A 55,925-nucleotide genomic window follows, 5' to 3' on the forward strand; every position below is an offset into this window, starting at 1 on the left:
CCCCCGGGGGGGGCCGCCCCCCGCCACTTCCAGGCCCTCGGAGAGCATCAGCCGGCGCGCCTCCTGCAGGCGCAGCTGCTTCTGGTACTGCAGCGGGCTGAGCGCGGTCACTTCCTTGAAGCGGTGGTGCAGGGTCGAGGGGCTGAGGTTGACCTCGCGGGCCAGGTCGTCGATGCGCAGGGCCTTGTCGAAGTTGCGGTTGAGCCATTCGATGGCGCGGGTCACCCGGTGCGTCTGGCTGTCGGTCATCGCCAGGTCGTGCAGCAGGTGGCCCTGGGGCCCGCGCAGCAGGCGGTAGAGGATTTCGCGGATGTACAGCGGCGCCAGCATGGCGATGTCGCGCGGGCTGTCGAGCAGGCGCATCAGCCGCAGCAGGGCGTCGAGCACCGAGGTGTCCAGGCGCTGCAGGTAGATGCCGCGGCTGGCCGGGCGCGGGGTGCTGCCGGCCAGGCCGGCGTCGGCGATCAGCCGCGTCAGTTCGCCCGGGTCGATGTCCAGGCGCAGCGACAGGTAGGGCTTGTCCGCCGAGGCGTCGACCACCTGGCCGCACACCGGCAAGGTCACCGAGACCACCAGCAGGTTGAGTTCATCGTAGCGGTAGATTTCCGGGCCGACGCGGATTTCCTTGCTGCCCTGGGCGATGACGCACAGCGCCGGGCGGTACAGGGTGGGCATGCGGCCTTCGCTGGGCTGCTCCAGGCGCGCCAGCGACAGCGATTCGACGGCGGTGTCGTGGACGCCGGAGACGCCATTGCAGTGGCGCTCGATGATGTCGGCCAGTTCCTGGCGGCTGGCGGCGACGGGGTCGTGGGGTTGCGACATACGGGGGCCTCCGAGAGTGGCGGCGTCCAGCTTACGCCCGGGCATACGCGGGAAGTGTGACAGGGCGACGGACGCTGGAGGATCGGGCAAGCAATCGGCAGGATCGTACAAGCCGGCCAGCGTGGGAAGCCCCCATCATGCCAGCCAGGCCAGGGAATCCGCCGCTTCGGGCAAGGCGGCGCGGATGACGCAGGATCAGGCAAGAAGCCGACAGCATCCGTCTACCGCCCGCAGACGCCCGTCTCCTACTCTGGCACAACCGGGCCGAGTCCCCATTCCAGCGCCCGGGACAGGAGGAAATCGCTCATGGCCATTCGACAACCGCTCGAACACCACCTGCTGATCCGCTCACGCCCCGGCCACGAGGCCGAGCTGGCGCAGTTGCTCGACCGCCTGATCAGCGCCGCGCACCAGTTGCCCGGTTGCCAGTCCTACGAGGTGCTGCTGCCGGCCACCCGCAGCGACTTCTGGCGCCTGCGCGGCCGCTGGGCCGATGCGCAAAGCCTGCAGGCCTACCTGGAACTGCCGCTGCAACAGCTGCTGGGGGAAATCCTCCAGCACCACGCCCTCAGCCTGCACACCCACCTGGACACGCCGCGCGAGGAATCCCGCGCGGCGTGAGCCCCCTCAGTACTCCATGCGCCAGCCCAGGGTGAAGGTGCGCCCGCGGCCCTGGTAGTCGTACAGGTAGGCCGGCCCGTAGGTCGGCGAGTAGAACAGCATCGCCCGCTGCCCCCACACGGTGCTGTACTCGCGGTCCAGCAGGTTCTGGATGCCCGCGCTGAAGGTGCCGAAGCCCGTCTTGCGTTCCCCCATCAGGTCAAAGGTGGTGTAGCCGTCGATCTCCTGGTCGGCGTCGTCCTTCAGGCTCATGGCGTGGTTGGCCTGCAGGCGCGCGCTGTTCAGCTCATCGTTCCAGCCGACGAAGGCGGTGGCCTTGGACAGCGAGGCGTAGCGCGCGTCGCGCTTGATCCAGTCGCCGTCGGCGTCCTCTTCCTCGGAACGCACCAGGTGCAGGGTGGTGCCGCCCTGCCAGCCGTTCTGGAAGTAGCGCGTCAGCGCGCCCTCGAAGCCGAAGTCGCGGCTCTTCTGGTCGTTGACGTCGATGGTCAGGGTGGCCTGGTCGGTGGTGATCACCTTGTCCGACCAGATGTAGTACACCGCCGTCTGCGCCTGCCAGTCCATGTCCGCGTAGCGCCAGCCCAGCTCGACCTGGCGGCTCTTGATGCCGGCCAGCGGGTTGTCGTCCACCGAGAGCCCGGGCTTGCCGTAGTACTTGGCCGGGTCGGGCAGGTCGAAGCCCTCGCTGTAGTTGCCCCACAGCTGGTGGCCGTTGTGGAAGTCGTAGATGGCGCCGAGGTTGAACAGGTTGACCTGGTAGTCGTTGTTGCCGCCGGGCACGCCCTTGAAGTCGTCGACCTCGACGTCCATCTTCTGGTGCCGCGCGCCGCCGGAGAGGGTCAGGGCGTCGGTCAGCTTGTAGTCCAGCTGGCCGTAGAACGACAGGCCGTCGACCACGTAGCTGGGGTAGCGCGGCGCGCTGCTGGCGGTGCTCAGGTCGAGGCCGCCGCTTTCCGAGGAGATCAGCTGGTCGAAGGTCTTCTGCTCGGCGTTGAAGCGCTCGTGGTCCAGGTCCACGCCGTAGGTGAACTTCAGCTTGTCCCACTGCTTGCTGAACAGGCCCTTGAGGCCGCTGACCTCGAAGTTCTGCTGCGAGGCGGCGAAGTACACGCCGGTGCTGCCGGCCGGCTTGCCGGCGTTGTAGTAGGGGAAGGGGTAGAAGTTGTCGTCTTCCTTGCGGTAGTAGGCCTGCAGGTAGAAGTCCTGGTCCAGCAGGTTGGCGTGGTGGTAGTTGGCGTTGAGCAGCAGGCGGCGCGTCTGCGGCTCCAGGTCGGTGTCCATGCCGCTGCGGATCTGCGCGTCGTCCAGGTCCGAGGGCGCCTTGTAGTTCAGGTGCGGAAAGTAGATGCCGGTGCTGCCGTCGTTGCCCGAGTCGTAGTACTGGGCCAGCAGGTCCAGGCTCTGCTCGTCGGTGAACTGCGCGGTGAGGTTGCCCATGACGTCGATGGTGCGGTTGTACTGCAGGTCGGTCTGGGTGTTGTCGATGAAGATCTGGTTGCCGGCGCCGTCGTAGAAGGCTTCGTTCTTCTCCGCGGATACGCCCAGGCGGCCGCTCAGGCGGTCGCTGCCGCCGCTGACCGACTGGGCCAGGCGGGTGGAGAGGTCGTCGCTGTTGTTGAAGCCGCTGCTGGCGCCCAGCTGGCTTTCGAAGCGGGCATCACCGGGCGCGCCCTTCTTGGTGATGATGTTGATGATGCCGCCGGTGGCGCCGCCGCCGTAGATGGCGCTGGCGCCGGAGAGCACTTCGATGCGCTCGACGTTGAACGGCGAGATGCTGTCGAACTGCCGCGACAGGCCGCGGGAGCTGTTCTGGCTGACGCCGTCGATCATCACCAGCACGTTGCGCCCGCGCATGTTCTGGCCGTAGTTGGTGCGGCCTTCCGGCGCCAGGTCGAGGCCGGGGACCAGCTTGCCCACCGCTTCCTTGAGGCTGACGCCGGTGTCCAGCTGTTCGCGCAGCTGGGCCTGGTCCACCACCCAGACGGTGCCGGGGATGGAGCTGATGTCGGTGGGCGTGCGCGCGGCCACGCTGATCTGCGTCGGCGCCATGCTCAGCGGCTCGCCGCCGGCGGCCTTCTCGCGCTGCAGCAACACGGTGCGCTCGTCGCTGAAGCTCCAGCGCATGCCGCTGCCGGAAAGCAGCTTGTCCAGCGCCTCCTCGCGGCTGTAGCGGCCGTCCAGGCCGGGGCTCTTCAGGCCCTGGACGTCCTCGGAGTTGAACAGCAGGTGCAGCCCGGCCTGGTCGGCGAACTGCGTCAGGGCGCTGTCCAGGCTGCGCGGCGCGATGTGCAGCTCGACGTCCTCGGCAGCCAGGGCCAGGGGGCTGGCGCCGCCGAGCAGGGCGGCGAGGGCCAGGGTGCGGTACAGCGGGGAGGGGCGGTGATGCATGCGGGGGTTTCCGTTCTTGTGGGCAGGGCGCGTTTGTTGGGAATTCTTCGCGTTCATGCCTACGACGAAACGGGGTGGGGGATCTTGCAGTGGGGGAGGTAAAAATTTTTGCGCGGGGTCTGGTTTTGTATTTTGGAGCGAGCTTGCTCGCGAACGGCGCTTGCCGGCAGCTTCGGTGTGTTGGTTTGACGCCGTTCCCTCTCCCCAGCCCTCTCCCTGAAGGGAGAGGGGGCTTGTCCGTGCCGAGAGGAGGAATGGTTTCAGCCAGAAACTTTCGGTGTTGCCGGCTAACTCCAGAACACCCGGCCCTGCCGAACAGTCCCCTCTCCCTTCAGGGAGAGGGTTAGGGAGAGGGCGCTCTTCAGAGCCCGCACCGAACCCAACCGGCGCCATCTAGCCCCTACGAAGAAACCGGCCTAACCACCACCAACCAGGGCAACCGCGTCACCCGCACCGGCTGCAACCGCTGCAACGTCTGCAGCAGCGCATCGGGATCATCCAGATCGAACACCCCGCTCACCCTGTGCCGCCGCAAGCTGGCATCGGTCAGCAGGATGCGCCCCGGCAGGTAGCGCTCCAGTTCCGCCAGCACCTCGCCCAGCGGACGCTGGTTGAAGATCAGCTTGCCGCGCTGCCAGGCGCTGGCGCTGTCCAGGTCCAGCGGCTGCACCGGGCCGGGGGCGGCTTCCCCGCGATAGGCCAGGCGCTCGCCGGCGGCCAGGCGCACCGCCGGTTTGCCGCCGGCCTCCACCCGCACCACGCCCTCGCTGACCGCCACCTGCACTTCCGGGCCGCGGCTGTCGACGTCGAAGCGGGTGCCCACAGCGGTGACTTCGCCGTCGCCGGCGTGCACCACGAAAGGCCGCTGTGCGTCCTTGGCCACTTCGAACAACGCTTCGCCGCCATACAGATGCAGGCTCCGACGGCTGGCGGAGAAGTCCACCGACAGCGCGCTGGCGCTGTTCAGCCAGACGCGGCTGCCGTCGGCCAGCTCGATCATCCGCCGCTCGCCGGTGCGGGTGGCGTAGTCGGCGTACAGGCCCGCCACCGGCGTGGGCAGCGCCAGCGCCACGGCCAGCGCGGCGACACAGGCGGCCGCTGCCACAGCGACGAGGCGGCGCGGGCGCAGCAGGCGGTGGCGGCGCGCCGTGCGGGTGGCCGGCAGGGCGCCCCACAGCGCCTCGGCGCTGCGCGCGGCGCTTTCGTGCTCGGGGCTCTGCGCGCGCCACTGGGCGAACGCGCTGCGGCGGCCGGCCTCGACACGGCCGGAATGCAGTTCCACCAGCCAGTCGATGGCCTGGTTCTCCAGGTCCCGGCGGCTCATGGCTGCGCCTCCCGCTGTTGCAGGTGGTCGCGGCAATGGCGCATGGCCTGGACGATGTACTTGCCCACCATGCTTTCGGAAACGCCGAGGCGGCGGGCGATCTGCGCGTGGGTCAGGCCGTCCAGGCGGTTCATCAGCAGCGCCTGGCGGGCCTTGGGCGGCAGTTGGTCGAGGGCGGCGTCGAGCTGTTCCAGGGCCTCGCGGGCCAGCAGGTTGCGCTCCAGGCCGGCGCCGGGGTCGCTGACCTCGTTGGCCGCCATCTCCTCCACGTGCAGCTCGGCCAGCCGGCCCTCGCGGCGCAGGTTGTCGATGGCCAGGTTGCCGGCCACGCGGAACAGGTAGGCGCGCGGGTCCTGCACTTCGGCTTCCGGGGCCTGGTCGGCCAGGCGCAGCCAGGTGTCCTGGGCGACGTCGGCGGCGCGCTGGTTGTCGCCCAGGCGGCGGGCGAGGAAGCGCAGCAGGTCCGCATAGTGCGCCTGGAAGCTCTGCAGGAGGTGGGAGGAGGCGAAACGCCGCATGATGACCGCGATACCCTGGAATACCGGCCCGCCGTGGGCGGGCCGCCGGTAAAGCGGGCAAGCATACACCGAATCGAGAATCATTATCGAACTCAGCCGAACAGCGACAGGTCCAGCGGCCGCACCGCGCCCATCCAGATGGCGTGGTCGCGGTGGTCGCGCAGGTCGTCGCCGGTGTCCGGGTGGATGAACACCACCAGGCCATCGCGGTGCAGCGCCAGCCAGGGCACCACGGCGGCGAAGGCGTCGTTGCCGAAGGCCAGCTGGCAGCTCCAGTCCGGGTGCGGGCCGACCGGGCGCTGGTGCATGCGGCCCATCTTCACGCCGAACAGGCGCACCGCCTCCTCGCACAGCTGGCGGGCCTGCTCCAGGCTGTCGGCATCGTAGTAGACGTGGGCGTGGTAGCCGTGGATCTCGTTCATGGGTCCTGTTCCAGTTCGGCGCGCAGCCAGTCGACGAAGGGCTGCAGCAGGCGGGCGCGGCGCTTGCGCTCGGGCAGCACGGCGTAATAGCCGTAGCGCGAGGCGGCGCTCTCGCGGATGGGCCGGCACAGTAACCCCTGCTCCAGCAGTTCGTCGACCAGGTGGCGCCAGCCGATGGCCACGCCCTGGCCGGCGATGGCCGCCTGCACCAGCAGCGTGTAGTTGTCGAAGCGTAGCCCGGCAGCCTCCGGCGGGCGCGGCAGCTCCAGGGCGCGGAACAGCCCCGGCCAGTCAAACCAGCGGCTGTGGGCCTCGGGCTTCAGGTGCAGCAGCGGCAGGCGCTGCAGCTCCTCCAGCGGCAGCGGCGCCTGGCGCTCGCCCAGCAGGCGCGGGCTGCACACCGGGAAGACTTCCTCGCCGAACAGCAGCAGCGGCTCGCCATGCTTGAAGCGCCCGTCGCCGAAGGCGATGGCCACGTCCACGTCGCTGCGCAGGCTGCTGGGGCTGCGCTCGCTGCTCAGCAGGCTGACGTCCAGTTCCGGGTGCCGCTGGCGGAAGCGCGGCAGGCGCGGCATCAGCCAGTAGGCGGCGAAGGCGAAGTCGGTGGCCACCTGCAGCACTTCCTGGGTGCGCCGGGCGCTGACCGCCTCGACCCCGGCCTCCAGCTCCGCCAGCCCGGCCTGCACGTGGCGCAGCAGCAACTGGCCGCTTTCCGTCAGAACGATCCCGCGGTGCACCCGGTCGAACAGACGTGTGCCGAGCAGCTTCTCCAGGCGCTTGATCTGCTGGCTCACCGCCGGCTGGCTGCTGCCCAGCTCGGCGGCGGCCGCGGTGAAGCCCTGCTCGCGGGCCGCGCACTCGAACACGCGGAGCAGTTCCAGGGGCAGGCTCATGGGTTCGCTACCCATAAGCTGGCGTTATCCGAAGCATGTATGGCCATGCGGTTTACCCCCTGCCGGCGCGGCGTGACACTGCTGCCACGCACTATTCCATAACAACCGTGCATAGGATAAGCCTCGCCATGCCACGCCCGAACATTCTCTTCATCATGGCCGACCAGATGGCCGCGCCGCTGCTGCCCCTGCACGATGCCGCCTCGCCGATCCGCATGCCCAACCTGATGCGCCTGGCCGAACAGGCCGTGGTGTTCGATTCGGCGTACTGCAATAGCCCGCTGTGCGCGCCCTCGCGCTTCACCCTGGTCAGCGGCCAGCTGCCGACCAAGATCGGCGCCTGGGACAACGCCGCCGACTTCGCCGCCGACGTCCCCACCTACGCCCACCACCTGCGCCGCCTGGGCTACCGCACGGCGCTGTCGGGCAAGATGCACTTCTGCGGCCCGGACCAGCTGCACGGCTACGAGGAACGCCTGACCAGCGACATCTACCCCGCCGACTACGGCTGGGCGGTGAACTGGGACGAGCCGGAAGTGCGCCCCAGCTGGTACCACAACATGTCCTCGGTGCTGCAGGCCGGGCCCTGCGTGCGCACCAACCAGCTGGATTTCGACGACGAGGTGGTGTTCAAGGCGCGCCAGTACCTCTACGACCACGTCCGCGAGCACGCCGAGCAGCCGTTCTGCCTGACCGTCTCCATGACCCACCCCCACGACCCCTACACCATCCCCCGCGAGTACTGGGACCTGTACCGCGACGAGGACATCCCCATGCCCAGCGTGGAACTGGCGCAGCACGAGCAGGACCCGCACTCCCAGCGCCTGCTCAAGGTCATCGACCTGTGGGGCAAGCCGCTGCCGCCGGAGAAGATCCGCGACGCCCGCCGCGCCTACTTCGGCGCCTGCAGCTACGTCGACGCGCAGATCGGCGCGCTGCTCAGGACCCTGGAGGAATGCGACCTGGCCGAGAACACCCTGGTGGTGTTCTCCGGCGACCACGGCGACATGCTTGGCGAGCGCGGCCTCTGGTACAAGATGCACTGGTTCGAGATGGCCGCCCGCGTGCCCCTGCTGATCCACGCCCCGGGCCGTTTCGCCGCGCGCCACGTGGCCGAGTCGGTGTCCACCCTCGACCTGCTGCCGACCCTGGTGGAACTGGCCGGCGGCGAGCTGCCGGCGGAACTGGAGCTGGACGGCCGCTCGCTGCTGCCGCACCTGCGGGGCCAGGGCGGGCACGACGAGGTGATCGGCGAATATACCGCCGAAGGCACCCTCAGCCCGCTGATGATGATCCGCCGCGGCGACTACAAGTTCGTCTATTCCGAACAGGACCCGTGCCTGCTCTACGATCTGAAGAACGACCCGCGCGAGCTGGAGAACCTGGCCGGCTCCGCGGCGCACCGCGAGCTGTTCGACGCCTTCCTGGCCGAGGCCCGGCAGCGTTGGGACATCCCGGCGATCACCGCCCGCGTGCTGGCCAGCCAGCGCCGCCGGCGCTTCGTCGCCGACGCCTTGCAGCGCGGCAGGCTGACCAGCTGGGACCACCAGCCGTTCGTCGATGCCAGCCAGCAGTACATGCGCAACCACATCGACCTGGACGACCTGGAGCGCCGCGCCCGTTACCCCAGACCCTGACCATAAGCACAACCAGAAAAAGCCGAGGGGAGATAAGCATGACCAAGTTAAGTGCATTGCTGCTGGCCACCACCATGGCGCTGGCCGGCCAGGCCGCGCAGGCCGAGGACGAAGCCTGCGCCACGGTGAAACTGGCCGATCCGGGCTGGACCGACATCGCCGTGACCAACGGCGTCGCCAGCTTCCTGCTCGACAGCCTCGGCTACCAGGCCAAGGTCGACACCCTCTCGGTGCCGATCACCTACGGCGGCCTGCGCGACGGCCAGGTGGACGCCTTCCTCGGCAACTGGATGCCGGCGCAGCAGGGCTTCCACGACCAGTTCATCGCCAGCGGCCAGGTCACGCGATTGGCGAAGAACCTGGAGGGCACCGAATTCACCCTCGCCGTGCCGACCTACGTCTATAACGCCGGGGTGAAGAACTTCGCCGACCTGCAGAAGCACGCCGACCAGTTCAACCACAAGGTCTACGGCATCGGCTCGGGCGCGCCGGCCAACCAGTCGATCCAGAAGATGATCGGCGGCAACGAGTTCGGCCTGGGCGACTGGAAGCTGGTGGAGTCCAGCGAACAGGCGATGCTCGCCGAGGTCGGCCGGGCGGTTAAGCGCGAGCGCTGGATCGTCTTCCTCGGCTGGACGCCGCACCCGATGAATGTGAAGTACGACATGAAGTACCTGGCCGGCGGCGACAAGTACTTCGGCAGCACCGGCAGCGTCTACACCGTCACCCGCAACGGCTACGCCCAGCAGTGCCCGAACAGCGCGAAGCTGCTGGCCAACCTGAGCTTCGACCTGAAGATGGAGAACGCCATCATGGCCGAGGTGCTGGAGAAGAACGTGAAGAACGCCGACGCGGTGAAGGCCTGGATCAAGGCCAACCCGCAGGTCCTGGGCAAGTGGCTGGACGGGGTGAAGGCCCGCGACGGCGGCGATGCCCTGGCCGCCGTGCAGGCCAAGCTCTGACCATCGATGGAGCGCCTGTATCGCCTGCTGCCGTTCCTCGCCTGGCTGCCGGGCCTCGGCCCGCGGGCGATGGCGCGGGAAGCCTGGGTCGGCCTGGCCGGCGCGGTGCTGGCCCTGCCGCAGTCCATCGCCTACGCGCTGATCGCCGGGCTGCCGCCGCAGTACGGCCTGTACGCGGCCATGCTGCCGGTGGTGGTGGCCTGCCTGTGGGGCTCATCCAGGCACATGGTCGGCGGGCCCACCGCGGCCATCTCGGTGGTGCTCTACGCCACGGTGGCGCCCCTGGCGCCGCCGGGCAGCGAGACGTTCATCCAGTACGTGCTGCTGCTGACCTTCCTCGCCGGCATCCTGCAATGGGCCCTGGGGGCGATGCGCGCCGGGGTGCTGCTGAACTTCGTCTCGCACTCGGTGATGCTCGGCTTCACCCTGGGCGCGGCGCTGGTCATCGCCCTGGGCCAGTTGCCGTACCTGCTCGGCGTGGAAGTGCACAGCCGCGGCAGCGCCCTGGACGGCACGCGCCTGCTGCTGGCGCGGCTGGGCGAGTGCGAGCCGGCGTCCCTGGCCATCGGCCTGCTCAGCCTGGCGGCGAGCCTGCTGTGCCGCTGGCTGCGGCCGCGCTGGCCGGCGTTGATGTTCGGTCTGCTGGTGGCCAGCCTGACGGTATGGGCGCTGCCCGCGTGGTTCGGCGGCGTGGCGCGGGTGCAGGCCTTCGCCAGCGCGCTGCCGCCGTTCAGCCCGTTGCAGGTCGACGCGGCCGGCATCGCCGCGCTACTGCCCGGCGCACTGGCCTGCGGCCTGCTCGGCCTGGTCACCAGCCTGTCCATCGCCCGCGCCCTGGCCGCGCGCAGCCAGCAGGTGCTGGACGCCAACCAGGAAATCCGCGCCCAGGGCCTGTCCAACCTGGTCGGCCCCTGGTTCTCCGGCAGCCTTTCGGCGGGCTCCTTCACCCGCTCCGGGCTCAACCTCGAAGCCGGCGCGCGCACGCCGCTGGCCGGGGTCTTCTCCGCCGCCTGGGTCGCCGTGCTGGCAGTGGCCGGCGCCGGGCTGATCACCCACATCCCGCTGCCGGCCATGGCCGGCGGCATCCTGCTGATCGCCTGGGGCCTGGTCGACCGCCCGGCCCTGCGCGCCCTCTGGCGCGGCAGCCGCAGCGAGTTCGCGGTGATGGCCCTGACCGCCGCGGCGACTTTGCTGCTGCCGCTGCAGAACGCCATCTACCTGGGCGTGCTGGCCTCGCTGCTGCTCTACCTGCGGCGCACCTCGCAGCCGCGGGTGGAACGCTGGCAGGCCAGCGAGGAGGAAGTGCTGCGGGTGGAAGGCTCGATCTTCTTCGGCGCCTGCGACTACCTGCAGCGCCTGATCCAGGCCAGCCAGGGCCGGCGCCTGGTGCTGGATGCCAGGCACGTGAATTTCATCGACTTCGCCGGGGCGCACATGTTGCAACAGGAAGCCCGCCGGCTGGCCGGCGAAGGGCGACATCTGGTGCTGCGCCACGCGCGGCCGAGGGTGCGTGAGGAGCTGGCGAAGCAGATCGGTGAAGGCGCGGTTTTGCAGGTGGAGTAGGGAAGCGGCGAGGTGCTTTTCGTAGGATGGGTTGAGCTTGCGAAACCCATGCGGTTGCGGTGATGGGTATCGCTTCGCTCAACACCATCCTACGGGGGCATTGTGTTTGCCGGGAGGCGTAGGAGCGGACTCCGTCCGCGATTTATTCGCCCAGCGCACGGGGCATCCGGCGCTCAACCCGCCAATTGCCGCCGCAGTTCGTCCAGCACCGGCCGCGAATCCGGCCGCACCCCGCGCCACAGCACGAAGGCCTCCGCCGCCTGCTCCACCAGCATGCCCAGGCCATCGATGCAGCGCGCCGCGCCATGCTCGGCGGCCCAGCGGTTGAAGGCGGTCGGCTCCTTGCCGTACATCATGTCGTAGCAGACGGTGTGCCCCGGGCGGATCAGCGCCGCGTCGATGGGCGGCAGCTCGCCGGCCAGGCTGGCCGAGGTGCCGTTGACGATCAGGTCGAAGGGTTCGTCGCGCAGGTCGAAGCCGCCGGCGCGCACCGTGCCCAGGTCGGCGAACTCGCGGGCCAGCTGCTCGGCCTTGGCCGCGGTGCGGTTGAGCACCACCAGCGCCGCCGGGCCCTCGGCCAGGAAGGGTTCGAGGATGCCGCGCACCGCGCCGCCGGCGCCCAGCACCAGCACGCGGCGGCCCTTGAGCGCCACGCCATTGTTCACCACCAGGTCGCGGGTCAGGCCGGCGCCATCGGTGTTGTCGCCCAGCAGGCGGCCGTCGTCGAGTCTCTTCAGGGTGTTCACCGCACCGGCGCGGCGGGCGCGCTCGGTGAGCTCACCGCACAGGCGGTAGGCGTCTTCCTTGAAGGGCACGGTGACGTTGGCGCCCAGGCCCTCGGCGAAGAACGCGCGGGCGGCCCCGGCGAAGTCGTCCAGCGGCGCCAGCTGGGCGTCGTAGGTGAGCGCCTGGCCGGTCTGCTCGGCGAACAGGCGATGGATCAGCGGCGACTTGCTGTGGCCGATGGGGTTGCCGAAGACGCAATAACGATTCATAGGCTTTTTGAGCTGGAAGCTGGAAGCTGGAAGCTTGAGGCTTTTTTCTTCCGGCTTCCAGCTTCAGGCTTCCGGCTTCAACCCCAACCAATCGCGATCCTGGAGGAAATACTCGGTCAGCCGCGCCTCTTCGCTGCCCGGCTCGGGCTTCCAGTCGTAGCCCCAGCGCACCTGCGGCGGCAGCGACATGAGGATCGACTCGGTGCGCCCGCCGGACTGCAGGCCGAACAGGGTGCCACGGTCGTAGACCAGGTTGAACTCCACGTAGCGGCCGCGGCGGAACTCCTGGAACTCGCGCTGCTGCTCGGTCCAGGCCTGGGCCTTGCGCTTGCGCACGATGGGCAGGTAGGCCTCGATGTAGGCGTCGCCGATGGCGCGCAGGAAGGCGAAGCTGGTGTCGAAGTCCCATTGGTTCAGGTCGTCGAAGAACAGGCCGCCGATGCCGCGCGGCTCGTTGCGGTGCTTGAGGTGGAAGTAGCGGTCGCACCATTCCTTGTAGCGCGGGTAGACGTCCTCGCCGAAAGGCGCGCAGGCCTCGCGGGCGACCTTGTGCCAGTGCACACAGTCTTCCTCGTGGGCGTAGTAGGGCGTCAGGTCGAAGCCGCCGCCGAACCACCACACCGGCTCCTCGCCTTCCTTCTCGGCGATGAAGAAGCGCACGTTGGCATGGGAAGTCGGCACGTGCGGGTTGCGCGGGTGGATCACCAGCGACACGCCCAGGGCCTGGAAGCCGCGCCCGGCCAGTTCCGGGCGGTGCGCGCTGGCCGATGGCGGCAGGCCGGCGCCGAACACGTGGGAGAAGTTCACCCCGCCCTTCTCGATCAGCGCGCCATCGCCGATCACCCGGGTGCGGCCACCGCCGCCGGCCGGACGCTCCCAGGCGTCCTCGATGAAGCGGGCGCCGCCGTCCTCGGCTTCGAGGGCGGAGCAGATGCGGTCTTGCAGGTCGAGCAGGTAGGCCTTCACGGCCTGGATAGGGTCGGTCACGGGATCACCTTGGAGCGGGAAAGCCTTGCGGCGCTTGGGCTGCAGGCCGGGAGAGGAGCGCAAGCATAGCATTCCCGGCCGCCATGCCATGCTTGACGGCGGTCAACAAGGCGGCTTGGATGAAAGACTTTTCCCAACGCGGCGCCGGCCCCTCCGGCGCCGCCAGCAGCAGGAGATCGACATGGCCAAGCGCATCCAGTTCGCCCGCACCGGCGGCCCCGAAGTCCTCGAATACCTCGACTACACCCCCGCAGAACCAGGCCCGAAGGAAGTCCGCGTGCGCAACCGCGCCATCGGCCTGAACTTCATCGACAACTACTTCCGCAGCGGCCTCTATCCCGCCCCGGCGCTGCCCTCCGGGCTGGGCACCGAGGGCGCCGGCGAGGTGGAGGCGGTGGGCAGCGAGGTGAGCAACGTCAAGGTCGGCGACCGCGTCGGTTACGCCACCGGCCCGCTGGGCGCCTACAGCGAGTTGCACGTGCTGCCGGCGGCCAACGTGGTGAAACTGCCCGACGCCATCGATTTCGAGACCGCCGCCGCGGTGATGCTCAAGGGCCTGACCGTGCAGTACCTGCTGCGCCAGACCTACAACGCCCAGCCCGGCCAGACCGTGCTCTGGCACGCGGCGGCCGGCGGCGTGGGGCTGATCGCCTGCCAGTGGGCCAAGGCCCTGGGGGTGAAGCTGATCGGCACCGTCGGCTCGGCCGCCAAGGCGGAGCTGGCCAAGGCCCACGGCGCCTGGGCGACCATCGACTACAGCCAGGAAAACGTGGTGGAGCGCGTGCTGCAGCTCACCGACGGCAAGAAGTGCCCGGTGGTCTACGACTCGGTGGGCAAGGACACCTGGCCGATCTCCCTGGACTGCGCCGCCCCGCGCGGGCTGATCGTCAGCTTCGGCAACGCCTCGGGCCCGGTGGACGGCGTCAACCTGGGCATCCTGGCGCAGAAGGGCTCGCTGTTCGTCACCCGCCCGACGCTGTTCGGCTACGCCAACACCCCCGAGCGCCTGCAGGCGATGGCCGAGGACCTGTTCGGCATGCTCACCAGCGGCAAGATCAAGGTGGAGATCAACCAGCGCTACACCCTGGCCGACGCGGCCAAGGCGCAGACCGAACTGGCGGCGCGGCGGACCACCGGGTCGACCATTCTGTTGCCTTGAGGGAAAGGGCACGGCTTCTCGTAGGAGCGAGCTTGCTCGCGAACCGAGGTTGCCGGGGACAGCGGATGTTGGCATTCAGAGCACCCTCTCCCTAACCCTCTCCCGCAAGCGGGAGAGGGGACCGTTCGGTGTGCTCGGGGGGTTTTGGTGTTAGCCGGCTACCGCGAGGTTTTCGGCTGGCGCCATACCATTTCTCGGCACGGACAGCCCCCTCTCCCTTCAGGGAGAGGGTTGGGGAGAGGGAGTGGAGCCAAACTAAAACACCGAAGTCACAGCTGAGCACTGTTCGCGAGCAAGAGCTAGGCGCCCCCCTCGCTCCTACGAAGAGCCTCTCAGGCCGGGCGCACGGTCCGGCCGGTGACCAGGTCGCGGATCACGCTGGGGTTGCGCCGGCCGCCGAGCTTGCCGTCGAGCACGCCGTCCAGCTCGCCGCGGAAGTACTGCTCCACCCGCAGCCGCGAGCGCGCCGCCGGGCGCCCGGCGAGGTTGGCCGAGGTGGACACCAGCGGGCCGGTCAGCGCGCAGAGTTCGCGCACCAGCGGGTGTTCGCTGACGCGCAGGGCCACGCTGTCGTGCTGGCCGGTGATCCACTCCGGCAGGCGTCCCTGGTGCGGCACCAGCCAGGTGTTCGGGCCCGGCCAGGTGGCGCCCAGGCGGTCCTGCCATTCCTGCGGCAGGTCGGCGAGCAGGAAGTCGAACTGGCGGATGTTGTCGGCCACCAGGATCAGGCCCTTCTCCACCGGCCGCGCCTTGATGGCCAGCAGGCGGTAGACGGCATCCTCGTTCCAGGGGTCGCAGCCCAGGCCCCAGACGGCTTCGGTCGGGTAGGCGATGACGCCGCCCTCGCGCACTATCCTGGCCACACGCTGCACACGCCAGCTGCTGATCATCGGCAAACTCCGGGGAAATAACGATTGCGCGGCAGTTTACGTGCTCAGCCGCCGCGATGCACCCAGACGCCGGCCTCGCAGGCCACCTTGCCCTCCAGTTCCAGCTCGGTCAGCGCCGCCAGCACCTGCGGCAGCGCCCAGCCGCTGCCGGCGGCCAGCGCCTCGCTGCCCTGCGGGGCGGCGCGCAGCAGGTCCAGCAATGGGTGCGCCTGTGGCAGCGGGGCCGGTTCGCTGGCGGGTGCTTCGGCGGTCCAGCCGCTCAGGCCTTCGAGGATGTCGTCGATGCGCTCCACCAGGGTGGCGCCCTGGCGGATCAGCTCGTGGCAGCCGCGTGCGCCGGGATGGTGGATGGAACCGGGAATGGCATAGACCTCGCGGCCCTGCTCGGCGGCCAGCCGCGCGGTGATCAGCGAGCCGCTGGCCGGGCTGGCCTCCACCACCAGCACACCCAGGGACAGGCCGCTGATGATGCGGTTGCGCCGCGGGAAGTTGTCCGGCCGCGGCGGGCAGTCCAGCGGCAGTTCGGACAGCAGCGCGCCGCCGCCCTCGACGATGCGCCGCGCCAGCCCCAGGTGCCGACGCGGGTACAGGCATTGCAGGCCAGTGCCGAGCACCGCCAGGGTGACGCCACCGGCCTCCAACGCGCCTTCGTGGGCGGCGCCGTCGATGCCCAAAGCCAGCCCGCTGGTGATGGCGAAGCCGCCGCCGGCCAGGCTGCGGGCGAAGGCGCGGGCGGTGTCCAGCCCAGGGCGGCTGGCGCGGCGGCTGCCGACCACCGCCAGTTGCGGCCGGCCCAGGGCCGCGCGGGCGCCCTCGACGAACAGCAGCGGCGGCGCATCGCTCAGCTCCGCCAGCAGCGCGGGGTAGTCCTCGGCGTCCCACATCAGCAGGTGCCGCTCGGGCCCTTCCAGCCAGCGCAGAGCCTCGGCCGCTGCCTGGCGTGTCGTTTCGCTGCGCCGCGCCTCGGCGCTGGCCGCCGGCAGCCCGAGGGAACGCCAGGCCGCGGCGGGCGCGCTGAGGGCGGCGGAGGCGCTGCCGAAGGCCGCCAGCAGGGCGGCGAAGCGCCGCGGCCCCAGTTCGGGCAGGGCGTGCAGGCGCAGGCGGGCTTCCAGTTCGGCGGGGGAGGGTTGGCGGGGCATGACGGCAGTCCTTGGCGCGTTGGCGGGAACCCCGACTATGCCGCGTCCGCCGGCTGACGCCTGCCGGACGCTTCGGAAGATACGGCCGGCAGAAACGAAGAACCCCGCCGTGGCGGGGTTCTTCATACAGGCGCGCCGATCAGGGATTGCGCACCTTGTCCTGCACTTCCAGCGAACGGTTGGCGGTAAGCACCAGGCCGTAGCTGAGACGGTTGTAGGTACGGAAGATCATCACCAGCCCGGAGCGCTCGTCAGGGATCTTCACCAGATCACCGCTGACGCGGTCGCGCACCGTCTCGCCGAGCTTGTAGATGGCCAGCACGTTGCCCTCCTCCAGACCATCGCGGCTGCCCTTGTCGATGGTCACCACGTCGTACTTGCCGATCTGGGTGACGCCGCGCGGCACGTCGATGATGCTGCCCTTGATCGGCGTCTTCGGCTCGCTGGGCATGAAGATCGAGGTCACCGCGCGTTCCTCGGTGGGGAACAGGCGGTCGCCCGGCCGCACTTCCTGGGTGGTGCGCGTCAGGTTGAGGGTGGCGATGTCGTCTTCCTTGGCGATCACCCGGGCGCTGCCGACGTCCATGGCGTCGACGCCGAGGACTTCCTTGGTGTCCGGGTCGGAGTAGATCTTGCCCTGGCGGAAGATGCCGTAGCTGCCTTCCTCGGCCAGGGAGTCGCCGCGGGCGTAGGCGCGGTCGCCGGCGCCGCTGACCACGCGCTCGGCATCGCCGGCGACCATGTAGGGGGCGTTGCTGAAGTCACCCTCGCTGTCGACGATGCGGTTGGACAGCAGGAAGGCGTTGATCTTGTCCAGCGGGATGGTCGGCACCGCCTCGGCCATGGGCGTGCTGCGCACCTTGGGCGACAGCTTGATGGTGCCGTGGGAGGCGCCGCGGTTGAGCACCAGGCGCGGCTGGCCGTCGATGTACACCAGGCTGAGGACGTCGCCGGGGTAGATCAGGTGCGGGTTGCGAATCTGCGGATTCACCTGCCAGATCTCCGGCCACTTCCAGGGCTTGCTCAGGAACTTGCCGGAGATGTCCCAGAGGGTGTCGCCCTTGACCACCGTATAGCGGTCCGGGTGGCCGTCCCTGAGTTCCACGGCACCCTGCGCCATGCTTCCTGCCGCCAGCAGCAGCACGGCGAGTAGTGTTTTCCTCATGCGGTGAATCCCTTTATTATGTATACACATGAAACGCCGGAAAGCCGCCCCTACCGGGCCTTCCAGGGTTTTTCGATGCTGCTCGGCATATTAGCAGCCGATTTTTACTTTATTCCACAAGTGCATCACAAACGCATATGGCCATTCTGAACATCCTCGAATTCCCCGATCCGCGCCTGCGCACGATCGCCAAGCCTGTCGAGGTGGTCGACGATAGCGTGCGCCAACTGGTCGACGACATGTTCGAAACCATGTACGAGGCGCCCGGCATCGGCCTGGCCGCCACCCAGGTGAACGTACACAAGCGCGTGGTGGTGATGGACCTGTCCGAGGACAAGTCCGAGCCGCGCGTGTTCATCAACCCGGAACTGGAGCCGCTCACGCAAGAGATGGGCGAATACCAGGAGGGTTGCCTGTCGGTGCCCGGCTTCTACGAGAACGTCGACCGCCCGCTGCGGGTGCGCGTCAAGGCGCTGGACCGCGACGGCAAGGCCTTCGAGGAAATCGCCGAGGGCCTGCTGGCGGTGTGCATCCAGCATGAGTGCGACCACCTGAACGGCAAGCTGTTCGTCGACTACCTGTCCAACCTCAAGCGCGACCGGATCAAGAAGAAGCTGGAAAAGCAGCACCGCCAGCGCGCCTGACACCCTCCTCCCCAAAGGCTTGCCCCGGCAAGCCTTTTTTCTTTAAGCGAGCCTACGCATGAGCCAAGCATTGCGCATCGTCTTCGCCGGGACCCCGGAATTCGCCGCCGAGCACCTCAAGGCCCTGCTCGATACGCCGCACCAGATCGTCGCCGTCTACACCCAGCCGGACCGCCCGGCCGGCCGCGGCCAGAAGCTGATGCCCAGCCCGGTCAAGCAGCTCGCCGCGCAGCACGGCCTGCCGGTGCTGCAGCCGCCGACCCTGCGCAATCCCGAAGCCCAGGCCGAGTTGGCCGCGCTGCAGCCGGACCTGATGGTGGTGGTCGCCTATGGCCTGATCCTGCCCCAGGCGGTGCTGGACATCCCGCGCCTGGGCTGCATCAACAGCCATGCCTCGCTGCTGCCGCGCTGGCGTGGCGCCGCGCCGATCCAGCGCGCTGTGCAGGCCGGCGATGCGGAAAGCGGCGTAACCGTGATGCAGATGGAAGCGGGCCTGGACACCGGGCCGATGCTGCTCAAGGTAAGCACGCCGATTTCCGCCGAAGACACCGGCGGCAGCCTGCACGACCGCCTGGCGCGCCTGGGCCCGCCGGCGGTGGTCGAGGCCATCGCCGGCCTGGCCGCCGGTACGCTCAAGGGCGAGGTGCAGGACGACGCCCTGGCCACCTACGCGCACAAGCTCAGCAAGGACGAGGCGAAGCTCGACTGGAGCCGCCCCTCCGTGGAACTGGAGCGCGCCGTGCGCGCCTTCGATCCCTGGCCGGTGTGCCACACCACCCTGAACGGCGAGCCGCTGAAGGTCTGGGCCGCGCGCCTGGGCGAGGGCAGGGGCGAGCCGGGGAAAATCCTCGGCGCCAGCCGTGACGGCCTGCTGGTGGGCTGCGGCGAAGGCAGCCTGCTGCTGACCCGCGTGCAGCTGCCCGGCGGCAAGCCGCTGGCCTTCGCCGACCTGTTCAACAGCCGCCGCGAGCAGTTCGCCACCGGCCTGGTGCTCGGCCAATGAGCCTCAGCCCCCGCCTCGCCGCGGCCCGCGCGCTGGCCGCCGTGCTCGCCGGCCGCGCCTCGCTGGGCAGCTCGCTGCCGCCGCAGCTGGAGCTGGTGGCCCCGCGCGACCGCGGCCTGACCCAGGAACTGGCCTTCGGCGCCGCGCGCTGGCAGCCGCGCCTGGCGGCCCTGGCCGCGCGCCTGCTGCAGAAGCCGTTCAAGGCCGGCGACCGCGACGTCGAGGCGCTGCTGCTGGTCGGCCTGTACCAGCTGCTCTACACCCGCATTCCGCCCCACGCGGCCATCGGCGAGACCGTCGGCTGCGCCGACAAGCTGAAGAAGTCCTGGGCCAAGGGCCTGCTCAACGCCGTGCTGCGCCGCGCCCAGCGCGAGGGCGAAGTGCTGCTGGCCGACGTCGACCGCGACCCGGCCGCGCGCCTGGCCCACCCGCGCTGGCTGCAGAAGGCGCTGAAGCAGGCCTGGCCGGAGCAGTTCGAAGCCGTTTGCGCGGCGAACAACGCCCACCCGCCGATGACCCTGCGGGTGAACCGCCGCCAGGGCAGCCGTGACGCCTACCTGGCCGAACTGCAGGCCGCCGGCATCGAGGCCGCGCCCTGCGCCTACAGCCGCGACGGCATCCAGCTGGCCCAGCCCTGCGACGTGCGCGAGCTGCCGGGCTTCGCCGAAGGCCGCGTGAGCGTGCAGGACGAGGCCGCGCAACTGGCCGCCGACCTGCTCGAACTCGTCCCCGGCCAGCGCGTGCTCGACGCCTGCTGCGCCCCCGGCGGCAAGACCTGCCACCTGCTGGAGGCCGAACCGGGCCTGGCCGGCGTGCTGGGCGTGGACCTGGAAGAAAGTCGCCTGGTGCGCGTGCGCGAGAACCTGCAGCGCCTGCGGCTAGATGCCACGCTGGTCGCCGCCGACGGTCGCGATACCGTCGCCTGGTGGGACGGCAAGCCGTTCCAGCGCATCCTGCTGGACGCGCCCTGCTCGGCCACCGGGGTGATCCGCCGGCACCCGGACATCAAGCTGACCCGCGCCGCCGAGGACATCCCGGCCCTGGCGCAGTTGCAGGGCGAGCTGCTCGACGCGCTGTGGCCAACCCTGGAAGTCGGCGGCATCCTGCTCTACGCCACCTGTTCGGTGATGCCCCAGGAGAACCGCGAATCCATCGCCGCCTTCCTCGCCCGCACCCCCGGTGCCCGCGAGCTGGACCTGGCCGGGCCCTGGGGCCTGAAGCAGGCCCACGGGCGCCAGCTGCTGCCGCAAGAGGGCGGGCACGACGGTTTCTACTATGCCAAGCTCATCAAGATCTCAGCCCGCTAGCACTGCACGGACGAGCGCGACCCCATGAAGATCATCATCCTCGGCGCCGGCCAGGTCGGCGGCACCCTGGCCGAGCACCTGGCCAGCGAAGCCAACGACATCACCGTGGTCGACACCGACGCCCAGCGCCTGCGCGACCTCAACGACCGCCTGGACATCCGCACCGTGCACGGCAAGGCCTCGTTCCCCACCGTGCTGCGCCAGGCCGGCGCCGACGACGCCGACATGCTGGTGGCGGTGACCAACAGCGACGAGGTGAACATGGTCGCCTGCCAGGTGGCCTACACCCTGTTCAACACGCCGACGCGCATCGCCCGGGTGCGCGAGGCGGCCTACCTGACGCGCACCGGCCTGTTCGACAACGAGGCCATCCCGGTGGACGTGCTGATCAGCCCCGAGCAGGTGGTGACCAACTACATCAAGCGCCTGGTGGAATACCCCGGCTCCTTGCAGGTGATCGACTTCGCCGAGGGCAAGGCCCAGCTGGTGGGCATCAAGGCCCACTACGGCGGCCCGCTGGTGGGCCAGGAGTTGCGTCAGCTGCGCGAGCACATGCCCAACGCGGACACCCGCGTGGCGGCGATCTACCGGCGCAACCGGCCGATCATCCCCCAGGGCGACACCGTCATCGAGGCCGACGACGAGGTGTTCTTCATCGCCGCCAAGGCCCACATCCGCGCGGTGATGGGCGAGATGCGCCGGCTGGAGGAGAACTACAAGCGGATCATCATCGCCGGCGGCGGCAACATCGGTGAGCGCCTGGCCGAGGCCATCGAGAACCGCTACCAGGTGAAGATCATCGAGATGAACCCGGCGCGCTGCCGGCACCTGTCGGACAACCTCGACAGCACCATCGTGCTCCAGGGCAGCGCCTCGGACCGCGACCTGCTGCTGGAAGAGAACATCAACGAGACCGACCTGTTCCTGGCCCTGACCAACGACGACGAGGCCAACATCATGTCCTCGCTGCTGGCCAAGCGCCTGGGCGCGCGCAAGGTGATGACGCTGATCAACAACCCGGCCTACGTCGACCTGGTGCAGGGCGGCGAGATCGACATCGCCATCAGCCCGCAGCTGGCCACCATCGGCACCCTGCTGACCCACGTGCGCCGCGGCGACATCGAGAGCGTGCACTCGCTGCGCCGCGGCGCGGCCGAGGCCATCGAGGTGGTGGCCCACGGCGACGCCAAGTCGAGCAAGGTGATCGGCAAGCGCATCGGCGAGGTGCACCTGCCGCCGGGCACCACCATAGGCGCGGTGATCCGCGACGAGGAAGTGCTGATCGCCCACGGCGACACCGTGGTGGAATCCGGCGACCACGTGATCCTCTTCGTGGTCGACAAGAAACGCATCCGTGACGTCGAGCGGCTGTTCCAGGCCGGTCTGACGTTCTTCTAGGCTGTAGGCTGTAGGCTGTAGGCTGTAGGCTGTAGGCTGTAGGCTGTAGGCTGTAGGCTGTAGGCTGTAGGCAAGAGCTTGACATACCACGACGGCACCGCATTCTGTTCGCTTCCAGCTTCCAGCTTCCAGCTTCCAGCTTCCAGCCCCCAGCCCCCAGCCCCCAGCCCTATGACCGACCCTCAATCCCTCGAAAAACTTCTCGCCAAAGGCATGGACAACCCGCTGCTGCGCTTCGGCCTGGGCAAGGGCTACCTGGACGCCGGCGATGCGGCGAAGGCCGCCGAACACTTGCGCCGCTGCGTGGAGCAGGACCCGAAGTATTCCGCCGCCTGGAAGCTGCTGGGCAAGGCCCTGCAGGCCCAGGGCGATGCCGAAGGCGCCCGCGCCGCCTGGACCGACGGCCTGGCCGCGGCCCAGGCCCATGGCGACAAGCAGGCGGAGAAGGAAATGACCGTGTTCCTGCGCAAGCTGGACAAGGCCAAGGGCGGCTGAATCCGCGACACCTTGTAGGAGCGGGCCCTGCCCGCGATTCGCGCGCAGGGCGCGCTCCTACAGGTGCAGACGAGACGCCGTTGTAGGATGGGTTGAGCGAAGCGATACCCATCACCCCCGCCCGATGGGTTTCGCAAGCTCAACCCATCCTACGAAAAGCAGCTGAGCGTAGGGCGTACAACCGTTCGCGGTTGTACGCCATTGCCATGACCTCAAAGCACCTCCACCGCCACCGCATCCACCGCGGCCTTGGCGATGCCCACCACCTCGTCCGCCTCGGCGCGGCTCAGCACCAGCGGCGGGGCGAAGCCGAGGATGTCGCCGTGGGGCATGGCGCGGGCGATCATGCCGCGCTCCAGGCACGCCGCCGAGACCTTCGGGCCCACCTTCAGCGCCGGATCGAAGGGCGTGCGCGCCTCGCGGTCGGCCATGAACTCCAGCGCCGCCAGCATGCCGTCGCCGCGCACCTCGCCCACCAGCGGGTGGCCTTCGAAGGCCTGGCGCAGCTGCTGGTTGAGGTAGCCGCCGACGTCCGCCGCGTTGGCGGTGATGTTCTCGCGCTCGAGGATGTCCAGGTTGGCCAGCGCCGCCGCCGCGCAGATCGGGTGGCCGGAATAGGTCCAGCCGTGGCCCATGGCGCCCTCGCGGGTAGAGGCGCTGTCGATCACGTCCCAGACCTTCTCGCCGACGATCACCGCGGACAGCGGCGCATAGGCGCTGGTCAGGCCCTTGGCGGTGGTGATCAGGTCCGGGCGCATGGCATGGCGCTGGCTGCCCATCTTGTCGCCGAGGCGGCCGAAGGCGCAGACCACCTCGTCGGCGATCAGCAGCACGTCGTACTTCGCCAGCACCGCCTGGATCGCCTCCCAGTAGCCCTTGGGCGGGACGATGATGCCGCCGGTGCCCATCACCGGCTCGCCGATGAAGGCCGCCACGGTGTCCGGGCCCTCGGCGAGGATCAGGTTCTCCAGCTCCTGGGCGCAGTGGCGCACGAAGGCCGCCTCGTCCATGCCCGCCGGGGCCTTGTAGAAGTGCGGGCAGAGGGTGTGTTTGACGCCTTCCACCGGCAGGTCGAAGTGCTGGTGGAAGCTGGCCAGTCCGGTGAGGCTGCCGGTGACGATGCCCGAGCCGTGGTAGCCGCGCTGGCGCGAGATGATCTTCTTCTTCTGCGGGCGACCCAGCACGTTGTTGTAGTAGCGCACCAGCTTGACCTGGGTTTCGTTGGCGTCGGAGCCGGAGAGGCCGTAGTAGACCTTCTTCATGCCCGCCGGCGCCCAGTCGCGGATGATCCGCGCGGACAGCTCGATGATCGCCTCGGACGCGTGGCCGACGTAGGTGTGGTAGTAGGCCAGCTGCTTGGCCTGCTCATGGATGGCGTCGGCCACCTCGGTACGGCCGTAGCCGATGTTCACGCAGTACAGCCCGGCGAAGGCGTCCAGCAGCTCGCGGCCCTGGTGGTCGCGGATGCGCACGCCCGAGGCGCCGGTGATGATGCGCCCGGGCAGGGCGCCGCTGGCGTGGTCGTGGGCGTGGGTGGAGGGGTGCATGAAGTGCGCACGGTCCTGTTCGAACAGCTTGGCGTAGTCGGTCATGGCGGTGTTCTCCTCAGATGGCGCCGTGGTGCAGGCAGAAGTACTTGGTCTCGACGAAGGGCTCGAAGCCCTCGCTGCCGCCCTCGCGGCCCAGGCCCGAGGCCTTCATGCCGCCGAAGGGGATGGGGTGGCCGGTGAACCTGGCGCCGTTCACCGCGACCATGGCGAACTCCAGGCGGCGCATCAGCGGCCACACCTGGTCGAGGCGCTGCCCACAAATGTAGGCGGCCAGGCCGTATTCGCTATCGTTGGCCAGTTCGACGGCCTGCTCCAGGTCGTCGTAGGCCATCACCCCGGCGATGGGCGCGAAGTTCTCCTCGCGCCAGATGCGCATGGCCGGGGTGACGTCGGCCAGCAGCGTCGGCTGGTGGAACCAGCCGCCCAGGGCATGGGGTTCGCCGCCGGCCAGCAGGCGCGCGCCTTGGTCGATGGCATCGCGCACGCGCTCGCAGGTGGCGTCGAAGGCCGCCTGGTGCATCAGCGGGCCGATGTCGCTGCGCGGGTCGCTGGCCGGGCCCACGCGCAGTTCGCGCACGGCGGCGGCGAAGCGCTTGAGGAAGGGCTCGTAGAGTTCGCGGGCGACCAGCAGGCGGTTGGCCGCGCAGCAGTCCTGGCCGGAGGTCTGGAACTTGGCGTCGATGGCGAATTTCACCGCCTGCTCCAGGTCGGCGTCGGGCAGCACGATGAAGGGCGCGTTGCCGCCCAGCTCCAGCGCCACCTTCTTCACGTCCTGGGCGGCGGCCTGCAGCACCAGCTTGCCGACGCGGGTCGAGCCGGTGAAGCTCACTGCGCGCACGCGGCTGTCCTGCACCAGGGTTTCCATGGTCATCTGCGGTTCGCCCAGCACCACGTTGAAGGCGCCGGCGGGCAGCCCGGCCTCCTCGGCCAGCTGGGCCAGGGCGAAGGCCGAGTAGGGCGTCTCGTGGGCCGGCTTGACCACCACCGTGCAGCCGGCGGCCAGGGCGGCGGCGGCCTTGCGGGTGATCATCGCCGAGGGGAAGTTCCAGGGGGTCAACAACACGGCCACGCCCACCGGCTCCATCACCGTGCCCAGGTGGGCGCCGGGGATGTGGCTGGGGATGTTGCGGCCGTCCAGGCGCCGGGCCTGTTCGGCGAACCAGGGGATGAAGCTGGCGGCGTAGTCGATCTCGCCGCGGGCCTCGGCCAGGGGCTTGCCCTGTTCCAGGGAAAGGATCTGCGCCAGGTCCTCGCGGTGCTGGCGGATCAGCTCGGCCCAACGCAGCAGGGGCGCGGCGCGCCGGTCCAGGGACAACTTGCGCCAGGCCGGGAAGGCCGCGGCGGCGGCATCCACCGCGGCGACTATCTGCTCGCGCTCGAGCAGCGGCACGTGGCCGATGATTTCGCGGTTGGCCGGGTTCTCCACGGCGATGCTGGCGCCGCTGGCGCTGTGCAGCCACTGGCCGTTGACGTAGCACAGCGACTTGAAGAGCAGGGGATGGGCGTAGGACATGACGGCGTCTCCTTGCAGGTGGCATGGGGACCATCCTAGGGGGAGCGCCGTGGCGGTTTTTTCCTAAGGGCGGGGCGGCGGCGGCAATTCTTTCCGCAGATGCGCCGCCGGCTTCGGGTTTTTCGCCCGCCTCAGCAGGCGCTGGCGGAGCGCCGGCCCAGTCCCTGGAGAATGGCGCGCAGCAGCACGCCGTAGAGCGGCACGAAGAGGATCAGCATGACCGCCAGCTTGACGCCGTAGTCCACCGTGGCGATCTCCACCCAGTGCTGCGCCATGAAGGGGTTGTCGCTGCGCCAGAAGGCGATGGAGAAGAAGGCGAAGGTGTCCAGCAGGTTGCCGAACAGCGTCGACACCACCGGGGCGATCCACCACTGGCGCAGCCGGCGCAGGCGGTCGAACACCTGGATGTCGAGGAACTGGCCGAGCACGTAGGCCAGGAAGCTGGCCAGGGCGATGCGCGCGACGAAGGTGTTGAACTCGCCCAGCGCGGCGAAGCCGCGGTAGCCGCCATCCTGGAACAGCACCGAGACCCCGTAGGAAGCCAGCAGCGCCGGCAGCATCACCCGGGCGATGACGCGCCGCGCCGGGCTCTTGCCGAGCAGGCGCACGGTGAGGTCGGTGGCCAGGAAGATGAACGGGAAGCTGAACGCGCCCCAGGTGGTCTGCCAGCCGAACAGGGTCATGGGCAGTTGCACCAGGTAGTTGCTGGCGATGATGACGAGGAGGTGGAAGACGACCAGGCCGGCCAAAGCGCCGCGCCGAGCCGCCGGGGAAAGCGCCGACATGCTGGATCCTTTTTCGTCGATGGGGTGAGGGAACCCATGCCCGGCCCTGTGCCGAGCGGGGCGCATTCTATAGGAGATTGAACCTGGAGTCAGGTTTTTTTGGGTGTTTTTTGTGCAGTGGGGGGGTGTTGTAGGGGCGGGCTTGCTTGCGAATGGAGTTTTGCCGGGAGTCGTGGGTGCTGGGATTGAGAGCGCCCTCTCCCTAACCCTCTCCCTGAAGGGAGAGGGGACCGTTCGGAGTGCGTGGGTATTCCTGAGTTAGTCGGCAGCGCCAGTGGTTTCCGGCTGAAATCATTACTTCTCTCGGCACGGACAAGCCCCCTCTCCCTTCAGGGAGAGGGTTGGGGAGAGGGGGCGGAGCCAAGCCATTATACCGAAGCCACCGGTAGGCGCCCGTTCGCGAGCAAGCTCGCTCCTACGAAAAGAAAACAGCGCGGCATCAGGCGCCTTCCAGCGCCTCCGCCGGCACCGCCGCATCCAACGTCTTGATCACCTTGGTAACGATGTAGGTGAAATACCGCTCGATCCCCAGGTCCTCCAGCAGCAACTGGTCGATGAAGCGCTGGTAATGGTCGATGTCCCGGGCCTGGATCATCGCGATGTAGTCCACCCCGCCGCCGGTGGCGTAGCAGAAGCCCACTTCCGGCGCCTGCTGCAGGCGCTGTTCGAAGCGGCGCATGTCCTGGGCCGTGTGCCGGCCCAGGGTGATTTCCACCAGCACCTGCTGCTGGCGGAACAATGCCGGCCAGTCGATCTGCGCGCGGTAGCCCTTGATCAGGCCGGCCTCCTCCAGCTTGCGCACGCGCTCCCAGGCCGGGCTGACCGAGAGGTTGATGGCCTCGGCCAGGCTGGACTTGGTGATGCGCCCGTCACCGGCGAGGATGCGCAGGATCTTCAGGTCGTAGCGGTCGAGCTTGGTCATCGCCACCTCCGGCGCCGTGGCGCGCGCATCAGTCCAGCACCTCGGCGACCACCACCAGGGTGTCGCCGCTCTGTACCAGGCCGGGGAAGTGCCGCGCGGCGAGGATGCCGCTGCGCCTGGCGCGGTACTCCACCGGCGCGGCGCCGGTGCGCAGCAGGTCGTGCACCCGCGCCAGCACCTCGCCGCGCTCCACGCGCTCGCCCAGGTCGCGGCACATCTCCAGCAGGCCGTTGTGTTCGCTGGCGACGAAGCAGTCGCCGTCGGGCATGTCGAGCATCACCGAAGGCGCCTGCTCGACCTCGCCGCGCAGGATGCCGGCCTGCACCAGCACGTTGCGCACGCCGCGGCGGGCGATGGCCACGCTGCGCGCGGTGCTGCTGCCGCCGCCGCCCAGTTCGGTGGTGACGAACAGCTTGCCCTGTTCCTCGGCGGCGCTGTCGTACATGCCCACCGCGTCCAGCTCCAGCATGCGCATGGCGTAGGGCGCGGAAAACGCCCGCATCAGCGCCTCGCAGCCTTCCTGCTGGGCCTTGTCCGGCAGCACGTGGCAGGCGGCGAAGGGCAGGAAGTCGAGGGTGCGGCCGCCGGAGTGGATGTCCAGCACCACGTCGGCCAGCGGCAGCAGGGTGCGCTGGAAGTAGTCGGCGATCTTCTGCGTCACCGTGCCATCCGGACGGCCGGGGAAGCTGCGGTTGAGGTTGCCGGCGTCGATCGGCGAGGTGCGCTTGCCGGCGAGGAAGGCCGGGGTGTTCATGAAGGGCACGATGATCACCCGGCCGCGGATGTCCTCGGCGCGCAGTTCCTGGGCCAGGCGGCTGAGCGCCACCGGGCCTTCGTACTCGTCGCCGTGGTTGCCGCCGGTGAGCAGCGCGGTGGGGCCCGCGCCGTTCTTCACCACGCAGACGGGGATCATCACCGCGCCCCAGGCCGAGTCGTCGCGGGAGTAGGGCAGCTTGAGGTGGCCGTGCTGCACGCCGTCGCGCTCGAAGTCGACGCTGGCGGCGATGGGGTTGTCGCGCAGCCCTTTATCCAGTGGCAGTGTCATCGCCTCACTCCTTGACGAACAGTTGGCGCGGGTAGTCGCAGAGGGTCTGCACGCCGCCGTCGGTGATCAGGATGCTTTCGGTGATCTCCAGGCCCCAGTCGTCCATCCACAGGCCGGGCATGAAGTGGAAGGTCATGCCCGGTTGCAGCACGCTCTCGTCGCTGGGGCGCAGGCTCATGGTGCGTTCGCCCCAGTCCGGCGGGTAGCTGATGCCGATGGGGTAGCCGCAGCGGCTGTCCTTGTGGATGCCGAACTTCTGCAGCACGCCGAAGAAGGCACGGGCGATGTCGCCGGTGGTGTTGCCCGGCTTGGCTGCCTCCAGCCCGGCGGCGATGCCTTCGACCACGGCCTTTTCCGCGTCGAGGAAGTGCTGTGGCGGCTTGCCCAGGTAGACGGTGCGCGACAGCGGGCAGTGGTAGCGCTTGTAGCAGCCGGCGATCTCGAAGAAGGTGCCGGCGCCGCGCTGGAAGGGCGTGTCGTCCCAGGTCAGGTGCGGCGCGCTGGCGTCGGCGCCGGTGGGCAGCAGCGGGACGATGGCCGGGTAGTCGCCGCCGTGGCCGTCGGCGCCGAGGATGCCGGTGCTGTAGATCTCCGCCACCAGTTCGTTCTTGCGCATGCCCGGCTCGATGCGTTCGAGGATGTGCGCGTGCATCTTCTCGACGATGCGCGCGGCGATGCGCATGTATTCGATCTCGCGCGGGGATTTCACCGCGCGCTGCCAGTTGACCAGCGCGGTGGCGTCGACGAAGCGCGCCTGCGGCAGGTGGGCCTGCAGCGAGCGGAAGGCGGCGGCGCTGAAGTAGTAGTTGTCCATCTCCACGCCGATGGCCAGCGCTTCCCAGCCCCGCGCGGCGATGACCTCGCGGGCCAGGTAGTCCATCGGGTGGCGCTCGGTGGACTGCACGTAGTGGTCGGGGTAGCCGACGATGTTGTCGGCCTGCATGAACACGGTGCGCCGCGCGCCGTTGGCGTCCTGGCCGCGGCCGAACCACACCGGCTCGCCGTCCAGCGCCAGCAGCACGCACTGGTGCACGTAGAAGGACCAGCCATCGTAGCCGGTGAGCCAGGCCATGTTCGACGGGTCGCTGACCAGCAGCAGCTCGATGCCGCGCTGCTGCATGCTGGCGCGGACCTTGGCCAGGCGCTGGGCGTATTCCTCCCGCGCGAAGGGGAGGTTGACGACGATTTCGGGCATGCGGAAATCCTCTGGGTGAAGTCATTGTCGGGCCCTCTCCGGAGAGCCCATGCCTGTGTTTCCCCCTCACCCCAGCCCTCTCCCGGAGGGAGAGGGGGCAGTCCGAGCCGGCTGACGCCATGGCTTCATCCTGCACCGAAGGGTCCCCTCTCCCGCTTGCGGGAGAGGGCTAGGGTGAGGGTGCTCTTCAACTGCTGAAGCGGAACCCCTTGCCCATGCGCTGCGCGCGCTGGAAGGCCAGGCCGGCGATGGCGGTGTCCTGGGCGCCGGTGCCGGTAAGGTCGCAGAGGGTCACGTCCCGGGCGCTGCGGCGGCCCGGGCGCTGGCCGGCGATGACCTGGCCGAGTTCGGCGAAGTCGGCGCCCGCCTCCACCAGGCCGGCTTCGATGGCGTGGTGCAGTTCGCCGAGTACGCGGGTCTGGCTCAGGCGGTCAGCGACGTAGCAGTCCAGCGCCGCCAGCGCGTCGGCGGCGATCTCGTTCTTGTGCTCGGCGTCCGAGCCCATGGCGGTGATGTGCAGGCCCGGGCGCAGGTGGCGCTTCCGGATCAGCGGCTCGCGGCTGGGCGTGGTGGTGATGGCGATGTCGGCGCCTTCCAGGGCTTCGTCGACGCTGGAACAGGCGACCACCGGGATGCCCAGGGCGGTGCTCAGCTCGGCGGCGCACTGGCGCGCCTTGGCCGCGTCGCGGGCCCAGAGGCTGGCGCCCTCGATCGGCCGCACCAGGCACAGCGCCTTGAGCTGCAGGCGCGCCTGCTCGCCGGCGCCGAGGATGGCCACCCGGCGGGCGTCCTCGCGGGCCAGCCACTTGGCGGCCACGGCGCCGGCGCAGGCGGTGCGCACGGCGGTGAGGTAGCCGTTGTCCAGCAGCAGGGCGTCGAGCAGCCCGGTATGCGCGGACAGCAGCATCATCATGCCGTTGAGGCTGGGCAGGCCGAGCTTGGGGTTATCGAAGAAGCCCGGGCTGACCTTGATGGCGAAGCGCGGCAGGCCCGGCAGGTAGGCGGTCTTCACGTCCACCTCGCCGTTGTGCTCGGGGATGTCCAGGCGCAGGATCGGCGGCATCGCCACCGCCGCCGTGGCCAGCAGGCGGAAGGCCTGCTCGACGGCGTCGAGGCTTTCATGGTCCAGCGCCACGCAGGCGCGCAGGTCGGCTTCGCTGAGCAGGGTGACGTCAGCCATGCAGGTCTTCCTCGATGATGCGTTGATGTTGTTCGATGGCGATGTTGCGGCCGCTGACGACCACCACCACCGGCCCTTCGGCGGCGATGCGGCCTTCCAGCAGCGCGGCGATGCCCACCGCCGCGGCGCCTTCCACCACTTGGCGTTCCTCGCGGTAGGCGTGGCGGATGCCGGCGGCGATGGCGGGCTCGTCGAGCAGGTGCAGCTCGTCGCAGTGGGCGCGGGCGAGGGCGAAGGTGTAGCGGTTGTCCAGGCCGATGCCGCCGCCGAGGGAGTCGGCGAGGGTCGGCAGTTCTTCCACTTCCACGGGCTGGCCGGCTTCCAGGCTGGCGGCCATGGCCGCGCCGCGGCGCATGCTGATGCCGTGCAGGCGGATCGACGGGTCGGCCGCCTTCAGCGCCACAGCCACGCCGCCGAACAATCCGCCGCCGGACAGCGGCACCAGCACCTGGCGCACCTGCGGCAGCTGTTCGAGGATTTCCAGGCCCAGGGTGCCCTGGCCGGCGATGATCTGCGGGTGGTCGAAGGGCGGCAGCAGCGCCGCGCCCTGGTCGCGGGCGATGCGCTCGGCCTCGGCCTGGGCGTCGTCCTGGCTGTTGCCGACGATGCGCACCTCGGCGCCGAGGGCGCGGATCGCCTCGACCTTGTTCGCCGGCACCAGGCGCGACAGGCAGATGGTGGCCGGCACGCCCAGCACGCGGGCGGCATGGGCGAGGGCGCGGCCGTGGTTGCCGGTGGAGGCGGCGACCACCCCGCGGGCCTTCCGGGCGTCGTCCAGCTGGGCGATGGCGTTGCTGGCGCCGCGCAACTTGAAGCTGCCGGTGATCTGCTGCGACTCCAGCTTCAGGTACACCGGCGCGCCCAGCAGCGCGGAGAGGCTGGGCGAATGCTCCAGCGGCGTCTGCCGCACCAGGCCGCGGATGCGCTGGCGGGCGCGGTACAGCTCGATCAGGGGGATCTCGTTGGCCATGGCGGCCTCCCGACAATGCAGTCGGGCCGAGTGTATGAGCGGGAAATTGTCGCGATGAATGTACTAGGACGATGTCGTGGAGATTGTCATTCGTCGTGGTAACGGGCGATGGGTATCGCTTCGCTCGACCCATCCTACGGGGAGAAATACCGTACTTCCCGGTAATTTGGAGCGCGCCCTGCCCGCGATTCGCGCGCAGGGCGCGCTCCTACAAGGGGACGGGGCGGCGGCCCGTTCAGAAATCGTGGATCTTCGGGTACTGCTCGAACAGCTCGCGCATGTCGTCCAGGGCCTGGGCCATGCGTTCGTCGCTGCATTCGGCGCCCATGCACAGGCGCACCGCGCGCGGCCGCGGCGTGCCGCGGACCATGAAGGGGTCCGGCGAGGTCACGGCGATGTGCCGGTGGCGCAGCTCGCGCACCAGGCTGTCCAGCTCCCAGTGCTCGGGAATGCCCATCCAGCAGCTCAGGGCCTGCGGCGCATGGCCCAACAGGTGTTCGGCGAAGCGCTCGGCCACCAGCGCCTGGCGCGCCGCCAGCAGGCGCCGCTGGCGTTCCACCAGAGCCTGGGCGTTGCCGTTGTGGATCCAGCGGGTGGCCACCTCGGCCAGCAGCGGCGCGGCCATCCAGCTGTTCACCCGCAGGATGCTCTCGGTGCGCAGGGCCAGGCGCCGCGGCACCACCAGGTAGCCGATGCGCAGGCCGGTGAGCACGCTCTTGGTGAAGCTGGTGCAGTAGAACGACAGCTCCGGCAGGTAGTGGCTCAGCGGCGGCGCGCGGTCCTCGCCCAGCAGCGGGCCGTAGACGTCGTCCTCGATGACGTAGACGCCGAAGCGCTGGGCGATGGCGGCGATCTCCCGGCGCCGGGTGTCGCTCATCAGGCTGGAGGTGGGGTTGTTCAGGTTGGGCGTGCACACCAGCGCGGTGATGCGCTCGTTGGCGCAGAGGTCTTCGAAGTGCTCCGGGTCGATGCCCTCGCGGTCGACCTCCACGCCCTTCAGGGTGAAGCCGAGCACCTGGGAATTGCCGATCACCCCATGGTCGGTGAGCTGCTCGCAGAGCACCACGTCGTCCGGCCCGGCCAGGGAGGCGAGGGCGATGAAGATGGCGTGGGCGGCGCCGTTGGTGATCAGCAGGTCGTCGCGCTCGCAGCGCAGGCCCTGTTGCGCCAGCCACTGCGCCGCCGCCTCGCGGTGGCCGTCGAAGCCGGCGATCGGCCGGCAGGCGCGCATCCACGGCTGGTCCGTCTCCTGCGCCAGCTGGCGGCAGGTGTCCTGCCACAGGCGATCGTGCTCGTCGGTGTGGACGATGCTGGCCATGGAGAAGTCCACCAGCGCGCGCTCGGGGTGGTCGAGCATGTAGCGCGACACGCCCTCGGTCATGCGCCGCGAGACGAAGCTGCCGCGGCCCACCTCGCAGCGCACCAGGCCCTGGCGCTCCAGCTCCTTGTAGGCGTTGGTCACCGTCTGCACGCTGATGCCCAGGCCGTCGGCCACCTGGCGCTGCGGCGGCAGGCGCTGGCCGTCGTGCAGGCGGCCCTGTTCGATTTCCGTGGCGATGGCCTGGACCAGCGTCTTGTACTTGGATTCGCCGACCCGCAGGCCGGCCAGCGCGTGGCGCCAGCTTTGCATGATGGGCATTCCCCTTCGACCTCGGCACAGGGTGATGGATCAGGGCATTTCCATGGATTGTCCTAGTGCAATTCCGACGCCGGAAAGCCTTTTGTATGCTCGGGCCGACCAGCCGCCCATGCCGCCGCCCCGCGGCACAGGGCCGGCGCAGAAAAAAGCCGCGGATGGGCGCGTCGCGACAGGCGGTTTTTTCCGCCGCGACGGCGCCGATCGGGAACAGCCGCAAGGCTGGACGGCTTAGTCTGCAACGCAACCAATGCCCTCTGTCGGGGCAGTACTTCGGAAGGCCCGCCCGGCGGGTCCCAACATAAGAACAACAGTCGCACGACATCGCTACCTGCCATCCACCGCCGCGTCCCAACACCACAACAAGGCCGGCACGAGAAGATCAGGAGATCCGAAGATGAGTACCGCCCCCCGTTCCCTCCATCGCCTGGGCCTGGCCTGTACCCTGCTGGTGGGCCTTGCGGCCAGCTTCGCCAGCCAGGCCGAGACCACCCTGGAACGCATCCAGAGCACCGGCACGGTGCGCATCGGCTACGCCAACGAGGCGCCCTTCGCCTACACCGAGACCTCCGGCAAGGTCACCGGCGAGTCGCCGGAGATCGCCACCAAGGTGTTCACTGCCATGGGCGTGAAGAAGGTCGAACCGGTGCTCACCGAGTGGGGCGCGCTGATCCCCGGGCTGCGCGCCGGGCGCTTCGACGTGATCGCCGCGGGCATGTACATCACCCCGCCGCGCTGCCAGCAGGTGATCTTCACCGACCCGCACTACCAGATCCCCGACACCCTGCTGGTGACGCGGGGCAACCCGAAAAACCTGCACAGCTACGCCGACGTTGCGAAGAACCCGGACGTGCGCCTGGCGATCATGTCCGGCACCGCCGAGCTGGGCTACGCCCGCGCCGAGGGGGTGAGCGACGAGCAGATCGTCCAGGTCCCGGACACCACCGCGCAACTGCAGGCGGTGCGCGCCGGCCGCGCCGACGCCAGCGTCGGCACCGCACTGACCATGAAGGGCCTGGCGGCCAAGGGCGGCGACAGCGTCGAGGCCATCGCCGACTTCAAGGACGACCCGGCGCACATCGGCTACGGCGCCCTGGCCTTCCGCCCGGAGGACAAGGACCTGCGCGACGCGGTGAACCAGCAGCTGAAGAAGTGGCTGGGCAGCGACGAGCACCTGCAGACGGTCAAGCCGTTCGGCTTCGACAAGTCCAACCTGACCGACAAGAGCGCCGCCGAGCTCTGCAAACAGTGACCGCAGGGGGCCCCGCCCCCTCGGCCGTTCCGTCGAACCTGTCGATACGGGATGCGCAACATGGGTGAATTGCTTCCACTGCTGCTGGAGGGCGCCTGGGTCACCGTCCAGGTCACCTTCTTCGGCTCGCTGCTGGCGGTGGCGCTGGCCATAGTCGCCGCCCTCGGCCGCCTGGCGCCGTGGCCGGCGGTGCGCTGGCTGGCCATCGGCTACATCGAGCTGTTCCGCGGCACCTCGCTGCTGGTGCAGCTGTTCTGGCTGTTCTTCGTACTGCCGCTGCCGCCGTTCAACCTGGAACTGGGCGCCTACACGGTGGCCATCCTCGGCCTGGGCCTGCACATCGGCGCCTATGGCGCGGAGGTGATGCGCGGGGCCATTGGCTCGGTGCCCAAGGGGCAGTACGAGGCCGCGCTGGCGCTGAACATGACGCCGTTCACGCGCTTCCGCCGGATCATCCTGCCGCAGGCGCTGCTGTGCGCCATACCGCCGGGCACCAACCTGCTGATCGAGCTGCTGAAGAACACCTCGCTGGTGTCGCTGATCACCCTCTCGGACCTGACCTTCCGCGCCCGCCAGCTGGACCAGGCGACCTTCGAGACGCTGAAGATCTTCACCCTGACCCTGGTGCTGTACTTCGCCATGGCCCAGGCCATCGTCTTCCTCATGCGCCGCCTGGAACGCCGGCTGGGGCATGGGCGCATCCGGGGAGGCCTGTGATGAAGTTGTTCGACTGGCAATTCGCCTGGCAGATCCTGCCGCAGCTGCTGCACGCCTCGCTCAAGACCATCGGCATCACCCTGGTCGGCTTCGCCCTGGCGGTGGTCTTCGGCCTGCTCTTCGCCCTGGCCCGGCGCAGCCGGCACTTCTGGCTGTCGTGGCCGGCGGCCTGGCTGATCGAGTTCATCCGCAGCACGCCGCTGCTGATCCAGGTGTACTTCCTGTTCTACGTGCTGCCCAGCTACGGGCTGAACATGACCTCGCTGGTGGCCGGCACCCTGGGCATCGCCCTGCACTATGCCTGCTACACCGCCGAGGTCTACCGCGCCGGCCTGGAGTCGGTGCCGCGCGGGCAGTGGGAGGCGGTCACGGCGCTGAACTTCTCGCCGTGGCGGGCCTACCGCCAGGTGATCCTGCCCCAGGCCATCCGCCCGGTGCTGCCGGCCCTGGGCAACTACCTGATCGCCATGTTCAAGGACACCCCGGTGCTCTCGGCGATCACCGTGGTGGAAATCATGCAGCAGGCCAAGAACATCGGCTCCGACAGCTTCCGCTACCTGGAGCCGATCACCCTGGTCGGGGTGTTCTTCCTGCTCATCAGCATCAGCCTGGCCGGCGTGGTCCGCCAGGTGGAAAAACGCACGGCACTGCCATGAAAGCGCCCACCGGAGGAAACCCCATGACCGTCCTGTCCATGACCACCCGGCCGCTGGCCGACGAGGCCCCGCGGGCACAGACCGCCCAGCCGATGGTGCGCTTCCGCGACGTGTGCAAGAGCTACGGCAGCTTCAGCGTGCTGAACCACCTGGACCTGGAAGTAGGCGCCAACGAGAAGGTCGCCATCATCGGCCCCAGCGGCTCGGGCAAGTCTACCCTGCTGCGCGCCCTGATGACCCTGGAGAGCATCGACAGCGGGGCGATCGAGGTGGACGGCGAGCCGCTCACCCACCAGTTGCGCAACGGCGAGCCGGTGCGCGCCTCGGAAGCCCACGTGCGCCGCGTGCGCGGCAAGATCGGCATGGTGTTCCAGAGCTTCAACCTGTTCCCGCACATGAGCGCGCTGAAGAACGTGATGGAAGCGCCGGTGCAGGTGCTGGGCATGCGCCGCGACGAGGCCCGCGAGCGCGCCGTGGAACTGCTGGAGATGGTCGGCCTGGGCAACAAGCTGGAGCACTACCCCTCGCAGCTCTCCGGCGGCCAGCAGCAACGCGTGGCCATCGCCCGCGCCCTGGCCATGCGGCCGAAGGTGATGCTGTTCGACGAGGTGACCTCGGCGCTGGACCCGGAGCTGTGCGGCGAAGTGCTCAACGTGGTGCGCCGGCTCGGCACCGAGCACAACCTGACCATGCTGATGGTCACCCACCAGATGGGCTTCGCCCGCGAATTCGCCGACCGGGTGTGCTTCTTCCACCAGGGCAGCATCCTGGAACAGGGGACGCCGGAGCAGCTGTTCGGGCATCCGCAGCATGAGCGGACGCGGTGTTTCCTGAGCGCGGTGAACGAGGCGAGTTGAGGGGGGGCCTGGTTTTTTGCAGGAGCGAGCTTGCTCGCGAACAGTGCTCAACTGTGATTTCGGTGTGTTGGCTTGGCTCCGCTCCCTCTCCCCAACCCTCTCCCTGAAGGGAGAGGGAGCTTGTCCGTGCCGAGAGAAGATTTGGTGTCAGCCGGCAGTCCCTGTGCTAGCCGGCTGACTCCATAACATCAGCGTCTGCCCAACGGTCCCCTCTCCCTTCAGGGAGAGGGTTAGGGAGAGGGCGTTCTTTGGACCCCTGCCAATTCCTGCCGGCGGAACACCCTTCGCGAGCAAGCTCGCTCCTACGAAAAGCCATGCCCATCCACACCGTAGGAGCGGACCTTGTCCGCGATAGCCGGCCGTCCCGGCGCGATTCGCGGATGAGATCCGCGCCTATGGTGTCAGAGAGCAGGTTCCCCAGCCCACCACAGTAGCCACTCTCAGTCGGAATCGACGAAACGCAGGCCGGCGCCCTCGGCGTCGGTGCGCATGACTTCCATCTCCAGCACCGGCGCTTCCATGGGCAGGTCCTGCACCTGGCCGTGCACGCGGGTGCCGGGAGCAAGCCCGGCCAGGGCCGCGTGGCGCACGTAGACGCCGCCGTCGGAGAGGTCACGGGTGTGGCCGATGACCTCGCCGAAGCTGGGGTGGACGATCTTGATCCTGCACTTCATCGGGGTACGCGGGTACTGCCTCTGATTCGCCATGCTCGGCATCCGTCCGGAATGTCAGCGGCATAGTCGGCCCGATCCGCCGCCGCCGGTCAAGCGGCCAGTTGCCCCAGCAGCCAGAGGTTGGCGCCGCTGATGACCACGAACAGCAGCCAGGCCAGCACGCGGGTCGGCCAGCGGTTAGCGAATTCGCCCATCAGCGCGCGGTCGCTGGTGAAGCGGATCAGCGGCCAGAGCGCGAAGGGCAGCTGCAGGCTGAGCACCACCTGGCTGAACACCAGCAGCTTGCCCACCGCCCTGTCGCCCATCAGCATCACCCCCAGCAGCGCCGGGATCAGCGCCAGGGCGCGGGTGATCAGGCGGCGCTGCCAGCAGGGAATCTTCATCTGCAGGAAGCCTTCCATGATCACCTGGCCGGCGATGGTGCCGGTGAAGGTGGAACTCTGCCCGGAGGCGAGCAGAGCGACGCCGAAGAGGATCGCGGCCAGGCCGGCGCCGACCAGGGGTTCGAGCAGGCGGTAGGCGTCCTGGATCTCGGTGACGTCGGCGTGCCCGGTCTCGTGGAAGGCCGCGGCGGCGAGGATCAGGATGGCGGCGTTGATCAGCAGCGCCAGGCTCAGCGAGACCACGGTGTCCAGCCGCGCCAGGCGGATCGCCGAGGCCTTGCCCTGGCTGCCGGCCACCGCGCGGGTCTGCACGATGGAGGAGTGCAGGTAGAGGTTGTGCGGCATCACGGTGGCGCCGAGGATGCCGATGGCCAGGTACAGCGGCTCGCGCTGGCCGAGGGTGTCCAGGCTGGGCACGAAGCCGGCGGCGACGTCCGGCCAGTACGGCTTGATCAGCACCAGCTCGACCACGTAGCAGGCGCTGATGGTGACGATCAGCCCCAGCATGATCGCCTCCAGGTGGCGGAAGCGCTGGCCCTTGAGGCCGAGGACAATCAGGGTGTCGAGGGCGGTGAGAAGGATGCCGCCGGTGAGGTTCACCCCCAGCAGCAGGTGGAACGCCAGGGCGCAGCCGAGCACCTCGGCCAGGTCCGTGGCGATGATCGACAACTCCGCCAGCAGCCACTGGACCTTGGCCATGGCCGGGCTGTAGCGCTGCCGCGAGAGCTGCGCCAGGTCCTGGCCGGTGACGATGCCCAGGCGCATGGCCAGGCACTGCAGGACCATGCCGGCGAGGCTGGACAGCAGCACCACGTAGAGCAGCTGGTAGCCGAAGCCGGAACCGGCCTCAATGGCCGTGGCCCAGTTGCCCGGGTCCATGTAGCCGATGGACACCAGCAGGCCCGGCCCGGCGAACTGCAGGATGCGCTTCCACAGCGGCGCGCTGGGCGAAACGACGACGCTGCCCCTGACCTCGGAAGGGCAGAAGGGCGCGGTGGCGGTAGTCGGCAATCCCCACATGTCAGTTCAATACCACCTGGCTTCGCCTTCCGGGCGCTTCTTGAAGCGCTTCATGGTCCACATGTACTGGCTCGGGTAGTCGCGCACGTAGCGGGCCAGCTCGCGGCTCAGGGCGGCGACCGAGACTTCCATGTCCTTGTCGTACATGTCCGCCGGCGCGGCTTCGAGGATCACCTTGTAGCCGCTGCCGTCGGGCAGGCGCACCGCGTGGAAGAACACCCCGCGCGCCTTGCCGCGCGACAGCAGCGAGGGCACGAACTTGCTGGTCAGTGCGGTGGTGCCCAGGTAGGGCACGAACAGCCCCGAGCCCAGGTCCGGTTCCGGGTCGCACGGGATGCCGACGCAGCCGCCACGCCGCACTTCCTTGATCACGCTGATGATGCCTTCGGGGGTCGACGGCGCCACGCGGTTGCCCAACTGCACGCGCTGCTTCTTCAGCAGATCGTCCACCGCCTTCAGCTTCGGCGGGCGGTAGAAGATGATCGGCTTGGCGTAGGAGCAGTAGAAGTGGTTGAGCACTTCCCAGTTGCCCAGGTGGCTGGTGATGCCCACCAGGCCGTCGCCGGAGGCCAGGGCCTCTTCCAGCACCTCCATGCCCTCGACCTCGCGGATGTACTGCAGCGACTTCTGCGGCGGCCAGATCCAGGCGCAGGCGCTCTCGGTGAGGGTCCTGCCGATGTCCATCAGGCTCTGGCCCAGCAGCTTGTCCAGCTCCGCGGCGGACAGCTCGGGGAAGCAATGCGAGATGTTGATGCGCGCCACCTCGCGGGAGCGGTTGGGCAGCTTCCACATCAGCCAGCCGATGGCGGCCCCCAGCCCCTGCACCGCCCGCCAGGGCAGCATGGCGAACAGGCGCAGCCCACCCACCACCAAGGCACCTTTGAATTTCTCCACGGAATGCTCCTTCAGCCGAATGCGCACATTCTAACCAGCGGGCACGGGCGAAGGCGAAAGGCGCTCGGCAATGGGGGCGATAGAAACAGCCTGAATCCACGCACCGGGTGATCCGGCCATGCCTTTTCTTTCCATGTAGGAGCGCGCCCTGCGCGCGAATCGCGGGCAGGGCCCGCTCACGATCGTAGGATGGGTGGAGCGAAGCGATACCCATCGCCATGGCCGCATGGGTTTCGCCGAGGCTCAACCCATCCTACGAAGAGCGCGTGGAAGCGAATTCCGTCCGCAGTCAGGACAGCTCCGCGTAGCGGTCGCAATCGGTGGTGTGGTCCATCACCATCCCCGTGGCCTGCATGAAGGCGTAGCAGATGGTCGGCCCAACGAAGGTGAAGCCGGCCTTCTTCAGTGCGCGGCTCATGGCCTCGGCCTCGGGCGTCACCGCCGGGACGTCGCCGCGGCCGCTGAAATGGTTGACCTTCGGCTGGCCGCCGACGAAGGACCAGAGGAATTCCACCGGCTCGGGCAGTTCCAGCCAGGCCCGGGCGTTCTGCCGCGCGGCCTTGAGCTTGGCCAGGTTGCGGATGATGCCCGTATCCTGCATGCGCTGCTCGATCTCCTCGTCGCTCATGCGCGCCAGGCGCTCGGGGTCGAAACCGAACAGCACCTCGCGGTAGCGCTCGCGCTTGCGCAGCACGGTGATCCACGACAGCCCGGCCTGGGCGCCTTCGAGCACCAGCATTTCGAACAGCGCCTGCGGGTCTCTCTGCGGCACGCCCCACTCGGCGTCGTGGTAGGCGATGTACAGCGGGTCGTCGTTGCACCAGAAGCAGCGGGGCATGGCGGTCGTCCTGACGGGGCGAAGGAAAGTCCCACTATAGCCGGAACACTGTATGAAGATACAGTTCAATACCCGCTTCCAGCCGTTTGCGAATTCATCCGAAAACGTGCGCGCACCCCAAGCGGTGCGCGGCTTCGGGTATACTGCGGGGTTTTCGTCGCATACCCAGCACAGGTGAAATTCGTGAGCCAGACTACGCCCGCCGTGCGCACCTTCCAGGACCTGATCCTCGCCCTGCAACAGTACTGGGCCGACCAGGGCTGCGTGGTGCTGCAGCCCTACGACATGGAAGTTGGCGCCGGCACCTTCCATACCGCCACCTTCCTGCGCGCCATCGGCCCGGAGACCTGGAACGCCGCCTACGTGCAGCCCAGCCGCCGCCCCACCGACGGCCGCTACGGCGAGAACCCGAACCGCCTGCAGCACTACTACCAGTTCCAGGTGGTGCTCAAGCCCAACCCGGAGAACTTCCAGGAGCTCTACCTGGGCTCGCTGAAGGCCATCGGCATCGACCCGCTGGTGCACGACATCCGCTTCGTCGAGGACAACTGGGAATCGCCGACCCTCGGCGCCTGGGGCCTGGGCTGGGAAATCTGGCTGAACGGCATGGAAGTCACCCAGTTCACCTACTTCCAGCAGGTCGGCGGCATCGAGTGCTACCCGGTCACCGGCGAGATCACCTACGGCCTGGAGCGCCTGGCCATGTACATCCAGGGCGTCGACTCGGTGTACGACCTGGTGTGGGCCGACGGCCCGTTCGGCAAGGTCACCTATGGCGACGTGTTCCACCAGAACGAGGTGGAGCAGTCGACCTACAACTTCGAGCACGCCAACGTCGAGAAGCTGTTCGAACTGTTCGACTTCTACGAAAGCGAAGCCAACCGCCTGATCGAGCTGCAGCTGCCGCTGCCGACCTACGAGATGGTCCTCAAGGCCTCGCACACCTTCAACCTGCTGGACGCGCGCCGTGCCATCTCGGTGACCGAGCGCCAGCGCTACATCCTGCGCGTGCGCACCCTGGCCCGCGCCGTGGCGCAAAGCTACCTGCAGGCCCGCGCCCGCCTCGGCTTCCCGATGGCCACCCCCGCTCTTCGTGATGAAGTGCTGGCGCGTGACGAAGTACTGGCCAAGCTGAAGGAGGCCGAATAATGAGCGCGAAGGATTTCCTCGTCGAACTGGGCACCGAAGAGCTGCCCCCCAAGGCCCTGAAGAGCCTCGGTGAAGCCTTCCTGGCCGGCATCGAGAAGGGCCTTAAGGCCGCAGGCCTGACCTACTCGGCCGCCCGCTACTACGCCGCGCCGCGCCGCCTGGCCGTGCAGATCAACCAGCTCGCCGTGCAGCAGCCCGACCGCACCGTGAACCTCGACGGCCCGCCGCTGCAGGCCGCCTTCGACGCCAGCGGCAACCCGACCCAGGCCGCCCTGGGCTTCGCCAAGAAGTGCGGCGTGGACCTGGCGCAGATCGACCAGAGCGGACCCAAGCTGAAGTTCAGCCAGACCATTGCCGGCCAGCCGGCCGTAGGCCTGCTGCCGGGTATCGTCGAAACCTCGCTGAACGACCTGCCGATTCCCAAGCGCATGCGCTGGGCCGCCCGCCGCGAAGAGTTCGTGCGTCCGACGCAGTGGCTGGTGATGCTGTTCGGCGACGAGGTGGTGGAGTGCGAGATCCTCACCCGCAAGGCCGGCCGTGAATCCCGTGGCCACCGCTTCCACAACCCGGACAACGTGCTGATCTCCAGCCCCGCCAACTACCTGGAAGACCTGCGCAGCGCCCACGTGCTGGCCGACTTCGCCGAGCGCCGCGAAATCATCGCCAAGCGCGTCGCCGAGCTTGCCGCCGAGCAGAAGGGCAGCGCCATCGTGCCGCCGGCCCTGCTGGACGAAGTGACCGCCCTGGTCGAATGGCCGGTGCCGCTGGTGTGCTCCTTCGAGGAACGCTTCCTCGCCGTGCCCCAGGAAGCGCTGATCACCACCATGCAGGACAACCAGAAGTACTTCTGCCTGCTGGACGCCAACGGCAAGCTGCTGCCGCGCTTCATCACCGTGGCCAACGTGCAAAGCAAGGCGCCCGAGCACATCGTCTCGGGCAACGAGAAGGTCGTGCGCCCACGCCTGACCGACGCCGAGTTCTTCTTCAAGCAGGATCAGAAGCAGCCGCTGGAGCGCTTCAACGAGCGCCTGAAGAACGTGGTGTTCCAGGCCCAGCTCGGCACCGTGTTCGAGAAGGCCGAGCGCGTCTCCGCCCTGGCCGCCTTCATCGCCGAGCGCATTGGCGGTGATGCGAAGAACGCCGCCCGCGCCGGCATCCTCTCCAAGTGCGACCTGGCCACCGAGATGGTCGGCGAGTTCCCGGAGATGCAGGGCATCGCCGGCTACTACTACGCAACGGCGGGTGGCGAAGCCAACGACGTCGCCCTGGCGCTGAACGAGCAGTACATGCCGCGCGGCGCCGGCGCCGAGCTGCCGAGCACCCTGACCGGCGCCGCGGTGGCGGTGGCCGACAAGCTCGACACCCTGGTCGGCATCTTCGGCATCGGCATGCTGCCCACCGGCAGCAAGGACCCGTACGCCCTGCGCCGCGCCGCCCTGGGCGTGCTGCGCATCCTCATCGAGAAGCAGCTGGACCTCGACCTGGGCGAGGCCATCGCCTTCGCCGTCGGCCAGTACGGCGACAAGGTCAAGGCCGAGGGCCTGGCTGCCCAGGTCCAGGACTTCATCTTCGACCGCCTGCGCGCGCGCTACGAGGACGAAGGCGTAGACGTCGCCGTGTACCAGGCCGTGCGCGCCCTGACGCCGACCGCGCCGCTGGACTTCGACCAGCGCGTGCAGGCCGTGCAGGCCTTCCGCCAACTGCCCGAAGCCGAGGCCCTGGCCGCCGCCAACAAGCGCGTGTCCAACATCCTCGCCAAGGCCGAAGGGGAGGTGCCGCAGAGCGTGAATGCCGGCCTGCTCAACGAGGCTGCCGAGAAGGCCCTGGGCAGCGCCGTGGCGGCCGCCGAAGGCGAAGTGGCGCCGCTGGCCCGGGCGCGCGACTACCGCGCCGCCCTGGCCCGCCTGGCGGCCCTGCGCGCCCCGGTGGACGCCTTCTTCGAGGAAGTCCTGGTCAACGCCGACGACAGCGCCGTGCGCGCCAACCGCTACGCCCTGCTGGCGAAGCTGCGTGGGCTGTTCCTCGGCGTCGCCGACATCTCTCTGTTGGGGTAATGGAGCTGGAGGCTGGAAGCCTGAAGCTGGAAATTCTTCCCGCTTCAAGCTTCCGGCTTCAAGCCTCTGGCTAAAGCTATGAAGTTATTGATCGTCGACCGCGACGGCGTCATCAACCAGGACTCCGACGCGTACATCAAATCCCTCGACGAGTGGATTCCCATTCCCGGCGCCATCGCCGCCATCGCCCGCCTGAGCAAGGCCGGCTGGACGGTCGCGGTGGCCACCAACCAGTCCGGCATCGCCCGCGGCTACTACGACCTGGCGACGCTGGAAAGCATGCACGCGCGGCTGCGCGAACTGGTGGCGGAGCAGGGCGGCGAACTGGGCCTGATCGTCCATTGCCCCCATGGACCCGACGAAGGCTGCGAGTGCCGCAAGCCGAAGCCGGGTATGCTCAGGCAGATCGCCGCGCACTACGACGTTCCGCTCAAGGGCGTATGGTTCGTCGGCGACACCCGGGGTGACCTGGACGCCGCCCTGGCCGTCGACTGTCAGCCCGTGCTGGTGAAAACCGGCAAGGGCGAACGTACCCTGGCCAAACCGCTGCCCGAAGGCACGCTGGTCTTCGACGACCTGGCCGCCGTCGCTTCCCACCTCTTGCCCTAAGGACCCGCTGACCATGTCGACAGTGCAGGCCACCAGAACCGTTCTTTTCTACCTGCTGCTGTCCGCCAGCGCCTTCCTCTGGGGCACCCTCAGCCTGCTGATCGCACCCTTCCTGCCGTTCCGCGCGCGCTACCGCTTCGTGGTCCAGCGCTGGTGCCGCTTCGCCGTCTGGCTGGCCTGGCACATGGTCGGCGTGCGCTACCGCCTGAGCGGCCTGGAGAACATCCCGCAGAAGCCCTGCGTGATCCTCTCCAAGCACCAGAGCACCTGGGAGACCTTCTTCCTCTCCGGCTACTTCGAGCCGCTGAGCCAGGTGCTCAAGCGCGAGCTGCTGTTCGTGCCCTTCTTCGGCTGGGCCCTGGCCCTGCTCAGGCCCATCGCCATCGACCGCAGCCAGCCCAAGCTGGCCCTCAAGCAGCTCGCCAAGCAAGGCCACGAGCGCCTGCAGCAGGGCGCCTGGGTGCTGATCTTCCCGGAAGGCACGCGCATCCCCACCGGCGAGCTGGGCAAGTTCTCCCGCGGCGGCGCGGCCCTGGCGGTGAACGCCGGCCTGCCGGTGCTGCCCATCGCCCACAACGCCGGCCACTGCTGGCCGAAGAACGGCTGGGCCAAGCACCCGGGCACCATCGAGGTGGTGATCGGCCCGGCGATGCACGCCGAAGGCGAGGGCCCGCGCGCCATCGCCGAACTCAACCAGCGCGCCGAGGAATGGGTGGCGCGGACGCTGCGCGAGATGGGCGAGCTGCCGGCGCCGGCAACCCCCAAGGCCGACGTGGCCTGAAGCGCATACCCGAGCAGCAGAGGACAGGGCCCAAAAGGGCCCTGTTTTCGTTTCTGGCGCACGATGAGGCGATACGGCAACCATCCCCTGGATTTTGTCCGATACGCCCTCCACGCGCGTCCCAGGCGGCCTATAAGCTCAAGGGCAGGCCCCAGGGAAGAGCGCTCGCCATGCCTTCGATCGAACCGCGTCATGCTGCTGCGCAATCCCCAGGCGGCCTTCTGCGGCGGCACCCTGGTGTTCCCCGGCGGCAAGGTGGAACAGGCCGACGGCCATGCGCGGCTCCGTCAGCACTGCCTGGGCGCGGATGCCCTGGACGACGACGAACTGCGTTTCCGCGTGGCGAGGCTGCGCGAACTGTTCGAGGAGAGCGGCATCCTCCTGGCACGACGCGCGGGTAGCGAGCAGCCTTGGCTGGAGGAAATTGGCGGTATCCGCCATCTGTGTATTCCCGAGGATGCAGGCTACCCCGAGGCGGTTTTTCCGCTAAGGCCCGGTGCGGGTTTCTGAAGCCGTTTTCCGCATAAACGCCCTCCTTGGTCGGAGAGCGGCTTCGGAGCAAGCCCAACAATTGCCCTCATGGCGTTTCCTATAGGGAAGAGGCCCTCCGCCCCGACCTCGCCATATCCGCCGAATCACGAACGGAGTCCTACGGAGTCTCCTCGTAGGATGGGTTGAGCGAAGCGATACCCATCACCGCAACCGCATGGGTTTCGCAGGCTCAACCCATCCTACGAAGAGCACCTCGGCGCGACCGGCAAGACACATCAGGGAAGCACGGGCGTAGGAGCGGACTCCGTCCGCGATTGGCCTCACCAGCCTCGCCGAACGCCCCGGTGGCACGGCCAACGGCGGATAACCGCGAACGGTTATGCGCCCTACGCGCTCCTTCGCTCGCGAGAGTGACGGGGACGATCAGGCGCTTCAGGACGACGCCGAACTCTCCGCCTGCTCCGAACAACCCCCTCTCCCTCTGGGAGAGGGCTGGGGTGAGGGAGCGGAACCAGAGCCAGGATGCCTTCGCTGAACCATGGCAGAGCCTAAAAACAGCATTACAACCACCGCTCGGCAATTTGGCTTTATGGTAATGATTTGCCGTCAGGCCCACGACCTGATGGCCGATGAGAGGTCGAAAGAAGGTCGTTTCATTGTGAAGGTCGATAAGGATCAGTTGGAACATTTGCGGGCGGAGAACGCTCGCTTGATCGAGCTACTGGAAGCCCATGGCATCGACTGGCGCCTGCCTGACGGCCGACCGAGCCGTCCCCCGACGCCAACCAAGCATCTCGATACGGACGCAAAGCTGGCGCTCTTCAAACGTCTTTTCCGCGGCAGGGCCGATGTGTTCCCCATACGCTGGGAAAGCAAGGCTGGCAAATCAGGCTACTCGCCTGCCTGTGCCAATGAATGGCGGCCAGGCATATGCCAGAAGCCTCGGATCAAATGCGGGGATTGCTCGCATCGCCAACTACTGCCACTCACCGACCAGGTGCTCTACAAGCATCTGGCTGGAGAGATCGTGATCGGCGTGTATCCGCTGCTCCCGGATGACACCTGCCATTTCCTAGCAGTGGATTTTGACGAAGCCGATTGGCGAGACGATGCCCGGGCATTCATCCGCTCATGCCAAGAGCTGAACGTACCTGTTGCGTTGGAGGTTTCGCGTTCCGGCAATGGCGCCCACGCCTGGATATTCTTCGAACACAAGGTTCCCGCCCATGAGGCCCGGCAACTCGGCTCGGCCATCATCAGCCACACCTGCGACCGTACCCGCCAATTGACGCTGGCGTCCTACGATCGGTTGTTTCCGAATCAGGACAGCATGCCCAAGGGCGGCTTTGGCAACCTCATCGCCTTACCTCTGCAGAAGCAGGCTCGCGCGCATGGCGGGAGCGTCTTCGTCGACGAAGCACTGGCTCCCTATCCGGATCAATGGGCATTCCTGGCCAGCCTTCAGCCGATGCCCGTGCAAGCCATTGCCGCCACTACGCTACAGGCGACGGAGGGGCGTCATCCCCTGGATGTCATCGAGGTGACGGATGAGGATGAACGCAAACCCTGGCATGAGCCCTCGGCGGCCCCCAGGAAATTGAGCGTCCCTCTGCCAAGCTCGGTGAATGTGACGCTGGCCAACCAGATCTATTTCGAAAAGACGGAACTCCCTCAGCCGTTGGTCAACAAGCTGATCAGGTTGGCGGCCTTCCAGAACCCCGAGTTCTACAAGGCCCAGGCCATGCGCCTGCCAGTATGGAACAAGCCGCGGATCATCGGTTGCGCAGAGAACTTCCCTCGCCACATTGCCCTGCCTCGGGGCTGCCTCGATGAAGTACGGGCGCTGCTGCACGAGAATGCCATCGACCTCGTGGTTCAGGATGAGCGCTACGCAGGGCAGCCCATCGAAGTCGACTTCGCAGGCAAGCTACGTCCTGACCAGGAAGCCGCCCTCGAAGCCGTGACGCAATACGAGACGGGGGTTCTTTGTGCACCCACCGCATTCGGAAAAACCGTTACCGCCTCGGCCCTGATCGCCAGACGGCGAGTGAACACACTGATACTGGTGCACAGGACCGAACTACTGCAGCAGTGGAAAGAGCGCCTGCAGGCTTTCCTCGGCGTCGATAAGGCCGTTGTCGGCAGTATCGGAGGAGGCAAGGCAAGGCCCACGGGTATCATCGACGTCGCCTTGATGCAGTCGCTATCCCGCAAGGGCGAGGTCGACGAGCAAGTGAAGCGGTACGGGCAAATCATCGTGGATGAATGCCATCACCTGTCGGCCTTTTCGTTCGAGGCCATCCTGAAGAGCGCTCCTGCCAGGTATGTGCTGGGCCTGACAGCCACACCGATACGCCGGGATGGCCAGCAGCCGATTATCTTCATGCAGTGTGGGCCGATACGGCATACGGCGGCCAGGCCCGAAAGCGCCCCTGTCGATCTGCTCGTACTACCGCGGTGGTCGTCCAGGCCGATCGTTACGCAAGAAGGGGCGGGTATCCAGGAGGTCTTCCTGCTGATTGCCAGGGATACGGAGAGGACGGAGCGCATCGTTGCCGAGGTGGTTGCTGCCTTCAACCAGGGGAGGAAGATCCTGGTGCTGACGGAGCGAACGGACCATCTCAATGCGCTCGAGGAAAAATTGCCTGGGCAGATCAAGAATCTGTTCGCACTGCATGGCCGGCTTTCCAGGAAACAGCGTGCAGCCCTCATGGAGGGGTTGGCGGCCCTGCCTGCCGATGCACCCCGGGTAATCCTGGCCACCGGCAAGCTGGTGGGCGAAGGCTTCGATCATCCGCCCCTGGATACGCTCATACTGGCCATGCCGGTCTCCTGGAAGGGAACGCTTCAACAGTATGCAGGGCGATTGCACCGTGAACATTCGAGCAAGGCTGACGTGCGCATCATCGACTTCGTCGACGCAGGGCACCCTGCCTTGCTTCGGATGTGGAGCAAGCGGGAGGCGGGTTATAGAGCCATGGGCTATCGCTTTGCGGAGGCATCCAGTTCCCTGGAGCTGTTCGGCCCGGCCATAGCCATCGACGACAATAGCGACTAGACAAGCCAAGGCTGCAGAAGCCCGGATGATTCACGCTCGATCACCGAGCAACGCCAGTAGCAACCATTCTGGCGACCAGCCATAAAAAACCCCGGCTGACCTTTCGGAGAGCCGGGGTTTTCAAGAGCAGCAGGGCAGTTAACGTCTAGCAGGATATCCGTTCAACGTTGTCAGCCCCCACCCATCACACGTCCAGGTTCGACACCGCCAGGGCGTTGCTTTCGATGAAGTCGCGGCGCGGCTCCACGGCATCGCCCATCAGGGTGTTGAAGATCTGGTCGGCGGCGATGGCGTCCTCGATGGTCACCTTCAGCATGCGGCGGACGTTCGGGTCCATGGTGGTTTCCCATAGCTGGTCCGGGTTCATCTCGCCGAGGCCTTTGTATCGCTGGATGCTGTGGCGCTTGGTGCCTTCGGCCATCAGCCATTCCAGGGCTTCCTTGAAGCTGGAGACCGGCCGCTTGCGCTCGCCCTTCTGCACGTAGGCGCCTTCTTCCATCAGGCTGTTCAGCTTGGCGCCCAGCTCGGTGACCGAGCGGTAGTCGTTGCTGGCGAAGAAGTCGCGGTTGAAGGTCACGTAGTTTGACAGGCCGTGGGCGACCATCTCCACCTCGGGCAGCCACAGGTGGCGCTCGCGGTCTTCGCGCAGGCTGGCGGTGTAGGTCAGGCCGGACTTCTCGGAAGTCTTCAGGCGCGCCTGGTACTGCTCCAGCCAGGCCTGCATGGCGGCCTGGTCGCCCAGCTGCTCGACGTCGATGCGCGGCAGGTAGACGAAGTGCTCGGTCAGGTCCTGCGGGTACAGGCGCGACAGGCGGGAGAGGGTACGCATGACGGTGCGGTACTCGTTGACCAGCTTCTCCAGCGCTTCGCCGGACAGGCCCGGGGCGCTTTCGTTGACGTGCACGCTGGCGTCTTCGAGGGCCGACTGGGTCATGTATTCCTCCATGGCCACGTCGTCCTTGATGTACTGCTCCTGCTTGCCTTTCTTCACCTTGTACAGCGGCGGCTGGGCGATGTAGATGTAGCCACGCTCGACCAGCTCGGGCAGCTGGCGGAAGAAGAAGGTCAGCAGCAGGGTACGGATGTGCGAACCGTCGACGTCAGCATCGGTCATGATGATGATGTTGTGGTAGCGCAGCTTGTCGATGTTGTATTCCTCGCGCCCGATGCCGCAGCCCAGCGCGGTGATCAGGGTGCCGACCTCCTGGGAGGACAGCATCTTGTCGAAGCGAGCCTTCTCGACGTTGAGGATCTTGCCCTTGAGCGGCAGGATCGCCTGGGTCTTGCGGTTACGGCCCTGCTTGGCAGAACCGCCCGCGGAGTCACCTTCCACGATGTACAGCTCGGAGAGGGCGGGGTCCTTCTCCTGGCAGTCGGCGAGCTTGCCCGGCAGGCCGGCGATGTCCAGCGCGCCCTTGCGGCGGGTCATCTCGCGGGCCTTGCGCGCGGCCTCGCGGGCGCGGGCGGCGTCGATCATCTTGCCGACCACGGCCTTGGCTTCGTTGGGGTTCTCCAGCAGGAAGTCGGCGAAGTACTTGCCCATTTCCTGTTCCACCGCGGTCTTCACTTCGGAGGACACCAGCTTGTCCTTGGTCTGCGAGCTGAACTTCGGATCCGGCACCTTCACCGAAATGATCGCGGTCAGGCCTTCACGGGCGTCGTCGCCGGTGGTGGCGATCTTGTATTTCTTCGCCAGGCCTTCCTGCTCGATGTAGTTGTTCAGGTGGCGGGTGAGGGCGGAGCGGAAGCCCGCCAGGTGGGTACCGCCGTCACGCTGCGGAATGTTGTTGGTGAAGCAGAGGATGTTCTCGTTGAAGCTGTCGTTCCACTGCAGGGCGACTTCCACGCCAACGCCGTCTTCCTCGCGCTGGGTGTTGAAGTGGAACACCTGGTTGACGATGTTCTTGTTGGTGTTCAGGTACTCGACGAAGGCGCGCAAGCCGCCCTCGTACTTGAACAGCTCTTCCTTGCCGGTACGTTCGTCGCGCAGCAGGATGCCCACGCCGGAGTTGAGGAAGGACAGCTCGCGGATGCGCTTGGCCAGGATGTCCCAGCTGAAATGGATGCTGGTGAAGGTCTCGTTGGAGGCCTTGAAGTGCACCTCGGTACCCGAGCCATCGGTCTCGCCCACCGGGCGCAGCGGGAACTGCGGCACGCCGTGACGGTAGATCTGCTCCCAGACCTTGCCTTCGCGGCGGATGGTCAGGCGCAGCTCCTCGGAGAGCGCGTTCACCACGGACACACCCACACCGTGCAAGCCACCGGAAACCTTGTAGGAGTTGTCGTCGAACTTACCGCCGGCGTGCAGCACGGTCATGATGACCTCGGCCGCGGAAACCCCTTCTTCCTTGTGGATATCGACCGGAATGCCACGGCCATTGTCGCGGACGGTGATCGACTCATCGGTGTGGATGGTGACGCTGATCTCGCTGCAGTAGCCAGCCAGGGCCTCGTCGATCGAGTTGTCCAGCACCTCGAACACCATGTGGTGCAGGCCGGTGCCGTCGTCCGTGTCGCCGATGTACATACCAGGACGCTTGCGTACCGCGTCCAGCCCCTTCAGCACCTTGATGCTGTTAGAGTCGTACGTGTTGTTCTCGCTCATTCTTCACTCCCGAGGGTGGTCTGAGAGACATGCCCATGTTCCACGTGGAACATCGCAACCGGCGTATCCGTTCGCCAGCCGTCCTTCAAAGGTTCAGGGTCGACACAGGTGATGAATACCTGGCAACCCAAGTCTTCAAGCAACCGGCACAACGAACGCCGGTGCTTTTCGTCGAGTTCCGAGGGCAGGTCGTCCACCAGGTAGACGCACTGTCCTCGCTTGGCCTGATTGATCAGGTGCCCCTGGGCGATACGCAGGGCGCAGACCACCAGTTTCTGCTGCCCCCGCGACAGGATCTCCGCCGCGTTATGCCCGCCCAGGCGAATTCGTAGATCGGCTCGCTGCGGTCCAGCCTGGGTATGTCCCATCTGCTGGTCGCGCAACAAGCTGCCGTTCAATACCTCGCTCAGCTCGCGATCCTTGTCCCAGCCGCGGTAATAGCTGAGGGTGAGCTGGTCCAATTGGATCAACTCGCCCAGCGTCTGTTCGAAGACCGGTTTGAGGGCCTGGATATAGGACCGCCGATAGCCATCGATTTCGTCGCTGGCAGTACACAATTCGCGGTCCCAGGCAGCCTGCGAAGCACCGTCCAGTCTACCATGTCGGAGCCACGAGTTCCGCTGGCGCAGCGCCTTCTGCAGCCGCTGCCAGGCGACCATGAAGCGTTGTTCCACGTGGAACACTCCCCAGTCGAGGAACTGCCGACGAATCTTCGGCGCGCCTTCCAGCAGGCGGAAGCTGTCCGGGTTGATCAGTTGCAGCGGCAAGGTTTCCGCCAGCTGCGCAGTGCTGCGCGCATTCTGGCCATCGATGCGGATCTGGAACTCGCCCTGGCGCTCCCGGGAAATACCCAGGTTGCTGGTCATGCCATTGGCCAGCTGAACCTGGCCAAAGACGGTGCAGGCGGCCTGTTCATACTGGATGACCGGTTGCAGGCGCTGGCTGCGGAAGGAGCGGGCAAGGCCGAGCAGGTGGACGGCTTCGAGCACGCTGGTCTTGCCGCTGCCGTTTTCGCCGTAGAGGATGTTGATGCGAGGGGAGGGGGAGAAGGTCACCGGGTGCAGGTTGCGCACCGCGGTGACCGAGACGCGGGTCAGTGACATTCAGTGAAGGTCAGAGACGCATCGGCATGACGACATAGGCGGAGTCGTCGTTGTCGGCTTCCTGCAGCAGGGCGCTGCTGTTGGCGTCGGAGAGGATCATGCGAACCTGCTCGGTGCCCATCACGCCCAGTACGTCCAGCAGGTAGCTGACGTTGAAGCCGATTTCCAGGCTGCTGCCGTTGTAGTCGACCTGCACTTCTTCCTCCGCTTCCTCCTGCTCCGGGTTGTTCGCCTGGATCTTCAGCAGGCCGGAGGTCAGTTGCAGGCGAATGCCGCGGTACTTCTCGTTGGAGAGGATCGCGGTACGGCTGAAGGCTTCACGCAGCAGTTGGCGGTCGCCGATCACCAGCTTGTCGCCACCCTTGGGCAGCACGCGCTCGTAGTCGGGGAACTTGCCGTCCACCAGCTTGGAAGTGAAGGTGAATTCGCCGGTGGTGGCGCGGATGTGGTGCTGGCCGAGGACGATGTCCACCTGGCCGTCCTGCTCAGTGAGCAGGCGCGCCAGTTCCAGGATGCCTTTGCGCGGCACGATGACCTGGTGGCGGTCCTGGGCTTCCGGCACGCCGCCGGTGAAGGAGCACATGGCCAGGCGGTGGCCGTCGGTGGCCACGGCGCGCAGGGTGCCGCTGGAGACTTCCAGCAGCATGCCGTTGAGGTAGTAGCGCACGTCCTGCTGGGCCATCGCGAAGCTGGTGCGGTCGATCAGGCGGCGCAACTTGCTCTGCACCAGGCTGAAAGTCAGCGAGCCCGGGCCTTCCTCCACGGAGGGGAAGTCGTTGGCCGGCAGCGTCGACAGGGAGAAGCGGCTACGGCCGGCCTTCACCAGCAGCTTCTGCTCGTCGACGCGGATGTCGATCAGCGCGTCGCTGGGCAGGCTCTTGCAGATGTCCATGAGCTTGCGCGCCGGAACGGTGATCTCGCCCGGTTCGGCCGGCTCTTCCAGGGTGACGCGGCCAATCAGTTCGACCTCGAGGTCGGTACCGGTCAGCGACAGCTGCTGGCCCTGGACCACCAGCAGTACGTTGGACAGAACCGGCAGCGTCTGGCGGCGTTCGACCACACCAGCGACCAGTTGCAGGGGTTTCAACAGAGCTTCGCGTTGAATGGTGAAATGCATGGTCTAATCCCTTGCCTCGTGGGGCTGCAGCTTGGCCTCAGGTGGTCAGCGTACGCAGCAGGTTCTTGTAGTCCTCGCGGATGTCCGCGTCGGATTCCTTCAGTTGAGCGATCTTACGACAGGCGTGCAGCACCGTGGTGTGGTCCCGACCACCGAAAGCCACGCCGATCTCCGGCAGGCTGTGGTTGGTCAGTTCCTTGGACAGGGCCATGGCCACCTGGCGCGGACGCGCCACCGAGCGCGAACGGCGCTTGGACAGCAGGTCGGCGATCTTGATCTTGTAGTACTCGGCGACGGTGCGCTGGATGTTGTCGATGCTGACCAGCTTGTCCTGCAGGGCCAGCAGGTCCTTCAGCGACTCGCGGATCAGCTCGATGGTGATCGGCCGGCCCATGAAGTGGGAGTGGGCGATCACCCTTTTCAGGGCCCCCTCAAGCTCGCGCACGTTAGAGCGGATGCGCTGGGCGATGAAGAATGCCGCGTCGTGCGGCAACTCCACCTTCGCCTGCTCGGCCTTCTTCATCAGGATGGCCACGCGGGTTTCCAGTTCCGGCGGCTCCACCGCCACCGTCAGGCCCCAGCCGAAGCGCGATTTCAGGCGCTCTTCCAGGCCTTCGATCTCCTTCGGGTAGCGGTCGCTGGTGAGGATCACCTGCTGGCCGCCTTCCAGGAGGGCGTTGAAGGTATGGAAGAACTCTTCCTGGGAACGCTCCTTGCGGGCGAAGAACTGGATGTCGTCGATCAGCAGGGCGTCCACCGAGCGGTAGAAGCGCTTGAACTCGTTGATGGCGTTCAGCTGCAGGGCCTTGACCATGTCCGCGACAAAGCGCTCCGAATGCAGGTACACGACCTTGGCGTTCGGGTTCTTCTTCAGCAGGTGGTTGCCCACGGCGTGCATCAGGTGCGTCTTGCCCAGGCCCACGCCCCCATAAAGGAAGAGCGGGTTGTAGCCGTGCTTGAGGTTGTCCGCCACCTGCCAGGCCGCGGCGCGGGCCAGTTGGTTGGACTTGCCCTCGACGAAGTTCTCGAAGGTGAAGGTGCGGTTCAGGTAGCTGGTGTGCTTGAGCGCGCCCTCCACCTGCACGTTGCGCTCGGTGCGCACCGCCGGCGCCGCAGGCATGGCCGCTGCGGCGGCCAGCGGGTCGATGCTCGGGCTGGACTCGTCGATGTCGGGCATCGGCTCCTGCACGTTGAGCTGCATCTGTTGCACGCGGCTGGCCGCTTCGGCCTGGGCCGGTGCCTCGGCCTGGTAGGCCTGGGCCTTGGCTGCGCGCACCTGCGCCGGCGAGGGCGGCGGGGTGATGGTCGGCGCGGGCATCGCGTGGCTCTGCGGCATCAGCGCAGGACGCGGGGCCCGGCTGCGGCGGCTGCCGATGAGCAGCGAGAGGGCGGGAATCTGCCCATTGCCACGCTCACCCAGCAGTTCGAGCAGACGCCCCATGTATTTTTCGTTGACCCAGTCCAACACGAAGCGGTTCGGTGCGTAGACACGCAGCTCCTCGCCCTCGGCCTCGACCTGCAGCGGCCGGATCCAGGTGTTGAATTGCTGGGATGGCAGCTCGTCGCGGAGCAATTCCACGCACTGCTGCCAGAGTTCCACGGACACGGGTATCCCCCAGGAGATTGGAAAGGAATGGAACGAAAAGGAAAGCGCAATTGTAGCCGTGCGCTAGCGACTTATCCACATGAGAAATCAACAAGTGGGCAAGCAAAATCAAGGCCTTAATGATGGCACATGGCAACAGCCGGCGCACCCTGAAAGTTGTGGATAACCCCTGCGCCGATGGGGGATGAACCAGGCTGGAAAGCTGTTGAGAACTTCCGTTGTGGACAAACCGGTCTTTCTTCCCCAGATTATCCACTGCCGCCGCACAGGAGGGTCACCGCTTCTCGACACCTTCGTCAAATCCGCCATACCGCGGAAACAGTGGCCGGAATTGACTTATCCACAGATCTGGCGCTCCCCAGTAACAATCGCTTTCACCATCTTTTAAGAAACCTTTTCCTTGCTTTCTATTTCTGCAGAAAGCCGCTGGGCAATTACCGGCTGGTTGGAAATTGACCTGCACCGGTGTTTTCACTAGAATCGCCGGTCTCTTTAAACGGGGTCCCTGCGACCTCAGGTCATCAATCCAGGTACCGAACAATGAAACGTACTTTCCAACCCAGCACTCTCAAGCGCGCTCGCGTCCACGGTTTCCGCGCTCGCATGGCCACCAAGAACGGCCGTCAGGTTCTGTCGCGTCGTCGCGCCAAGGGCCGCAAGCGTCTGACCGTCTGATTCGCCCGGCACAGGTGGTGAGTCGAGGATTCGACCGGGAAAAGCGTCTTCTGACAGCCCGGCACTTCACAGCGGTCTTCGACTCCCCCAGCGCCAAGGTTTCCGGTAAGCACGTCCTGCTGCTGGCGCGCGAAAACGCTCTGGATCACCCCCGCCTCGGCCTGGTGATCGGCAAGAAGAACGTCAAGCTCGCCGTCGAGCGCAACCGCCTCAAACGCCTGATCCGCGAATCGTTCCGGCACAACCAGGAAGCCCTG

50 protein-coding genes (1 of these 50 running past the window's edge) are annotated in these 55,925 nt (G+C 67.6%); 22 read left to right on the forward strand and 28 right to left on the reverse strand.

Annotated features, from left to right (window positions below):
- A partial coding sequence (locus RN02_RS07235; protein WP_043313876.1) for an AraC family transcriptional regulator occupies positions 1–822 on the reverse strand: 822 nt, incomplete at its 3' end.
- 306 nt (positions 823–1,128) lie between these two features.
- Here RN02_RS07235 and RN02_RS07240 point away from each other — a divergent pair.
- Entirely contained in the window at positions 1,129–1,443 is a 315-nt protein-coding gene (locus RN02_RS07240; protein WP_043313878.1) for an antibiotic biosynthesis monooxygenase family protein, read from the forward strand.
- Between the two features lie 6 nt (positions 1,444–1,449).
- Here RN02_RS07240 and RN02_RS07245 read toward each other — a convergent pair whose 3' ends face one another.
- From RN02_RS07245 to RN02_RS07265, 5 genes are all read right to left on the reverse strand, one after another.
- Positions 1,450–3,831, reverse strand: coding sequence for a TonB-dependent receptor (locus RN02_RS07245; protein ID WP_043313880.1), 2,382 nt, complete (start codon positions 3,829–3,831; stop codon positions 1,450–1,452).
- A 400-nt stretch (positions 3,832–4,231) separates the two neighbouring features.
- Positions 4,232–5,155, reverse strand: coding sequence for a FecR family protein (locus RN02_RS07250; protein ID WP_043313882.1), 924 nt, complete (start codon positions 5,153–5,155; stop codon positions 4,232–4,234).
- Positions 5,152–5,673 (reverse strand): sigma-70 family RNA polymerase sigma factor, encoded by a 522-nt coding sequence (locus tag RN02_RS07255; RefSeq protein WP_043313883.1) that lies wholly within the window; start codon positions 5,671–5,673, stop codon positions 5,152–5,154. The genes RN02_RS07250 and RN02_RS07255 overlap by 4 nt, the downstream gene beginning before the upstream one ends.
- 92 nt (positions 5,674–5,765) lie before the next feature.
- Positions 5,766–6,095 carry a DOPA 4,5-dioxygenase family protein gene (locus RN02_RS07260; protein WP_043313885.1) on the reverse strand — a complete coding sequence of 110 codons (330 nt, stop codon included), beginning with the start codon at positions 6,093–6,095 and terminating at the stop codon, positions 5,766–5,768.
- Positions 6,092–6,988, reverse strand: a complete 897-nt coding sequence (locus RN02_RS07265) for a choline sulfate utilization transcriptional regulator (RefSeq protein WP_043313887.1) — start codon at positions 6,986–6,988, stop codon at positions 6,092–6,094. Before RN02_RS07265 ends, RN02_RS07260 begins: the two co-directional genes overlap by 4 nt.
- Positions 6,989–7,116: 128 nt before the next feature.
- On the opposite strand from RN02_RS07265, the gene betC reads away from it, so the two are divergent.
- The 3 genes from betC to RN02_RS07280 are packed head-to-tail and all read left to right on the forward strand — an operon-like array spanning position 7,117 to position 11,150.
- Positions 7,117–8,625 carry a choline-sulfatase gene (gene betC / locus RN02_RS07270; RefSeq protein WP_043313889.1) on the forward strand — a complete coding sequence of 503 codons (1,509 nt, stop codon included), beginning with the start codon at positions 7,117–7,119 and terminating at the stop codon, positions 8,623–8,625.
- A 38-nt stretch (positions 8,626–8,663) separates the two neighbouring features.
- Positions 8,664–9,587, forward strand: coding sequence for a choline ABC transporter substrate-binding protein (locus RN02_RS07275; protein ID WP_043313892.1), 924 nt, complete (start codon positions 8,664–8,666; stop codon positions 9,585–9,587).
- A gap of 6 nt (positions 9,588–9,593) precedes the next feature.
- Positions 9,594–11,150, forward strand: coding sequence for a SulP family inorganic anion transporter (locus RN02_RS07280; RefSeq protein WP_009614494.1), 1,557 nt, complete (start codon positions 9,594–9,596; stop codon positions 11,148–11,150).
- A gap of 173 nt (positions 11,151–11,323) precedes the next feature.
- On the opposite strand, the gene aroE is transcribed toward RN02_RS07280, so the two are convergent.
- Complete coding sequence (aroE, locus tag RN02_RS07285; RefSeq protein WP_043313894.1) at positions 11,324–12,145, reverse strand: shikimate dehydrogenase; 822 nt, start codon at positions 12,143–12,145, stop codon at positions 11,324–11,326.
- A gap of 63 nt (positions 12,146–12,208) precedes the next feature.
- Entirely contained in the window at positions 12,209–13,132 is a 924-nt protein-coding gene (gene hemF / locus RN02_RS07290) for an oxygen-dependent coproporphyrinogen oxidase (protein WP_043270110.1), read from the reverse strand.
- Between the two features lie 181 nt (positions 13,133–13,313).
- On the opposite strand from hemF, the gene RN02_RS07295 reads away from it, so the two are divergent.
- Positions 13,314–14,291, forward strand: a complete 978-nt coding sequence (locus tag RN02_RS07295) for a quinone oxidoreductase family protein (protein WP_043313895.1) — start codon at positions 13,314–13,316, stop codon at positions 14,289–14,291.
- Positions 14,292–14,623: 332 nt separating this feature from the next.
- On the opposite strand, the gene RN02_RS07300 is transcribed toward RN02_RS07295, so the two are convergent.
- The 3 genes from RN02_RS07300 to RN02_RS07310 all read right to left on the reverse strand — a co-directional run bounded on the left by RN02_RS07300 (position 14,624) and on the right by RN02_RS07310 (position 17,485).
- Complete coding sequence (locus RN02_RS07300; RefSeq protein ID WP_043313897.1) at positions 14,624–15,181, reverse strand: L-threonylcarbamoyladenylate synthase; 558 nt, start codon at positions 15,179–15,181, stop codon at positions 14,624–14,626.
- A gap of 44 nt (positions 15,182–15,225) precedes the next feature.
- Positions 15,226–16,320 (reverse strand): DNA-processing protein DprA, encoded by a 1,095-nt coding sequence (dprA, locus tag RN02_RS07305; RefSeq protein WP_043313899.1) that lies wholly within the window; start codon positions 16,318–16,320, stop codon positions 15,226–15,228.
- A 139-nt stretch (positions 16,321–16,459) separates the two neighbouring features.
- Entirely contained in the window at positions 16,460–17,485 is a 1,026-nt protein-coding gene (locus tag RN02_RS07310) for a LysM peptidoglycan-binding domain-containing protein (RefSeq protein WP_009614488.1), read from the reverse strand.
- A 137-nt stretch (positions 17,486–17,622) separates the two neighbouring features.
- Between RN02_RS07310 and def the strand changes: the two genes are divergently transcribed.
- The 5 genes from def (at position 17,623) to RN02_RS07335 (ending at position 22,332) form a co-directional block, all read left to right on the forward strand.
- Entirely contained in the window at positions 17,623–18,129 is a 507-nt protein-coding gene (gene def / locus RN02_RS07315) for a peptide deformylase (RefSeq protein WP_009614487.1), read from the forward strand.
- A 58-nt stretch (positions 18,130–18,187) separates the two neighbouring features.
- Entirely contained in the window at positions 18,188–19,132 is a 945-nt protein-coding gene (fmt, locus tag RN02_RS07320) for a methionyl-tRNA formyltransferase (protein WP_043313901.1), read from the forward strand.
- The gene (rsmB, locus tag RN02_RS07325) at positions 19,129–20,439 is read left to right on the forward strand and encodes a 16S rRNA (cytosine(967)-C(5))-methyltransferase RsmB (protein ID WP_043313903.1); all 1,311 of its coding nucleotides are present in this window, start codon (positions 19,129–19,131) and stop codon (positions 20,437–20,439) included. The genes fmt and rsmB overlap by 4 nt, the downstream gene beginning before the upstream one ends.
- A gap of 24 nt (positions 20,440–20,463) precedes the next feature.
- A complete protein-coding gene (trkA, locus tag RN02_RS07330) occupies positions 20,464–21,837 on the forward strand; it encodes a Trk system potassium transporter TrkA (protein ID WP_009614484.1) in 1,374 nt (457 codons plus the stop codon).
- Between the two features lie 171 nt (positions 21,838–22,008).
- The gene (locus RN02_RS07335; protein WP_043313904.1) at positions 22,009–22,332 is read left to right on the forward strand and encodes a tetratricopeptide repeat protein; all 324 of its coding nucleotides are present in this window, start codon (positions 22,009–22,011) and stop codon (positions 22,330–22,332) included.
- Positions 22,333–22,544: 212 nt separating this feature from the next.
- Here RN02_RS07335 and RN02_RS07340 read toward each other — a convergent pair whose 3' ends face one another.
- From RN02_RS07340 to ehuR, 9 genes are all read right to left on the reverse strand, one after another.
- Positions 22,545–23,924 (reverse strand): aspartate aminotransferase family protein, encoded by a 1,380-nt coding sequence (locus tag RN02_RS07340; protein WP_043313906.1) that lies wholly within the window; start codon positions 23,922–23,924, stop codon positions 22,545–22,547.
- Between the two features lie 13 nt (positions 23,925–23,937).
- Positions 23,938–25,395, reverse strand: a complete 1,458-nt coding sequence (locus RN02_RS07345; RefSeq protein ID WP_043313908.1) for an NAD-dependent succinate-semialdehyde dehydrogenase — start codon at positions 25,393–25,395, stop codon at positions 23,938–23,940.
- Positions 25,396–25,526: 131 nt separating this feature from the next.
- Positions 25,527–26,180, reverse strand: a complete 654-nt coding sequence (locus RN02_RS07350; protein ID WP_009614477.1) for a 7-cyano-7-deazaguanine/7-aminomethyl-7-deazaguanine transporter — start codon at positions 26,178–26,180, stop codon at positions 25,527–25,529.
- A 439-nt stretch (positions 26,181–26,619) separates the two neighbouring features.
- On the reverse strand, positions 26,620–27,102 hold the full coding sequence (locus tag RN02_RS07355; RefSeq protein ID WP_009614475.1) for an Lrp/AsnC family transcriptional regulator: 483 nt from the start codon (positions 27,100–27,102) through the stop codon (positions 26,620–26,622).
- 28 nt (positions 27,103–27,130) lie between these two features.
- Positions 27,131–28,147, reverse strand: a complete 1,017-nt coding sequence (gene doeB / locus RN02_RS07360) for a N(2)-acetyl-L-2,4-diaminobutanoate deacetylase DoeB (protein ID WP_043313910.1) — start codon at positions 28,145–28,147, stop codon at positions 27,131–27,133.
- 4 nt (positions 28,148–28,151) lie between these two features.
- The gene (doeA, locus tag RN02_RS07365; protein WP_043313912.1) at positions 28,152–29,342 is read right to left on the reverse strand and encodes an ectoine hydrolase DoeA; all 1,191 of its coding nucleotides are present in this window, start codon (positions 29,340–29,342) and stop codon (positions 28,152–28,154) included.
- Between the two features lie 187 nt (positions 29,343–29,529).
- Positions 29,530–30,522: a cyclodeaminase gene (locus RN02_RS07370; RefSeq protein WP_043313914.1), complete on the reverse strand. Its 993-nt coding sequence runs from the start codon at positions 30,520–30,522 to the stop codon at positions 29,530–29,532.
- Positions 30,515–31,492: a hydroxyectoine utilization dehydratase EutB gene (gene eutB, locus RN02_RS07375; protein WP_043313916.1), complete on the reverse strand. Its 978-nt coding sequence runs from the start codon at positions 31,490–31,492 to the stop codon at positions 30,515–30,517. The genes RN02_RS07370 and eutB overlap by 8 nt, the downstream gene beginning before the upstream one ends.
- Before the next feature lie 235 nt (positions 31,493–31,727).
- On the reverse strand, positions 31,728–33,122 hold the full coding sequence (gene ehuR / locus RN02_RS07380; RefSeq protein ID WP_043313951.1) for a MocR-like ectoine utilization transcription factor EhuR: 1,395 nt from the start codon (positions 33,120–33,122) through the stop codon (positions 31,728–31,730).
- Positions 33,123–33,525: 403 nt separating this feature from the next.
- On the opposite strand from ehuR, the gene ehuB reads away from it, so the two are divergent.
- Genes ehuB through ehuA form a run of 4 tightly spaced genes read left to right on the forward strand, consistent with a single transcriptional unit; the run spans position 33,526 to position 36,610 of the window.
- A complete protein-coding gene (gene ehuB, locus RN02_RS07385) occupies positions 33,526–34,380 on the forward strand; it encodes an ectoine/hydroxyectoine ABC transporter substrate-binding protein EhuB (protein ID WP_043313917.1) in 855 nt (284 codons plus the stop codon).
- A 60-nt stretch (positions 34,381–34,440) separates the two neighbouring features.
- A complete protein-coding gene (ehuC, locus tag RN02_RS07390; RefSeq protein WP_009614465.1) occupies positions 34,441–35,097 on the forward strand; it encodes an ectoine/hydroxyectoine ABC transporter permease subunit EhuC in 657 nt (218 codons plus the stop codon).
- Entirely contained in the window at positions 35,097–35,753 is a 657-nt protein-coding gene (ehuD, locus tag RN02_RS07395) for an ectoine/hydroxyectoine ABC transporter permease subunit EhuD (RefSeq protein ID WP_009614464.1), read from the forward strand. Before ehuC ends, ehuD begins: the two co-directional genes overlap by 1 nt.
- 23 nt (positions 35,754–35,776) lie before the next feature.
- Complete coding sequence (gene ehuA, locus RN02_RS07400) at positions 35,777–36,610, forward strand: ectoine/hydroxyectoine ABC transporter ATP-binding protein EhuA (RefSeq protein WP_052267672.1); 834 nt, start codon at positions 35,777–35,779, stop codon at positions 36,608–36,610.
- A gap of 440 nt (positions 36,611–37,050) precedes the next feature.
- Here the strand turns inward: ehuA and RN02_RS07405 are convergent, their stop codons facing one another.
- From RN02_RS07405 to RN02_RS07420, 4 genes are all read right to left on the reverse strand, one after another.
- Positions 37,051–37,317, reverse strand: a complete 267-nt coding sequence (locus RN02_RS07405; protein ID WP_009614462.1) for a PilZ domain-containing protein — start codon at positions 37,315–37,317, stop codon at positions 37,051–37,053.
- Positions 37,318–37,373: 56 nt separating this feature from the next.
- The gene (locus RN02_RS07410) at positions 37,374–38,687 is read right to left on the reverse strand and encodes an Nramp family divalent metal transporter (protein WP_043313920.1); all 1,314 of its coding nucleotides are present in this window, start codon (positions 38,685–38,687) and stop codon (positions 37,374–37,376) included.
- A gap of 6 nt (positions 38,688–38,693) precedes the next feature.
- Positions 38,694–39,581, reverse strand: a complete 888-nt coding sequence (locus tag RN02_RS07415) for a lysophospholipid acyltransferase (RefSeq protein WP_043313922.1) — start codon at positions 39,579–39,581, stop codon at positions 38,694–38,696.
- Positions 39,582–39,870: 289 nt separating this feature from the next.
- Positions 39,871–40,419, reverse strand: a complete 549-nt coding sequence (locus tag RN02_RS07420; protein WP_043313923.1) for a DNA-3-methyladenine glycosylase I — start codon at positions 40,417–40,419, stop codon at positions 39,871–39,873.
- 183 nt (positions 40,420–40,602) lie between these two features.
- Here RN02_RS07420 and glyQ point away from each other — a divergent pair, with 183 nt between their 5' ends.
- The 6 genes from glyQ to RN02_RS07450 all read left to right on the forward strand — a co-directional run bounded on the left by glyQ (position 40,603) and on the right by RN02_RS07450 (position 48,562).
- Positions 40,603–41,568 carry a glycine--tRNA ligase subunit alpha gene (gene glyQ, locus RN02_RS07425; protein ID WP_043313925.1) on the forward strand — a complete coding sequence of 322 codons (966 nt, stop codon included), beginning with the start codon at positions 40,603–40,605 and terminating at the stop codon, positions 41,566–41,568.
- The gene (glyS, locus tag RN02_RS07430; protein ID WP_043313926.1) at positions 41,568–43,622 is read left to right on the forward strand and encodes a glycine--tRNA ligase subunit beta; all 2,055 of its coding nucleotides are present in this window, start codon (positions 41,568–41,570) and stop codon (positions 43,620–43,622) included. The genes glyQ and glyS overlap by 1 nt, the downstream gene beginning before the upstream one ends.
- A 78-nt stretch (positions 43,623–43,700) precedes the next feature.
- Positions 43,701–44,231, forward strand: a complete 531-nt coding sequence (gene gmhB, locus RN02_RS07435; protein WP_043313928.1) for a D-glycero-beta-D-manno-heptose 1,7-bisphosphate 7-phosphatase — start codon at positions 43,701–43,703, stop codon at positions 44,229–44,231.
- Positions 44,232–44,244: 13 nt separating this feature from the next.
- On the forward strand, positions 44,245–45,012 hold the full coding sequence (locus RN02_RS07440) for a lysophospholipid acyltransferase family protein (RefSeq protein ID WP_052267673.1): 768 nt from the start codon (positions 44,245–44,247) through the stop codon (positions 45,010–45,012).
- Positions 45,013–45,204: 192 nt separating this feature from the next.
- The gene (locus tag RN02_RS07445) at positions 45,205–45,522 is read left to right on the forward strand and encodes a hypothetical protein (RefSeq protein ID WP_043313931.1); all 318 of its coding nucleotides are present in this window, start codon (positions 45,205–45,207) and stop codon (positions 45,520–45,522) included.
- A 604-nt stretch (positions 45,523–46,126) separates the two neighbouring features.
- Positions 46,127–48,562: a TOTE conflict system archaeo-eukaryotic primase domain-containing protein gene (locus RN02_RS07450; RefSeq protein ID WP_052267675.1), complete on the forward strand. Its 2,436-nt coding sequence runs from the start codon at positions 46,127–46,129 to the stop codon at positions 48,560–48,562.
- A gap of 184 nt (positions 48,563–48,746) precedes the next feature.
- On the opposite strand, the gene gyrB is transcribed toward RN02_RS07450, so the two are convergent.
- Genes gyrB through dnaA form a run of 4 tightly spaced genes read right to left on the reverse strand, consistent with a single transcriptional unit; the run spans position 48,747 to position 54,993 of the window.
- The gene (gene gyrB / locus RN02_RS07455) at positions 48,747–51,167 is read right to left on the reverse strand and encodes a DNA topoisomerase (ATP-hydrolyzing) subunit B (protein WP_043313934.1); all 2,421 of its coding nucleotides are present in this window, start codon (positions 51,165–51,167) and stop codon (positions 48,747–48,749) included.
- Positions 51,164–52,270, reverse strand: a complete 1,107-nt coding sequence (recF, locus tag RN02_RS07460) for a DNA replication/repair protein RecF (RefSeq protein WP_043313936.1) — start codon at positions 52,268–52,270, stop codon at positions 51,164–51,166. Before recF ends, gyrB begins: the two co-directional genes overlap by 4 nt.
- A gap of 10 nt (positions 52,271–52,280) precedes the next feature.
- Positions 52,281–53,387: a DNA polymerase III subunit beta gene (dnaN, locus tag RN02_RS07465; protein ID WP_043313938.1), complete on the reverse strand. Its 1,107-nt coding sequence runs from the start codon at positions 53,385–53,387 to the stop codon at positions 52,281–52,283.
- Positions 53,388–53,424: 37 nt separating this feature from the next.
- Positions 53,425–54,993 (reverse strand): chromosomal replication initiator protein DnaA, encoded by a 1,569-nt coding sequence (gene dnaA / locus RN02_RS07470; RefSeq protein ID WP_009614445.1) that lies wholly within the window; start codon positions 54,991–54,993, stop codon positions 53,425–53,427.
- 540 nt (positions 54,994–55,533) lie between these two features.
- On the opposite strand from dnaA, the gene rpmH reads away from it, so the two are divergent.
- Together rpmH and rnpA are read left to right on the forward strand one after the other, a co-directional pair.
- The gene (gene rpmH / locus RN02_RS32160; protein ID WP_003100258.1) at positions 55,534–55,668 is read left to right on the forward strand and encodes a 50S ribosomal protein L34; all 135 of its coding nucleotides are present in this window, start codon (positions 55,534–55,536) and stop codon (positions 55,666–55,668) included.
- Positions 55,669–55,682: 14 nt separating this feature from the next.
- Positions 55,683–55,925 carry the 5' portion of a ribonuclease P protein component gene (rnpA, locus tag RN02_RS07475; RefSeq protein ID WP_009614437.1) on the forward strand. 165 nt of this gene lie beyond the right edge of the window, so 243 of the gene's 408 nt are visible here — the first part of the coding sequence; it begins with the start codon at positions 55,683–55,685; its stop codon lies off the right edge, out of view.

The organism is Pseudomonas sp. PI1 (genome assembly GCF_000812405.1).
GTDB classification, from domain to species: domain Bacteria; phylum Pseudomonadota; class Gammaproteobacteria; order Pseudomonadales; family Pseudomonadaceae; genus Pseudomonas; species Pseudomonas citronellolis.

What these genes read in the sequence shown, in the direction of transcription:
- rpmH (WP_003100258.1), top strand. Translation starts at nt 55,534, where the DNA reads ATGAAACGTACTTTCCAACCCAGCACTCTCAAGCGCGCTCGCGTCCAC.
- RN02_RS07275 (WP_043313892.1), top strand. Translation starts at nt 8,664, where the DNA reads ATGACCAAGTTAAGTGCATTGCTGCTGGCCACCACCATGGCGCTGGCC.
- RN02_RS07265 (WP_043313887.1), bottom strand. Translation starts at nt 6,988, where the DNA reads ATGAGCCTGCCCCTGGAACTGCTCCGCGTGTTCGAGTGCGCGGCCCGC.
- RN02_RS07255 (WP_043313883.1), bottom strand. Translation starts at nt 5,673, where the DNA reads ATGCGGCGTTTCGCCTCCTCCCACCTCCTGCAGAGCTTCCAGGCGCAC.
- RN02_RS07295 (WP_043313895.1), top strand. Translation starts at nt 13,314, where the DNA reads ATGGCCAAGCGCATCCAGTTCGCCCGCACCGGCGGCCCCGAAGTCCTC.
- dnaN (WP_043313938.1), bottom strand. Translation starts at nt 53,387, where the DNA reads ATGCATTTCACCATTCAACGCGAAGCTCTGTTGAAACCCCTGCAACTG.
- RN02_RS07350 (WP_009614477.1), bottom strand. Translation starts at nt 26,180, where the DNA reads ATGTCGGCGCTTTCCCCGGCGGCTCGGCGCGGCGCTTTGGCCGGCCTG.
- RN02_RS07310 (WP_009614488.1), bottom strand. Translation starts at nt 17,485, where the DNA reads ATGAGGAAAACACTACTCGCCGTGCTGCTGCTGGCGGCAGGAAGCATG.
- def (WP_009614487.1), top strand. Translation starts at nt 17,623, where the DNA reads ATGGCCATTCTGAACATCCTCGAATTCCCCGATCCGCGCCTGCGCACG.
- RN02_RS07280 (WP_009614494.1), top strand. Translation starts at nt 9,594, where the DNA reads ATGGAGCGCCTGTATCGCCTGCTGCCGTTCCTCGCCTGGCTGCCGGGC.
- RN02_RS07345 (WP_043313908.1), bottom strand. Translation starts at nt 25,395, where the DNA reads ATGTCCTACGCCCATCCCCTGCTCTTCAAGTCGCTGTGCTACGTCAAC.
- eutB (WP_043313916.1), bottom strand. Translation starts at nt 31,492, where the DNA reads ATGGCCAACGAGATCCCCCTGATCGAGCTGTACCGCGCCCGCCAGCGC.
- RN02_RS07450 (WP_052267675.1), top strand. Translation starts at nt 46,127, where the DNA reads ATGGCCGATGAGAGGTCGAAAGAAGGTCGTTTCATTGTGAAGGTCGAT.
- ehuA (WP_052267672.1), top strand. Translation starts at nt 35,777, where the DNA reads ATGACCGTCCTGTCCATGACCACCCGGCCGCTGGCCGACGAGGCCCCG.
- trkA (WP_009614484.1), top strand. Translation starts at nt 20,464, where the DNA reads ATGAAGATCATCATCCTCGGCGCCGGCCAGGTCGGCGGCACCCTGGCC.
- RN02_RS07405 (WP_009614462.1), bottom strand. Translation starts at nt 37,317, where the DNA reads ATGGCGAATCAGAGGCAGTACCCGCGTACCCCGATGAAGTGCAGGATC.
- doeA (WP_043313912.1), bottom strand. Translation starts at nt 29,342, where the DNA reads ATGCCCGAAATCGTCGTCAACCTCCCCTTCGCGCGGGAGGAATACGCC.
- RN02_RS07300 (WP_043313897.1), bottom strand. Translation starts at nt 15,181, where the DNA reads ATGATCAGCAGCTGGCGTGTGCAGCGTGTGGCCAGGATAGTGCGCGAG.
- RN02_RS07240 (WP_043313878.1), top strand. Translation starts at nt 1,129, where the DNA reads ATGGCCATTCGACAACCGCTCGAACACCACCTGCTGATCCGCTCACGC.
- dprA (WP_043313899.1), bottom strand. Translation starts at nt 16,320, where the DNA reads ATGCCCCGCCAACCCTCCCCCGCCGAACTGGAAGCCCGCCTGCGCCTG.
- fmt (WP_043313901.1), top strand. Translation starts at nt 18,188, where the DNA reads ATGAGCCAAGCATTGCGCATCGTCTTCGCCGGGACCCCGGAATTCGCC.
- RN02_RS07370 (WP_043313914.1), bottom strand. Translation starts at nt 30,522, where the DNA reads ATGGCTGACGTCACCCTGCTCAGCGAAGCCGACCTGCGCGCCTGCGTG.
- RN02_RS07445 (WP_043313931.1), top strand. Translation starts at nt 45,205, where the DNA reads ATGCTGCTGCGCAATCCCCAGGCGGCCTTCTGCGGCGGCACCCTGGTG.
- RN02_RS07335 (WP_043313904.1), top strand. Translation starts at nt 22,009, where the DNA reads ATGACCGACCCTCAATCCCTCGAAAAACTTCTCGCCAAAGGCATGGAC.
- recF (WP_043313936.1), bottom strand. Translation starts at nt 52,270, where the DNA reads ATGTCACTGACCCGCGTCTCGGTCACCGCGGTGCGCAACCTGCACCCG.
- RN02_RS07260 (WP_043313885.1), bottom strand. Translation starts at nt 6,095, where the DNA reads ATGAACGAGATCCACGGCTACCACGCCCACGTCTACTACGATGCCGAC.
- RN02_RS07245 (WP_043313880.1), bottom strand. Translation starts at nt 3,831, where the DNA reads ATGCATCACCGCCCCTCCCCGCTGTACCGCACCCTGGCCCTCGCCGCC.
- gmhB (WP_043313928.1), top strand. Translation starts at nt 43,701, where the DNA reads ATGAAGTTATTGATCGTCGACCGCGACGGCGTCATCAACCAGGACTCC.
- gyrB (WP_043313934.1), bottom strand. Translation starts at nt 51,167, where the DNA reads ATGAGCGAGAACAACACGTACGACTCTAACAGCATCAAGGTGCTGAAG.
- ehuR (WP_043313951.1), bottom strand. Translation starts at nt 33,122, where the DNA reads ATGCAAAGCTGGCGCCACGCGCTGGCCGGCCTGCGGGTCGGCGAATCC.
- RN02_RS07410 (WP_043313920.1), bottom strand. Translation starts at nt 38,687, where the DNA reads ATGTGGGGATTGCCGACTACCGCCACCGCGCCCTTCTGCCCTTCCGAG.
- doeB (WP_043313910.1), bottom strand. Translation starts at nt 28,147, where the DNA reads ATGACACTGCCACTGGATAAAGGGCTGCGCGACAACCCCATCGCCGCC.
- glyS (WP_043313926.1), top strand. Translation starts at nt 41,568, where the DNA reads ATGAGCGCGAAGGATTTCCTCGTCGAACTGGGCACCGAAGAGCTGCCC.
- ehuD (WP_009614464.1), top strand. Translation starts at nt 35,097, where the DNA reads ATGAAGTTGTTCGACTGGCAATTCGCCTGGCAGATCCTGCCGCAGCTG.
- RN02_RS07340 (WP_043313906.1), bottom strand. Translation starts at nt 23,924, where the DNA reads ATGACCGACTACGCCAAGCTGTTCGAACAGGACCGTGCGCACTTCATG.
- ehuB (WP_043313917.1), top strand. Translation starts at nt 33,526, where the DNA reads ATGAGTACCGCCCCCCGTTCCCTCCATCGCCTGGGCCTGGCCTGTACC.
- rsmB (WP_043313903.1), top strand. Translation starts at nt 19,129, where the DNA reads ATGAGCCTCAGCCCCCGCCTCGCCGCGGCCCGCGCGCTGGCCGCCGTG.
- aroE (WP_043313894.1), bottom strand. Translation starts at nt 12,145, where the DNA reads ATGAATCGTTATTGCGTCTTCGGCAACCCCATCGGCCACAGCAAGTCG.
- ehuC (WP_009614465.1), top strand. Translation starts at nt 34,441, where the DNA reads ATGGGTGAATTGCTTCCACTGCTGCTGGAGGGCGCCTGGGTCACCGTC.
- betC (WP_043313889.1), top strand. Translation starts at nt 7,117, where the DNA reads ATGCCACGCCCGAACATTCTCTTCATCATGGCCGACCAGATGGCCGCG.
- RN02_RS07250 (WP_043313882.1), bottom strand. Translation starts at nt 5,155, where the DNA reads ATGAGCCGCCGGGACCTGGAGAACCAGGCCATCGACTGGCTGGTGGAA.
- RN02_RS07420 (WP_043313923.1), bottom strand. Translation starts at nt 40,419, where the DNA reads ATGCCCCGCTGCTTCTGGTGCAACGACGACCCGCTGTACATCGCCTAC.
- RN02_RS07440 (WP_052267673.1), top strand. Translation starts at nt 44,245, where the DNA reads ATGTCGACAGTGCAGGCCACCAGAACCGTTCTTTTCTACCTGCTGCTG.
- RN02_RS07355 (WP_009614475.1), bottom strand. Translation starts at nt 27,102, where the DNA reads ATGACCAAGCTCGACCGCTACGACCTGAAGATCCTGCGCATCCTCGCC.